This window comes from Helicobacter apodemus, assembly GCF_000765745.2.
In the GTDB taxonomy this organism is placed as follows: Bacteria; Campylobacterota; Campylobacteria; order Campylobacterales; family Helicobacteraceae; genus Helicobacter_D; species Helicobacter_D apodemus.
Genome location: NZ_JRPC02000009.1, coordinates 1 through 57,671, shown reverse-complemented (window position 1 = coordinate 57,671; position 57,671 = coordinate 1). Strand labels below are relative to the sequence as shown.

General features: G+C 34.1%; 52 protein-coding genes and 2 tRNA genes (1 of these 54 running past the window's edge). 38 read left to right on the top strand and 16 right to left on the bottom strand.

Annotated elements, in window-relative coordinates:
• From LS72_RS04445 to LS72_RS11545, 4 genes are all read right to left on the bottom strand, one after another.
• Window positions 1–734 carry the 5' portion of a type II restriction endonuclease gene (locus LS72_RS04445; protein WP_034553596.1) on the bottom strand. Its footprint begins 97 nt before the window's first position, so 734 of the gene's 831 nt are visible here — the first part of the coding sequence; the start codon lies at window positions 732–734; its stop codon lies beyond the left edge, outside the window.
• Between the two features lie 5 nt (window positions 735–739).
• The gene (gene guaA / locus LS72_RS11360) at window positions 740–4,258 is read right to left on the bottom strand and encodes a glutamine-hydrolyzing GMP synthase (protein WP_238700703.1); all 3,519 of its coding nucleotides are present in this window, start codon (window positions 4,256–4,258) and stop codon (window positions 740–742) included.
• Between the two features lie 68 nt (window positions 4,259–4,326).
• Window positions 4,327–5,790 (bottom strand): L-aspartate oxidase, encoded by a 1,464-nt coding sequence (locus tag LS72_RS04425; RefSeq protein ID WP_034553594.1) that lies wholly within the window; start codon window positions 5,788–5,790, stop codon window positions 4,327–4,329.
• Window positions 5,790–5,915: a hypothetical protein gene (locus tag LS72_RS11545; RefSeq protein WP_269149274.1), complete on the bottom strand. Its 126-nt coding sequence runs from the start codon at window positions 5,913–5,915 to the stop codon at window positions 5,790–5,792. The genes LS72_RS04425 and LS72_RS11545 overlap by 1 nt, the downstream gene beginning before the upstream one ends.
• On the opposite strand from LS72_RS11545, the gene LS72_RS04420 reads away from it, so the two are divergent.
• A complete protein-coding gene (locus tag LS72_RS04420; RefSeq protein ID WP_238700701.1) occupies window positions 5,907–6,326 on the top strand; it encodes a hypothetical protein in 420 nt (139 codons plus the stop codon). The two genes, LS72_RS11545 and LS72_RS04420, sit on opposite strands and share 9 nt — an antisense overlap.
• Window positions 6,314–8,143: an excinuclease ABC subunit UvrC gene (gene uvrC, locus LS72_RS04415; RefSeq protein ID WP_034553591.1), complete on the top strand. Its 1,830-nt coding sequence runs from the start codon at window positions 6,314–6,316 to the stop codon at window positions 8,141–8,143. The genes LS72_RS04420 and uvrC overlap by 13 nt, the downstream gene beginning before the upstream one ends.
• A gap of 432 nt (window positions 8,144–8,575) precedes the next feature.
• Here the strand turns inward: uvrC and LS72_RS11355 are convergent, their stop codons facing one another.
• From LS72_RS11355 to hemJ, 4 genes are all read right to left on the bottom strand, one after another.
• A complete protein-coding gene (locus LS72_RS11355; RefSeq protein ID WP_238700700.1) occupies window positions 8,576–10,540 on the bottom strand; it encodes an O-fucosyltransferase family protein in 1,965 nt (654 codons plus the stop codon).
• A 153-nt stretch (window positions 10,541–10,693) separates the two neighbouring features.
• Window positions 10,694–11,431, bottom strand: coding sequence for a bifunctional demethylmenaquinone methyltransferase/2-methoxy-6-polyprenyl-1,4-benzoquinol methylase UbiE (gene ubiE / locus LS72_RS04405; protein ID WP_034553361.1), 738 nt, complete (start codon window positions 11,429–11,431; stop codon window positions 10,694–10,696).
• Complete coding sequence (gene argH / locus LS72_RS04400) at window positions 11,431–12,846, bottom strand: argininosuccinate lyase (protein WP_034553362.1); 1,416 nt, start codon at window positions 12,844–12,846, stop codon at window positions 11,431–11,433. The genes ubiE and argH overlap by 1 nt, the downstream gene beginning before the upstream one ends.
• Window positions 12,847–13,278, bottom strand: a complete 432-nt coding sequence (gene hemJ / locus LS72_RS04395; RefSeq protein WP_034553363.1) for a protoporphyrinogen oxidase HemJ — start codon at window positions 13,276–13,278, stop codon at window positions 12,847–12,849. It lies immediately after the preceding gene.
• A 119-nt stretch (window positions 13,279–13,397) separates the two neighbouring features.
• Between hemJ and gatA the strand changes: the two genes are divergently transcribed.
• From gatA to LS72_RS04375, 4 genes are all read left to right on the top strand, one after another.
• Entirely contained in the window at window positions 13,398–14,738 is a 1,341-nt protein-coding gene (gene gatA, locus LS72_RS04390; protein WP_238700708.1) for an Asp-tRNA(Asn)/Glu-tRNA(Gln) amidotransferase subunit GatA, read from the top strand.
• A 9-nt stretch (window positions 14,739–14,747) separates the two neighbouring features.
• Complete coding sequence (guaB, locus tag LS72_RS04385) at window positions 14,748–16,199, top strand: IMP dehydrogenase (RefSeq protein ID WP_034553367.1); 1,452 nt, start codon at window positions 14,748–14,750, stop codon at window positions 16,197–16,199.
• A gap of 50 nt (window positions 16,200–16,249) precedes the next feature.
• Window positions 16,250–16,327 (top strand) — tRNA-Pro (locus LS72_RS04380).
• 5 nt (window positions 16,328–16,332) lie between these two features.
• Window positions 16,333–16,409, top strand: a tRNA-His gene (locus LS72_RS04375).
• Between the two features lie 689 nt (window positions 16,410–17,098).
• Here the strand turns inward: LS72_RS04375 and LS72_RS04370 are convergent.
• Window positions 17,099–18,313, bottom strand: coding sequence for an NAD(P)/FAD-dependent oxidoreductase (locus LS72_RS04370; protein ID WP_034553368.1), 1,215 nt, complete (start codon window positions 18,311–18,313; stop codon window positions 17,099–17,101).
• Window positions 18,314–18,511: 198 nt separating this feature from the next.
• On the opposite strand from LS72_RS04370, the gene LS72_RS04365 reads away from it, so the two are divergent.
• Window positions 18,512–20,239: a Na/Pi cotransporter family protein gene (locus LS72_RS04365; RefSeq protein WP_194145558.1), complete on the top strand. Its 1,728-nt coding sequence runs from the start codon at window positions 18,512–18,514 to the stop codon at window positions 20,237–20,239.
• An 11-nt stretch (window positions 20,240–20,250) separates the two neighbouring features.
• Here the strand turns inward: LS72_RS04365 and LS72_RS04360 are convergent, their stop codons facing one another.
• Complete coding sequence (locus tag LS72_RS04360; RefSeq protein WP_034553375.1) at window positions 20,251–20,844, bottom strand: DedA family protein; 594 nt, start codon at window positions 20,842–20,844, stop codon at window positions 20,251–20,253.
• Window positions 20,845–20,934: 90 nt separating this feature from the next.
• On the opposite strand from LS72_RS04360, the gene LS72_RS04355 reads away from it, so the two are divergent.
• The 25 genes from LS72_RS04355 (at window position 20,935) to LS72_RS04235 (ending at window position 40,842) form a co-directional block, all read left to right on the top strand.
• On the top strand, window positions 20,935–21,708 hold the full coding sequence (locus LS72_RS04355) for an OmpA/MotB family protein (protein WP_034553377.1): 774 nt from the start codon (window positions 20,935–20,937) through the stop codon (window positions 21,706–21,708).
• A 22-nt stretch (window positions 21,709–21,730) separates the two neighbouring features.
• Window positions 21,731–22,363, top strand: coding sequence for a carbonic anhydrase (locus LS72_RS04350; RefSeq protein ID WP_194145557.1), 633 nt, complete (start codon window positions 21,731–21,733; stop codon window positions 22,361–22,363).
• On the top strand, window positions 22,360–23,175 hold the full coding sequence (gene kdsA, locus LS72_RS04345; protein ID WP_034553383.1) for a 3-deoxy-8-phosphooctulonate synthase: 816 nt from the start codon (window positions 22,360–22,362) through the stop codon (window positions 23,173–23,175). Before LS72_RS04350 ends, kdsA begins: the two co-directional genes overlap by 4 nt.
• Window positions 23,166–23,636 carry a 6,7-dimethyl-8-ribityllumazine synthase gene (gene ribH, locus LS72_RS04340; protein WP_034553385.1) on the top strand — a complete coding sequence of 157 codons (471 nt, stop codon included), beginning with the start codon at window positions 23,166–23,168 and terminating at the stop codon, window positions 23,634–23,636. Before kdsA ends, ribH begins: the two co-directional genes overlap by 10 nt.
• Window positions 23,637–24,080: a transcription antitermination factor NusB gene (gene nusB / locus LS72_RS04335; protein ID WP_034553388.1), complete on the top strand. Its 444-nt coding sequence runs from the start codon at window positions 23,637–23,639 to the stop codon at window positions 24,078–24,080.
• 80 nt (window positions 24,081–24,160) lie between these two features.
• Window positions 24,161–24,478: a thioredoxin gene (trxA, locus tag LS72_RS04330; protein WP_034553390.1), complete on the top strand. Its 318-nt coding sequence runs from the start codon at window positions 24,161–24,163 to the stop codon at window positions 24,476–24,478.
• A gap of 30 nt (window positions 24,479–24,508) precedes the next feature.
• Complete coding sequence (locus LS72_RS04325; protein WP_034553392.1) at window positions 24,509–24,979, top strand: hypothetical protein; 471 nt, start codon at window positions 24,509–24,511, stop codon at window positions 24,977–24,979.
• 10 nt (window positions 24,980–24,989) lie between these two features.
• The gene (gene trxB, locus LS72_RS04320; RefSeq protein ID WP_034553394.1) at window positions 24,990–25,928 is read left to right on the top strand and encodes a thioredoxin-disulfide reductase; all 939 of its coding nucleotides are present in this window, start codon (window positions 24,990–24,992) and stop codon (window positions 25,926–25,928) included.
• A gap of 9 nt (window positions 25,929–25,937) precedes the next feature.
• A complete protein-coding gene (dapB, locus tag LS72_RS04315; protein ID WP_034553396.1) occupies window positions 25,938–26,705 on the top strand; it encodes a 4-hydroxy-tetrahydrodipicolinate reductase in 768 nt (255 codons plus the stop codon).
• 8 nt (window positions 26,706–26,713) lie between these two features.
• Window positions 26,714–28,081, top strand: coding sequence for an amidophosphoribosyltransferase (purF, locus tag LS72_RS04310; RefSeq protein WP_034553398.1), 1,368 nt, complete (start codon window positions 26,714–26,716; stop codon window positions 28,079–28,081).
• A 9-nt stretch (window positions 28,082–28,090) separates the two neighbouring features.
• Window positions 28,091–29,053, top strand: coding sequence for a tRNA modification radical SAM protein MnmL/YtqA (gene mnmL, locus LS72_RS04305; protein ID WP_138155091.1), 963 nt, complete (start codon window positions 28,091–28,093; stop codon window positions 29,051–29,053).
• A 62-nt stretch (window positions 29,054–29,115) separates the two neighbouring features.
• On the top strand, window positions 29,116–29,676 hold the full coding sequence (locus LS72_RS04300) for an isochorismatase family protein (RefSeq protein ID WP_034553905.1): 561 nt from the start codon (window positions 29,116–29,118) through the stop codon (window positions 29,674–29,676).
• A gap of 68 nt (window positions 29,677–29,744) precedes the next feature.
• A complete protein-coding gene (locus tag LS72_RS04295) occupies window positions 29,745–30,053 on the top strand; it encodes an ATP-dependent Clp protease adaptor ClpS (protein WP_084590147.1) in 309 nt (102 codons plus the stop codon).
• 9 nt (window positions 30,054–30,062) lie between these two features.
• Window positions 30,063–32,273, top strand: coding sequence for an AAA family ATPase (locus LS72_RS04290; RefSeq protein ID WP_034553903.1), 2,211 nt, complete (start codon window positions 30,063–30,065; stop codon window positions 32,271–32,273).
• Complete coding sequence (locus tag LS72_RS04285) at window positions 32,264–33,040, top strand: ATP-binding protein (RefSeq protein WP_034553902.1); 777 nt, start codon at window positions 32,264–32,266, stop codon at window positions 33,038–33,040. Before LS72_RS04290 ends, LS72_RS04285 begins: the two co-directional genes overlap by 10 nt.
• Window positions 33,037–33,864, top strand: a complete 828-nt coding sequence (galU, locus tag LS72_RS04280) for a UTP--glucose-1-phosphate uridylyltransferase GalU (RefSeq protein WP_034553901.1) — start codon at window positions 33,037–33,039, stop codon at window positions 33,862–33,864. The genes LS72_RS04285 and galU overlap by 4 nt, the downstream gene beginning before the upstream one ends.
• A 62-nt stretch (window positions 33,865–33,926) precedes the next feature.
• The gene (locus LS72_RS04275; RefSeq protein WP_238700699.1) at window positions 33,927–34,310 is read left to right on the top strand and encodes a hypothetical protein; all 384 of its coding nucleotides are present in this window, start codon (window positions 33,927–33,929) and stop codon (window positions 34,308–34,310) included.
• A 10-nt stretch (window positions 34,311–34,320) separates the two neighbouring features.
• Window positions 34,321–35,589 (top strand): UDP-N-acetylglucosamine 1-carboxyvinyltransferase, encoded by a 1,269-nt coding sequence (gene murA / locus LS72_RS04270; protein ID WP_034553898.1) that lies wholly within the window; start codon window positions 34,321–34,323, stop codon window positions 35,587–35,589.
• Window positions 35,586–36,515 carry a 16S rRNA (cytosine(1402)-N(4))-methyltransferase RsmH gene (gene rsmH / locus LS72_RS04265; RefSeq protein WP_034553897.1) on the top strand — a complete coding sequence of 310 codons (930 nt, stop codon included), beginning with the start codon at window positions 35,586–35,588 and terminating at the stop codon, window positions 36,513–36,515. The genes murA and rsmH overlap by 4 nt, the downstream gene beginning before the upstream one ends.
• 9 nt (window positions 36,516–36,524) lie before the next feature.
• A complete protein-coding gene (locus tag LS72_RS04260; RefSeq protein WP_052087286.1) occupies window positions 36,525–37,016 on the top strand; it encodes a hypothetical protein in 492 nt (163 codons plus the stop codon).
• Window positions 37,017–37,075: 59 nt separating this feature from the next.
• Window positions 37,076–38,893 (top strand): threonine--tRNA ligase, encoded by a 1,818-nt coding sequence (gene thrS, locus LS72_RS04255; protein ID WP_034553895.1) that lies wholly within the window; start codon window positions 37,076–37,078, stop codon window positions 38,891–38,893.
• On the top strand, window positions 38,890–39,405 hold the full coding sequence (infC, locus tag LS72_RS04250) for a translation initiation factor IF-3 (protein WP_034553893.1): 516 nt from the start codon (window positions 38,890–38,892) through the stop codon (window positions 39,403–39,405). Before thrS ends, infC begins: the two co-directional genes overlap by 4 nt.
• A gap of 23 nt (window positions 39,406–39,428) precedes the next feature.
• Complete coding sequence (rpmI, locus tag LS72_RS04245; RefSeq protein ID WP_034553890.1) at window positions 39,429–39,623, top strand: 50S ribosomal protein L35; 195 nt, start codon at window positions 39,429–39,431, stop codon at window positions 39,621–39,623.
• 80 nt (window positions 39,624–39,703) lie between these two features.
• Window positions 39,704–40,057 (top strand): 50S ribosomal protein L20, encoded by a 354-nt coding sequence (gene rplT, locus LS72_RS04240; protein WP_034553889.1) that lies wholly within the window; start codon window positions 39,704–39,706, stop codon window positions 40,055–40,057.
• Between the two features lie 56 nt (window positions 40,058–40,113).
• Entirely contained in the window at window positions 40,114–40,842 is a 729-nt protein-coding gene (locus LS72_RS04235) for a hypothetical protein (protein WP_034553887.1), read from the top strand.
• Between the two features lie 14 nt (window positions 40,843–40,856).
• On the opposite strand, the gene LS72_RS04230 is transcribed toward LS72_RS04235, so the two are convergent.
• From LS72_RS04230 to LS72_RS04210, 5 genes are all read right to left on the bottom strand, one after another.
• Window positions 40,857–42,251 carry an efflux transporter outer membrane subunit gene (locus LS72_RS04230; protein WP_034553886.1) on the bottom strand — a complete coding sequence of 465 codons (1,395 nt, stop codon included), beginning with the start codon at window positions 42,249–42,251 and terminating at the stop codon, window positions 40,857–40,859.
• Complete coding sequence (locus tag LS72_RS04225; protein ID WP_138155088.1) at window positions 42,235–45,369, bottom strand: efflux RND transporter permease subunit; 3,135 nt, start codon at window positions 45,367–45,369, stop codon at window positions 42,235–42,237. Before LS72_RS04225 ends, LS72_RS04230 begins: the two co-directional genes overlap by 17 nt.
• A gap of 8 nt (window positions 45,370–45,377) precedes the next feature.
• On the bottom strand, window positions 45,378–46,490 hold the full coding sequence (locus LS72_RS04220; protein WP_138155085.1) for an efflux RND transporter periplasmic adaptor subunit: 1,113 nt from the start codon (window positions 46,488–46,490) through the stop codon (window positions 45,378–45,380).
• A 146-nt stretch (window positions 46,491–46,636) separates the two neighbouring features.
• Complete coding sequence (gene nspC, locus LS72_RS04215) at window positions 46,637–47,857, bottom strand: carboxynorspermidine decarboxylase (protein WP_034554221.1); 1,221 nt, start codon at window positions 47,855–47,857, stop codon at window positions 46,637–46,639.
• Window positions 47,847–48,626, bottom strand: a complete 780-nt coding sequence (locus LS72_RS04210) for a 3'-5' exonuclease (RefSeq protein ID WP_034554219.1) — start codon at window positions 48,624–48,626, stop codon at window positions 47,847–47,849. The genes nspC and LS72_RS04210 overlap by 11 nt, the downstream gene beginning before the upstream one ends.
• A 97-nt stretch (window positions 48,627–48,723) precedes the next feature.
• Between LS72_RS04210 and LS72_RS04205 the strand changes: the two genes are divergently transcribed.
• From LS72_RS04205 to zupT, 6 genes are all read left to right on the top strand, one after another.
• Entirely contained in the window at window positions 48,724–49,371 is a 648-nt protein-coding gene (locus tag LS72_RS04205) for an HAD family hydrolase (RefSeq protein ID WP_034554216.1), read from the top strand.
• Between the two features lie 127 nt (window positions 49,372–49,498).
• Entirely contained in the window at window positions 49,499–50,059 is a 561-nt protein-coding gene (locus tag LS72_RS04200; RefSeq protein WP_034554215.1) for a pyruvate flavodoxin oxidoreductase subunit gamma, read from the top strand.
• A gap of 9 nt (window positions 50,060–50,068) precedes the next feature.
• The gene (locus LS72_RS04195; protein ID WP_034554214.1) at window positions 50,069–50,470 is read left to right on the top strand and encodes a 4Fe-4S dicluster-binding protein; all 402 of its coding nucleotides are present in this window, start codon (window positions 50,069–50,071) and stop codon (window positions 50,468–50,470) included.
• A complete protein-coding gene (locus LS72_RS04190) occupies window positions 50,470–51,687 on the top strand; it encodes a 2-oxoacid:ferredoxin oxidoreductase subunit alpha (protein ID WP_034554213.1) in 1,218 nt (405 codons plus the stop codon). Before LS72_RS04195 ends, LS72_RS04190 begins: the two co-directional genes overlap by 1 nt.
• Window positions 51,688–51,697: 10 nt before the next feature.
• Window positions 51,698–52,642 (top strand): thiamine pyrophosphate-dependent enzyme, encoded by a 945-nt coding sequence (locus LS72_RS04185; protein ID WP_034554211.1) that lies wholly within the window; start codon window positions 51,698–51,700, stop codon window positions 52,640–52,642.
• Window positions 52,643–53,469: 827 nt separating this feature from the next.
• Complete coding sequence (gene zupT / locus LS72_RS04180) at window positions 53,470–54,336, top strand: zinc transporter ZupT (protein WP_034554210.1); 867 nt, start codon at window positions 53,470–53,472, stop codon at window positions 54,334–54,336.
• 1 nt (window position 54,337) lies between these two features.
• Here the strand turns inward: zupT and LS72_RS11745 are convergent, their stop codons facing one another.
• Window positions 54,338–57,475: a capsular polysaccharide export protein, LipB/KpsS family gene (locus LS72_RS11745; RefSeq protein WP_052087306.1), complete on the bottom strand. Its 3,138-nt coding sequence runs from the start codon at window positions 57,473–57,475 to the stop codon at window positions 54,338–54,340.
• Between the last annotated feature and the right edge of the window lie 196 nt (window positions 57,476–57,671).

Sequence of the window (57,671 nt, the reverse complement as noted above, 5' to 3'; positions counted from 1 at the left end):
CAACCTTTGCCATCAGTTATCCAAATAAATTCATAATTTGAAAATATTTCAAATTTTGGAGCTAAATCTTGATAGGCTCTCGCTACTTCATTAAGCTTACTTCCACCACCTGCATAAAAGTTAGATTCTATAAAATAATTTGTATCTTTGCCAAAAATAACAAAATCAAACTTTTTAATATCATCTCCAAAAGCTTGGTGTAAATCCTTAAAATTTCTAATATCAACTTGTTCTTCGAAACTTAATTGAGCATTAGCAAAAAGACTGCCAAGATAAGTTTCCATAGCCTTTCCGCTACGATTTTTTCTCGCATTACTATCAAGCCCAACTTCTATACCAAAAACGAAATCATTTAAATCTTTAATATTTCTATTGCAAAAAATTTGCTCCAAACCTGTTTGACAAATGAACTCATAAATTTTTTCACAATTTTCAAAATAAGAATTTAAAGGGTAAAAATTACCATCAACATCAAGCACCAAATCATTTCTATCTCTCACAGCAATGAGAATATTTAAAACACTAAAAGCTTTGGGATATTCTTCAAAAAGGCTTTTAATATAAATTTTTAGCTCTTGTGTATCTTTTCCAAGTAAAAAATTCAAATGATTTAAAGCTATGCTTATCTCATTTTTATTTTTGAGACATTTTTGCCAATCTACAAAAAAATCCAAAGTTCTATTGCTTGTTTGAAGAGTCTGTAAAAATTTATCAAAGGGTAAAGTATTTATCATTCCACTCACTCCCACTCAATCGTGCCCGGGGGTTTAGAAGTTATATCATACACCACGCGGTTAATGCCCTCTACTTCATTGACGATTCTATTACTTACAGATTCTAAAAAATCGTGGGGCAAATGCGCAAAAGTCGCTGTCATTCCATCAATCGCTTCCACCGCACGCACACAAATTGTATTATCATAAGTGCGATTATCGCCCATTACACCCACGCTCCGCACATTGAGCAGCACACAAAACGCCTGCCATACTTTATCATAATACCCTTGTTTTTGCAGTTCCTCTATAAAGATAGAATCCGCCTCACGCAGCAAATCCAAATCCGCCTTATTCACCTCTCCCATAATGCGTATGGCTAGTCCTGGTCCCGGGAATGGGTGGCGCATTAGCATAGATTCAGGCATTCCTAGCTCTCGCCCTAACGCCCTCACTTCATCTTTAAATAGCTCTCGTAATGGCTCAATCAGCTCAAACTTCATCCACTCCGGCAGTCCGCCGACATTATGGTGGCTTTTTATCGTCTTAGATGGACCTTTGACGCTCACAGATTCTATCACATCAGGATAAAGTGTGCCTTGTGCGAGGAATTTTATCTCGCCTTTGGTATTGTGCTTTTTTGCCTCTTTTTCAAAAACTTCAATAAAGGTCTCACCGATGATTTTACGCTTTTTCTCTGGCTCAATCACACCTTTAAGGCGGCTTAAAAACAACGCACTAGCGTCCGCAGTGATTAGTGGCACTTTGAGGTTTTCTCTAAACATTTTCTCTACTGCCTCTCTCTCGCCTTTGCGCAAAAGCCCAGTATCCACAAACACCGGAATAAGGTCACCCCCTATTGCGCGGTGGAGCAACGTCGCGACAACGCTAGAATCTACCCCCCCACTCACTGCACACAAAACCTTAGAAAGCGTTGCATTTGAGCGATAAAGAGCAGATTCTGAGTTGTCGGCTTGGTCATTTATGTCTAATAAACTCCCTTCGCCTCCGCCTTGAAAGCCACCCTTTCTCATCTCAACTGCTTCCGCCTCAATGTTATCTTGCTCTTGATAATCTCTTGATACTGCCGAACCTGAATCTGCACCAGATTCTAAATGATTTTGCCCTTTAGTGTCGCTAGATTCTGTATGTTGAGAATCCACAATTCTAGTGTTTGCGGTGTGGCTGTGTAAATTTTTTGGATTTTTTGTAAGGTTAGCGGACTTGGTGTCCATGCCTTGCGAAAAATCCAAAACCTTATCGCATTGCATACCCAAAGACGAATTGCGCTTAAAGCACGAGGTAAGGTGGTCATTCACCATTCCCACCGCCTGCATAAACGCATAGACAATCGTAGTACCAACAAACTTAAATCCGCGCTTTTTCAAATCCTTAGCAATTGTATCTGAAAGGGGCGTGGAAGCGGGTAAATCCGCGATACTCTCAAAGGTATTGACGATAGGCTTACCTCCCACAAAGCCCCAAATATACCTATCAAAGCTTCTAAACTCCCTTTGCACCGCCATAAATGCCTTAGCATTAGAAATCGCAGATTCTATTTTGGCACGATTCCTAATAATCCCCTTGTGCTGCATTAGAGATTCTATTTTACCCTCATCATAAGCGGCGATTTTATGGTAATCAAAGTCATCAAATGCCGCCCTAAAAGCCTCACGCTTTTTAAGGATTGTAATCCAACTAAGCCCCGCTTGAAAACCCTCTAAAATCAAAAATTCAAAGAGTTTCTTATCCTCGTGGAGTGGTTCGCCCCACTCATAATCGTGATAGTTTTCATAGAGTTTGCGTGCCGCCTCGTCCTTATCGGTCGCCCAAGGGCAACGCACCTTTTCACGCACGCCCTCATTTGAATCTTGCGCCTCAAGCCCTAAAGACTTTTGCAAACTCTCACTCGTAATATTTAGTGGGATAAGCTCGGGTGAAAATGCACCTGCACTCCCTGCGGGGATAGGTTTCTCTCCTGTTTTTGCAAATCCTAAAGCTTGATAGAATCCCAAAGCCCACTCTAAACTTGCTACCTTTATCACTTTATATTTGCCTAAATATCGCGTAAATGCTTCTTGCAGCAGAGCTTTACCCACCCCACTTTTAAAGGCACTCGGCGCAACAAAAAGCATTGCAATTTCATTTTTTTCTACTGCAATAAAGCCTAACCATTCCCCATTTTTTTGCACTATCAGTAGAATTTTGGATTCTAAAACAGCCTCTCGTATCTCCTCCCTCATATCCGCGATTTCATCTTCGCTTAAATCTTTGTGGGTGACTCTTGCGCCCTGCTCCCAGATTTCAACAAGCCTTTCTATGGCTTGTGCTTTACCAATGTGCTTAAAGGCTTCTACAAAGGTGATAAAATGCAAAGAATCCCTTAGGGATTCCAAGGCACACTCTAAGTCCTCCCTTGCTACCTCCATAGGCGTTAGCATAATCTCCCGATAATTTCCAACGCAAAAGGGTTCTCCTGCTTTGTAAAAACCTAGTTTACTATAATAAGAGATGGCTTGCTTACGACTATTAAGTTTGATTTTTTCAAATGGGTATAAATGCCGATTCAAAGTCTCTTTAAGTAATGCTTTGCCAATCCCTTTGCCAAAATATTGCGGAGCGATAAAAAGCAAAGTAATTTCATTTTTTTGCACCGCAATAAAGCCTAGCCACTCCTCTGTTGTCGTGCATATCAGTATTTCCTCTGCCTTTGCAATATAATCTTTTTCTATCTCTTTACGTCTATGGGTGATAAATTCCTCACTCACTTCTTGCGTGGCTCTTACAGAATCTTCCCAAATTTTAAGAAGCTTTTTTATCACTTGTGCTTTGCCTATTTCTTTAAAAGCTTCTTTTATGGTTTTAAAAGCAGGATTCACACATTGCCTAACCCCACTTCCATACACGATTTGGCGCAATTTTACAATTTCATTTTGTGCAAAGTTTCGCATATTCCAACTTGTATCCGCACCACAAATCCCCACTGCAAAATTACGCAACATCTGCCCCCCACACTCGCTATGTACAACTTCGGGGTGAAACTGCAAGGCATAAATCTTGCACTTGTAATCCGCAATAGCACAATAGTGCGTGTTACCCGATTTTGCAAGCTCTACAAAGCCTTGCGGGATAGATTCCACCTTATCTGCGTGGCTCATCCATACGATAGAATCTTGCTTCACTCCTTTAAAAAGCCTATTTGCTTTATCTTTTATCTCTAACACCGCCTTGCCAAACTCTTGTGCTTCTGCCCTCATCACGCGCCCACCAAAATGTTGAGCAATAAGCTGCATACCATAGCAGATTCCCAAAATTGGAATTCCAAGCGTGAAAATCTTAGAATCAGGCTTGTAGGCGTCTTTTTCATACACGCTTGCAGGTCCTCCGCTTAGGATAATACCTTTAGGATTCTTAGCTTTGATAGAATCTAGCTTTTCAAAATAAGGGACAATCTCGGTATAAACGCCATATTCACGCAAACGCCTTGCGATAAGCTGTGTGTATTGAGAGCCAAAATCTAGCACTAAAATTTGTAAATTATTCATAAAAATCCCTAATGAAAATTTATGGAGAATCTTATTTAAGATTAACTTATAACTTAAGAAAATATTGCTTATTGCATATAATGTGCGCCAACAGAATGGGAACGTTTGAGCGCTGATTCAACAATATTTTTAGCAGTTAATAAACGCAGTTTCAAAAGTCTCCCAACACCGCTTTGTAACATAACTTCAATGCCTCCTAAGGCTTCATTAAGGTCGCTTTTTTTGCGAATAATACCAACTTTATTCCACATAAGATTGCGTAAAATAGTTTTGAGGTTTTCATCTTGTTCTTTATGGAGGGTTTGGGTATGGAGTGGAAACTCCCTCTTATTAAGGCTGCTTTCTTTTCCTAAAATATCTAATGTAGCACGACGCGCAAATACAAGAGCTTCTAAAAGGGAATTTGAGGCAAGACGATTAGCTCCATGCACTCCTGTGCAGGCACACTCTCCTATAGCATAGAGATTATCCATATGTAATACCTTGCCCCTTTCATCGGATTTAATACCCCCCATACAATAATGAAAGGCAGGGGAGATAGGGATTTTATCTTTAGGTAAATCAAAGCCAAATGCGTTAAGATTACGGGCGATATTAGGGAATCTTGTCTGAAAATAATCTTTAGAGAAGGCACTTAAATCTAAATAAACTTCGGATTCTTGAGAATTAGCAGGGTATTTTTGCAAAAGTTGTAATTTATAATCATAAATAGAACGTGCAACTTTATCCCTTGAAGCAAGCTCTCCTTTATCATCATAATCAAATAAAAATCGCTTTCCCCAAAAATCTATGATATAAGCCCCTTCGCCCCTTAGGGCTTCACTAAGGAGCATTTTCCTAGCATAAGGCGTTTTGACAAATACAGTGGGATGAAATTGTAGCATTTCCATATCTTGAAGCTCTAAGCCATTTTCTAAAATCATCCCGTGTAATTCACTAGAGATTGTATAGGCATTGGTATGGTATTCAAATAAAGCACCTATGCCCCCACTTGCTAAAATAATATTTTTTGCATACAGATTATAATTTCCTCTTTTGGTTAATACACTTACGCCATAGCAGTGATTGTTATCTATAAGCAGCTCTGTAACGGTGGCGTTTTTCCATAGAGTATGGGAGATTTGTGAGATAAGATGACTATGTATAACTCTACCTGTGCAATCTCCTCCAGCGTGTATAATCCTAGAAGTGCTATGAGCAGCTTCCTTGGTAAAGAGTAAATTCCCCTCCTTATCTCTATCAAATGGGATTTCTTTAGCAATTAAATCTTCTAATACCTCTAAGCTCTCTTGGCTAAGGAGTTTGACAATTTTTTCATCACACATACCAGCCCCTGCTTTTAGGGTATCATTAATATGTAAAGGAATATCTTTTTTATCCTTTGCAACAGCAATTCCACCTTGTGCATAAAAGGTATTGCACTCCCAAGGTTGGTCTTTGCAAAGAATAAGGACTTTAAGATTTTTAGGTAAGTTTAAGGAAGCATAAAGTCCTGCAACTCCAGCACCAATGATAATAACATCATAAGGCATTAGTAGTCCCCTTTAGCACTAGTGTTAGTATCTCTAAAAGGGTCGTCTTTAAAGCCACATCCATTAAAGAATGTAATCTGTGCTATAATCAGCATATGAAAAAGGTATCGCAAATTTTGTCTCATCTCTTTAATACTCCTTCTTATCAAAAACTTCACCAAACTCAACAAATCAAAAGGTTTCTATGGACTTTGCCTAAAAGTTTGCGTGATGGTGTTTGTTTTTGTTATATCAAAAACCAAGTTTTATTTTTTGCTTTAAAACATCCTTGTTATAAACAGGAGTTTGATTATAAACTAACAATAATAAAGCAGTTATTAAAGCAATACCAACAAAGCAAAGAGGAATTATTGGGGGTTATGGATATTAAAGCTTTTGTGAGTAATAATGCCTACCAAAAATCCCAAACACAACAAGCAGAGAATTTGGAAGTTTATGGGGAAATAGCTAAGGGGGATTTTAAAAATCTAGCCAAAGATAAAGAAATTAGAGAAATTTTTGAATCGATTAGAAAAGCTATTTTATGCAACCATTAACACCTTTAAATGAATATCTTTTAAAAGAATTAAAAAAAATCCCCTCACAAAGTGGCGTATATCATTATTTTGATAGTGAGGGGAGATTGCTTTATGTCGGAAAAGCTAGGAATTTAAAAAATCGCATTAAAAGCTATTTCCGATTTACCCCCAAACTTAGTGTTGCGCCCAATTTAAGCCCAAGAATTACACAAATGGTCTCACAAGTGGCTACATTGCGTTATATTCTTGTAGAAAATGAACACGATGCACTTATTTTGGAAAACTCTCTTATTAAGCAATTAAAGCCTAAGTATAATATCCTCTTACGTGATGATAAAACTTATCCTTATTTATGTGTGGATAAAAGCCAAGATTATCCGCGTATAGTTTTGACGCGTAAAGTAATGAAAAAAACACAAAACATTCGTTATTTTGGTCCTTATTCTAGTGGAGGAAGGGATTTGTTGGATTGTCTTTATGAGTTTTTTCCGCTTGTGCAAAAGGAGAGTTGCATCCGCGGTAAAAAGGCTTGTTTGTTTTATCAAATCAAACGTTGTTTAGCACCTTGTGAGGGGAGGGTGAGTCAAGAAGAATACGCAAAAATTTTAGAAAAAGCCTTAGAATGTATAGAAAATCCCAAAAAGATTCTTACAAAACTAGAAGAAAAAATGGAGTTTTTATCGCAACATTTGCGTTTTGAAGAAGCGATGATTTTACGCGATAGAATCCTAAAAATTCAGCAGATTAACCCCCTCTCTAGTGTGGATTTTGCTAGATTGGAGGATTTGGATATTTTTGCGCTTGTGTTAGAAGAGAAAAGAGGGGTTTTAGTGAAGTTTTTTATGCGTAATGGGAGGATTGTCTCTAGTGCTTTACAAAACATTAAAAGTGACTATGGATTTGAAATAGTGGAGATTTATAAACAAGCACTCATTGATTATTACCATAAGGATTTACCCTTAATCCCCAAACATATATTAATTCCCTATGATTTAGGCGAGGTCAAGCAGGAATTAGAGAATTTCTTGTTTTTGCAATTGCAAAGAAAAATTTCTATCCATTTCCCCAAAAATGGAGAGAAAAAAAGGCTTTGTAACCTTGCTTTGCAAAATGCTAAAGAAGCTCTAAGATTAACTACTAACCAAGAAGAAAACATCTTAAGGGATTTGAAAGCATTATTAGGACTGCAAAACATTCCTTATCGGATTGAAGTGTTTGATACCTCCCACCATAGGGGTGCTCAGAGTGTTGGGGCTATGATTGTTTATGAAGAGGGTTTTATTAAAAAATCTTATCGGCATTATACATTAAGTGGAAGTGATGAATACTCCCAAATGCGTGAAATGCTTGCAAGACGCATTGAATCTTTTTCCCTAGATTTCCCTCCAGATTTATGGCTTTTAGATGGAGGGTCGGGGCAGATAAATTTAGCTAAAGAATTGTTGCAAAGTGTGGGGGTAAATATTGAAGTGATAGGCATTGCTAAAGAAAAAATTGATTTTAAAGCCCATCGTGCTAAGGGTGGAGCTAGGGATGTATTAAGGGATGAGTGTTTAAGGGAATATCGGCTTAAAGTTAGCGATAAACGTTTGCAATTTTTACAAAAATTACGGGATGAAGCCCATCGTTTCGCTATTACCTTTCACCAAAAACAAAAACAAAAGACAATGCATAAAAGCAAGATTTTAGAGTTAAAAGGTATTGGTAAAAGCACACAAAAGAAACTTTTAGCTTATTTTGGAGACTTTCAATCTATTTATCAAGCAAGTTTGGAGGAATTGCAAAAAGTGGTGGATTCTAAAAAAGCTTTAGAGATTTATAATCTCTTGCAATAATAACAAGCTTAGTTAAACTTTATTAAACACTACCAAATCCTACAATTCCAAATCTCACACCCCCCATCTACAATTTCAAATCTCAGACTTTACAATTTGTAATCTACAACTCCACAATTTACAATCCCAGACCTTAACCCTTAAATCTCATAAATAAGAATACAAAGCCTAACTTTATCATAATCAATGATTAATGCAATAGATAATAAAAGCTTTGTTTATTGATTGTTTATTTTAAGATTTGAAGATTAGGTTAATAGAGTTACTAAAGATTTTTTGAAGTTTAAATTAGAAGTCATTTTAAAGCAAAAGCATAATTTTATAAAGCCCTTGATTGTATCAATCCTGCAAAATGTTTTTATACTTCTTGGTGTGATTTTTTATCCTTGCTCTTTATTTACCCCCTTTTACTCCTCCCTCTCCACTCCCTTACTATTCTTTTAGATTCAACAAAATAAAACCATAGAATGCCCCCCCCCCACTATAATTAACATTATTAGCTTTTAAGTAAGGAATAGGAAATTTAAAGAAATTTTGTTTCTTAGCTTCAATAAAAGCTTCCCCTAATTGATAAGAAAGTGTATTTTTTATTTTTAAAGCATCTTTATAATCTCTATAAGATTCTAAGGTAGGAAGTTTTAAACTAGGATTCTTTTTTATCTTTTCTTGGTATTCTTTTTGTTCTTGTTTATGTTTATCTTTGATATAAGATAATACATAAGGCATTCTTATATATCCCCATAGGCTTTTAGAGTTTAAAATCAAAGCTTGTCCTAGTTTATAAGAAAGATGAGATTTAATGCGGGAGGAGGCAGTGCCATAGGTTAAATCAAATTGTAGCGTTTGCACTTGTGTTTTTGGGGTTTTGTTGGTATTTTCTAAAATAGTAGCATTTGTGCTTTGCTTTATGAAATCAGCCATTAATAAGGTATTTGGCATAGGCATACACATTTTTACATAAGGATGATTAAGGTAGTCTATAAAAGCATCACAACTGTATTGCTTTAATTGTATAAGGGCTTCTTTTATATCGTGTGATAATAGGCATTCTATAAGGAGTGCTATATAAAGGCTGTTTTGAGGATCTAAAGTATGTGCTTCTTCTAAGATTGTTATTAGCTCTTTAGGGCTTTTATTAAGGGATTTAGAGAATATAAATTCACAAAATAGTGAATACGCTCTGCATAGAGGATCTAAATCTATTTTGTCTTTATTTTTATCAAAAATATTTACAATCTCTTCAGCACTAAAGAGATTCGCCCAACCTTCTGGTTCTTTAGCATTTCCTATAAGACTTGCTAGTCTTGCAAATCCTGATGTAGAATAGATAGTTTTACAATGCGACATGAGTTGAATTTCAAATAAATCAATTTCTGATTTTGATAATTTTTGAGGTAATAAATCTTTGGTTAAATAAATCTTGTATCCATAAACATCTAAAAAATGTTTGGATAGTTTCTCTAAAATTAAAGGATTATCACTAAAAAGAAGGATGTTTTTATCCCTGTTTGTTAAGATAAGTTCATAGGCTATTTCTATTGGCATAGCTTTACTTGCATACATGCCACAAATAAAAATACTCCTAGAATTGCCATATATAATATCACCTAATCGGATATGAATAGCAATAGTAGCTTTATCTTTGAAATTGTCTTCAAAGATGGTATCGGCTTGATGGAGTAAATTCTTAATAAGCGGGGTAAAGCCAATTTCTTGCCATAATGCTTTATATTCTTTTCTAAAATTTTTTGGAATATTTTTGATATCTACACTTAAATTACCATGTGTGATGTAATAACCAAAGTCGTGATAAAATGGTTTTTGTTTATAGTCTTCTATATTATCCTTTCTAGGTAGAGCATAGAGACCTTCGTAGCAACTATAGACTATATTGGGTTTATGGGTGTAGGAATGTGTGTTAATAAAATCTTTTTCAAAAATTTTAGATTCATTATCAATAATTATGGCTTGATATTTATTAGAATCTGAAAAAGCATAGGAATTATTTATCTCTCTCCAAGCAAACCCAAATTTAAATCCCGTGTGTTTAGCTAAATACATTGCGTTTAAAAATGCAATCATTCTATCGCCCCAACCAGCACCTAATGCCATTAGGAATAATCCGGGATATTTTCTTACTAAAACTTCTATTTTGGGCTTTTTGGGCGTTTGTAAAATTACCTTTATATACCTTGCTTTAAGATTATAAAGACTTCCCTTAGCTTGCAATAATTCCCAAGAATCTCCATCACAGGAAATACTAAGGAGAAAATTAGTTTTATTAATTTTTAAACAATCTATTTCACAAATGGATTGTAAATCCATAATAAAAGTGTTTTTGTCAATTTCCTTGAATTCTTTGGCAATATTTTTTAAATCAATATCTTTAAATAGCATAGTAGCCCTCCTTGCGTAGTTTTGCAAATCCCTTTGGGGTAGTACTCATATATGCAAGATATGCTTTAACATAAGGGGGGAGTGGGCAAATCTAGTTATTTGTAAGTTTAGTAATATTTTATGTTTCATTGTGACTCCTTTGTGTAAGCTTGCTTAGTTTGTTTGCTTTATGGAATGCTTTTTAAGCACAAAGAGCGTGCAAACATTTGCCGAAAATGCTTTAGTATAAAGAGGGATAAAACCCACTTCTTTTAATTCTAAAAGTAACTTTTCTTTAGTTAGAAACTCTTCAATAGAATCTGGCAAATACCGATAAGCCCGATAGTTTTTAGAGATGATACCACCAATTAGGGGTAGAATGTTTTTGGTATAAAAGCCCATTAAATTCTCTAAAAAGTTTGGATTATGGCATTTAGTAAATTCTAAGATAACTAGAATTCCACCCTCTTTTAGCACCCTCATAAACTCCTCTAAGGCTTTTTTACGCTCTAGCACATTGCGGATTCCATAGGCTATAGATACAATATCAAAACTTTCATTTTCTAGTGGTAGAGCTGTCGCTTCACATTGAGTAAAGCTAATGGAGGGAAGCTTTTTTTGTGCGATTTTTAGCATTTCCGCACTAGGATCTAAGCCCCTAATTTCTTGAAGTGTAATAGCGTTTTTTTGTGCGTTCTTTTGCCAATGTAGTATCATATCCCCCGTTCCACAAGCAATATCTGCAATATGCAAGGAATCTAAACTTTGCTTAGGGAGATTAGAAAAGGCTAAATTACACGCCTTTTTCCTCCAAGCAATATCAATCCCACAACTCATAACACGATTAGCTAAATCATAACTTTGTGCGATTTCATCAAACATTGCGATGATTTCTTGTTGTTTATCTGCCATTAGTATTCCATTGAAGCTTTAGCGGTCTGAAGCCAAGCTTGTAGGCTCTGGATTTGTATTAAAGTAGCTTGTTGTGAAGTTCCTCCATAGGAGTTTCTAGCTTCCATTGAGGCAAATAAATCCAACGCTTTATGAGCTTGTTTTGGGATTTTTGGGTTAATCCTACAAAGCTCTTCTATGCTAAGTTCGCTTAAATCCTTGCCAAGACTCTCTGCGTAGGCTACAGCTTCACCGGTGATATGATGAGCTTCTCTAAAGGGAATATCGCAATTTGTTACTAAAAAATCCGCTAAATCTGTTGCACTTAAATGCCCCTTTTTGCACGCTTGCAACATATTATTGGTATGGATTTCCATAGTCTTTAACAAGTCATTGAGGATTCTTAAGGAAATTTCTAGGGTATCAAAGGTATCAAAAACACCTTCTTTGTCCTCTTGAGTATCTTTGTTATAAGCAAGGGGTAAGCCTTTCATAACTGCTAATAGAGCAAAAAGGTTACCAAAAACCCTCCCACTCTTTCCTCTTAAAAGTTCAGGAATATCAGGATTCTTCTTTTGAGGCATTATTGAGCTTCCAGTAGAATAAGCATCACTTAAGGTAATAAATTTAAATTCATAACTACTCCATAATACAAGCTCTTCTGCAAGCCTTGAGACATGTATAGCAATAAGGGAACAATCATACAAAAAATCTAGTGCGAAATCCCTATCACTTACGCTGTCAATGGCATTAAGTGTAGGAGCGATGAATCCTAAAGCCTTAGCGGTATAAAATCTGTCGGTATTATAAGGTGTCCCGGCTAATGCTGCTGCACCTAAGGGGCAGTAGTTGTTGCGTTTAAAAGAAGATTCTAAACGTTCAAAATCACGCACAAACATACAAATATAAGCACACATTAAAAAACCAAAATTTATCGGCTGTGCGTGTTGTAGATGCGTAAATCCGGGCAAAATAGTTTTTGTATGATCTTGTGCGATATTTAAAAGTGTATGGATAAGATTAAGACATAAAGATCGGAGGGTTTTATTGCAATCTAATACAAAAAGTCTAAAATCAAGGGCTACTTGGTCGTTTCTACTTCTTGCGGTATGGAGCTTTTTACCTGCTTCTCCTATGATTTGGGTAAGTCTTTTTTCTATTGCCATATGAATATCTTCATCACTAAGTGTGAATATGAATCTATCTTCTTGTATCTCTTGTTCTATTTGTTCTAAACCTACACAAATACTTTGCATCTCATCATTAGTTAAAATTCCGCATTTATGGAGCATTTTAGCGTGGATTTTTGAGCCTAATATATCTTGCTTATAAAGTCTTTTATCAAAAGGAAGCGAAGCGTTAAACTCCTCTAATAGCTGTGAAGTTTCTTTATGAAACCTTCCGCCCCATAGTTTATTACTTTTTGTATTTTGCATTTAAAAAGGTTTAAGGACAACTAAAATAGTGATGATAATAAGGGCAATACTAGGGAATTCATTAAGGATTCTAAAGAATCTTCCTGTATGCATATCCCTATCCTCCCTTAGGGCTATCATATAGCGGTATAAATTAAAATGGTAAGCCACTAATAGCACAACAATAAGGATTTTAGCGTGTAACCAACCACTTCCTTTTAAGAGTGTAGGCTCTAAAGCTATCATTGCAAGACCGGAGAGTAGGGTGCAAATCATTGCAGGATAACCAATAAAGTTAAAAAGTTTTTTTTGCTGAATCTTGACTACATCACAAAAGCCTTTATTGCCTTTATGTTCTGTATGATAAACAAAAAGACGTGGGAGGTAGAAAAGCATTACCATCCAAGAGACAAAAGAAAAAATATGAAAAATTTTGATATACAAATATAGCATAAAAATCTCCTTAATTAAAAGCTAAAATTGTATCAAAAAATAAAGGGATTAACCACTTTATTAACTAATTTTATTATAATTCTAAAATTAGATTGAAGATTTGGGAGAAATTGATGAATATTCCTACTTTAGAAGAGGCATTGAAATTTGATAAAGAGGCAATCCAAGCATTAAAGAAAACTTTAAGAGAAAAAATACAGGTAAGCAATCTAAATGCTTATATTGGCGAGATTGAAGATTATCAAGAGGATTTTTTGCCTATTGCTATTAAAGATAATATTAATGTAAAAGGATGGAATATCACTTGTGCTAGTAATATCTTGCAAGGTTATATTGCTCCTTATAATGCTAGTGTAGTAGAAAATCTTTTGAAGCATAAATTTGCCCCTTTTGGGCGCACAAATATGGATGAATTTGCTATGGGTAGCACTAGTGCTAGTAGTTTTTATGGCAAAACCCTTAATCCTAACAATCCTAACAAAACACCCGGTGGAAGCAGTGGAGGGAGTGCCGCTGCAGTAGCTGGAGGGATTGCTCTTGCAGCTTTAGGTAGTGATACAGGAGGGAGCATTAGACAACCTGCTAGTTTTTGCGGTTGTGTTGGATTAAAGCCTACCTATGGGAGGGTTAGCCGATATGGGCTGATTGCTTATAGTTCTAGCCTAGATCAAATAGGACCTATTACCCAAAATGTAAAAGATAGTGCGATTTTATTTGATTGTATCAATGGATATGATAAATTAGATTCAACTTCTGTTAATAAAGAGTCTAGTAAAACTTACCAAAACCTTAACCCTAACAGGAAAATGTCTATTGCCATCATACCCTCTTTGCTAAAAGATGCTGATGTAAATGTGCAAGATGCTTACCAAAAGAGTATTGATATTTTAAGCAAAAACGGGCATAAAATTGTAGAAAAAGCAATGATTGATACAAGTTATATGCTCTCTGCTTATTATGTGATTTGCACTGCTGAAGCAAGCTCTAATCTTGCAAGATTTGATGGAGTGCGGTATGGTAATAGGGCTAAAGAGGTGCAAAATTTAAAAGACTTGTATATAAAAACGCGCTCTAATGGTTTTGGGGATGAGGTGAAACGGAGAATCTTATTAGGCTCTTTTGTATTAAGTAGTGGATATTACGATGCTTATTATATTAAAGCACAAAAGGCAAGGACACTTATTACAAGGGAATACCAAGCTATTTTACAAGATTGTGATGCGATACTCTCTCCTGTTGCTCCTAGTGTGGCATTTGGATTTGAAGATTGCAAGACCCCTTTACAAATGTATTTAGAGGATATTTATACCATTGGTGTTAATTTAGCCGGCTTACCTGCTATCTCGCTTCCTGTATCTAAAGATGAGGGATTACCTATTGGGATGCAGTTTATAAGTTCTGCCTTTAAAGAACAGGAATTATTAGATTTGGCATTAAATTTAGAAAATTCATTAAAATAGGAGCAAAAAATGAGAATCCGAGCTAAGGCTTTAACTTTTGAAGATGTTTTATTAGTTCCTGCATATTCTGAAGTCTTACCTAAAGAAGTTTCTTTGCAATCACAATTAAGCCGAAATATTACTTTAAATGCTCCTTTAATTTCTGCAGCTATGGATACGGTTACAGAATATAGGACAGCTATTGCAATGGCAAGGCTTGGAGGCATTGGGATTATCCATAAAAATATGGATATAAGCTCACAAGTTGCTCAAATTAAAAAGGTTAAAAAAAGTGAAAGTGGAGTGATTATAGACCCAATTTTTATTAGCCCTGAAGCGACTTTAATGGAAGCAAGGGCTATTACGGATAATTATAAAATTTCCGGTGTTCCAGTGGTAGATGATAATGGTGGTTTAATTGGGATATTGACTAATCGTGATATGCGTTTTGAATCAGATTTAAAACGTCTTGTTAAAGAAGTAATGACTAAAGCCCCTCTTATTACTGCACAAGTAGGGACTAGTTTAGAAGAAGCAAGAAATATTATGAATAAGCATAAAATTGAAAAATTACCTATTGTGAATGAAAAAGGAATTTTAAAAGGATTAATTACGATTAAAGATATACAAAAACGTATTGAATATCCTTATGCAAATAAAGATGATTTTGGACGCTTAAGGGTTGGGGCTGCTATTGGCGTATATCAATATGATAGGGCTAAAGCATTAGTAGAAGCAGGTGTTGATATTTTGGTTTTAGATTCAGCACACGGGCATAGCAAGGGAATTTTAGAGACTATTAAAGAGATTAAAAAATATCTTAATATTGATATTGTTGCAGGTAATGTCGCTACAAGTGAGGGTGCAGAGGCATTAATTGGAGCAGGTGTAGATGGGGTAAAAGTAGGGATTGGTCCAGGAAGTATTTGCACAACGCGTATTGTAGCAGGTGTAGGTGTCCCACAAATTACTGCTATTGCCGATGTTGCAAAGGCTTGCCATAAGGTAGGGATACCCTTAATTGCCGATGGGGGGATTAAGTATTCTGGCGATATTGCTAAAGCTCTTGCAGCAGGTGCTAGTAGTGTAATGATAGGGAGTATGTTAGCAGGAACAGAGGAATCACCGGGTGAGACTATCATTTATGAAGGCAGACAATATAAGAGCTATCGAGGAATGGGAAGCTTGGGTGCTATGAATAAGGGGAGTGCAGATAGATACTTTCAAGAAGGAATGGCACAAGAGAAATTTGTCCCTGAAGGGATTGAGGGAAGAGTCCCTTATAGGGGTAAAATCGCAGATGTAATCCACCAAATGGTTGGTGGTTTACGTTCATCAATGGGATATTTAGGAGCTAAAGATATTACTACACTTTGGGAGAGAGCAGAATTTGTAGAGATTACACAAAGTGGATTAAGAGAATCGCATGTTCATGATGTCTTAATTACAAAGGAAGCCCCAAATTATCACATTAACCATTAAAATGGAATCTTGACAAAAAGTTGTGAAAACATTATAATTTTGCTTCGTGTCGGGGCGTGGCGCAGTCTGGTTAGCGCACTTGGTTTGGGACCAAGGGGTCGAAGGTTCGAATCCTTTCGCCCCGACCATTTTGGTGGGCGTAGCTCAGTTGGTTAGAGCATCAGATTGTGGTCCTGAGGGTCGTGGGTTCGATTCCCATCGCCCACCCCATCATTTCTTCTTATCTTATCAAATCCGCTTATAAAACAAAAGTTGTGGTTTATTCTTTTGGATGTGCTGGCATTCAAATAACCTTTTTGTTATCTGCTAATTTGTGATGTATTGCGTATATCAAACTTTGGCAAAATAGCAAATAAAATAAACCAAATAAGGGTTTAGTGCAACAGAATACTTGGAATATAAAATGTAGAATATCTCTTAAATACGAATTTATAAGCTTTTCATTACCTTTTTAAATTTTACTAAAACCTATTTTGCAATTTTATAATCTTGTTTTTTATCCCCATGATGAATGTTGATTTTGTTGGTAGTTTTATTATTTATAAATGCCTTTTAGCAATAGAATATTTTAGAATCATTACTTTTGGTTATAATTAAAGTAAATCTTAAGTTTATTGGAATATTTTTAGTATGCTGTATAGACTTTGTTTGGATGTCAATGCAATCTTTGCAATAAGGACTTTAAAAGCGTTAAAGGTGCTTTTTAATCTATTTTGATTGCAAATGCAGAATTAATAAAGATTCTTGGTTTTTGTGCTTTTTATGTCCCATTGTTGATAGTTTGCTCCATCATATATCTGTTAAAATCATTCTAGGTTCTTTTTAAAAAGGCTATTCATTCAACGCCTTCCTTAAGAATCTTAGTAGCATACACTTATTATAGCCTTATCCTAGTTTTCTTAATTGCTTGTTCGGAATCGGAATTGTCCTTTTTTAAAAACCATTTTAAAGCCTCCGATGCTATAAAGCCATCGATTTTCAATCGTATTTTTCATAAAAGCTGCTATCTCCCCACCAATATTTTTATGATAAATAATGCCTACTCCATCGGTATGCCCTATCGAACAAACTGTCCCTCGATGATGGAATTTAAAGGGTTTATTGAAAGGGAGATTTTCTAGTTTTGCGATTAAAAGCTTGGCTAAATAATCTCCCATTTGTGCAGAAAGCTGTGCTGTTGGTGCGTGAATAGCATCTTTACTTGTAGCTAAGGCACAATCTCCTACTACATAAATATTAGGAAAAGCTTCACATTGTAAATTAGCATTGACAGGGATTCTACCTTTTTTATTAGGAATTTCTGAATTTTCAACAATATCATTGCCTTTAACACCAGCACTCCAAATGATAATATTCCCTTGGATTTCTAAAGATTGCCCATTTTGTTTAAGCAATACTTTATTTTCTTGAATCTCTTCAATAGTTCCATTAGAAATTAAATTAACTCCTATTTGTTTTAGTTTGTTTTCTGCACATAGAGTGAGTGTCTCATTAAAAACAGGTAAGATATGTGGGGATCTCCCTATGCAAGTTACTTTGGGTATTTTTCTATCAATACCGCAAATAAGGCATAGTTCATCAAGTTGTGTAGCAAGTTCTGCGGCAAATTCTATCCCCGTAAATCCTGTCCCACATACTATGGTATGCAAGTCTAAGGGGTTTTTGGTATGGACAAATTCTTTAAAATTATTTTCAATATTTTGAGTAAGCTTTAAAGAGGCGTTAAGAGAGGATAATTTGTGGGTATAAGAATCAACACCTTTTATTCCAAAATTATCGGGTTTAAACCCCAAACCAACAACTAAATAATCATAGTGATATTCTCCACCATTACCTATGACCTTGTTTTCTTTAGGGCAGAGCTTGATAATCTTGTCTTTAATGAAGCAGATTTTATTGGGATTGAGGATTTTACGATAGTAGATTCTTGCTTTTCTTGGGCTTAAAGTCCCAACCGCTACCTTATGTAATAAAGTGGTTTGATAATGGTAGTCGTGCTTACTAATTAAAGTAATTTTTGCCTTGCTTTTGAGTTGTCTTTGTATCCCAAGTGCCACTTTTAATCCACCATATCCTCCACCGATAATTAGGATATTTTGTTTATAAACCTCCATAGATTATTTCTCCTAAATGTATGAATTTATAAGGTGAATTTTTATTTTACTTATTTTTTGTAAAGTTGTGCTGAAATAATATTTAATAATGGGATTTACTCCTTTGATTTTGTTATAATGGTAGCCTAATTTAATCTTTTAGGAGTGTTGGTGCAAAGCTTTAGACGTTCTATTTTAGTAGTTTTAGTGTTTGTTTTAATGTATTGTTTGGTGGTTTTTCCTGAATTAGCAAAGATATTAGCAGGAGTGGCTATTTTACTTATTGGAATGATGAATCTTAGTGCAGGTTTTAAGGTTTTTAGTGGAGGGTTATTAGAAAAGATTTTGACAAAATCCACAGATACACGTTTTAAAAGTATTGCTTTTGGGGTTATAACCACAGTTTTAATGCAATCTTCTACGCTTGTATCCATAATTTCTATCTCTTTTCTTTCTGCTGGATTAATTACTCTAGCACAAGGAATTGGGATTGTATTTGGTGCAAATTTAGGGAATAGTGCCGGTTCTTGGTTGATTGTTGGATTAACAAATATTAATATTTCTACTTTAGCAATACCCTTAATTGTTAGTGGGACATTACTAGGTTTTCAAAAAGATAATATTTTAAAAGGTGTAGGTTCGATTTTTATGGGGATTGGCTTTTTCTTTTTGGGTGTTGATTATATTAAAAATGGATTTGAATCTTATAAAGAAATTATGGATTTATCACAATTTAATTTTGTAGGCTTTAAAGGAGTTTTGATTTTTGTTGCTTTAGGGGCATTAACTACGGGGATTGTTCAATCAAGCCACGCAACTTTAGCCATTATTATCTCTGCCCTTGTTAGCGGACAGATTGGTTATGAAAATGCTCTTGCGGCAACTTTGGGGACAAGTGTTGGAGGTGTAGTTACTGCAGTAATTGCTAGTTTAAGCACTAATATTGAGGGCAAAAAACTTGCTTTAGCTAATTGTATTTTTAATTTTACTATTGCACTACTTGTTATTATATTTTTTCCTTATTTTGTGCATCTAGTGGATATTACTGCTAGTATTATTGGAATCTCTCAAGAGAATTTACCTTTAAAAACCGCTTTATTTCATACCTTGTTTAATCTTGTAGCCGTTATATTTATTTCTTTGTTTATTGCCCAAATTGTTTTATTTTTAGATAAAGTTGTTAAAGCTCCAAAAGATAGAGATATGGATGTGCCTTTATATTTAAATAAAAATATTATTGAATATCCTAATACTGCTATTGAAGCTTTGCAAAAAGAAAGTATGCATTTATATAATAATGCTTATGCAATGATCGCCCATACCATAGGTTTTAATCGCAGTGATATTCGAGGAAAAGTAAGTTTTGATGAGATTATTGCGAGTAAAAAATGGTTTAGCGGGGATGTCGATTTAGATTATCTTTATAAACGCAAGATAAAGGTGCTTTTTGATGCAATTATGGAATTTTCTACAAAAGCTCAAAGTTATATAGAAGATGATGATAAAAATAATAGAATTTTTTCTTTTAAACTTGCTTCAAGAGATATTGTAGAAGCTACTAAAAATCTTAAAATTATCCAAACAAATATGAAAGCTTATGCAAGTTCGTCTAATGAATATTTAGCTAATGAGTATAATATAATGCGAAAAGATTTGGGAGAGCTTTTAAGAAGTATTGAAGAATTGAAGCTAATGAAAGATGAAAACGTGCGTTTGATACTTATGCAACTAAAAGCCGCTAAAGAACTCTTAAAAGAAAAGGATTACAATGCTTTGCGTAAGGTTGAGAATTTGATTGCAAATAATAAAATTAGTGTTACTAATGGAACTTCTATTTTAAATGATAGTGCTTTTATCATTCAAATCGCTACTCAGCTTATTGAAGCTGTAGAGATAATTTTTACTAAAGAGGAATGGCTAGAGGATAAACAGGGCAATGAGAAATAACTTAAAAGAGATTAAGATTTCTTTTGTTTGTAGATATAAATTAGGATTCCAAATCCTACAAGGACAAGAATAGAAAGTATGATAAAATGGAGATATTGTTTAAGGAGTTCTTCATTTTGTCCTAAGAAGTAACCAAGTGTTGTTAGGATAATTACCCAAATCCCTGCCCCTAATAAAGTATAAAAGCAAAATAAAGGCAGATTCATCTTTCCAATCCCAGCAGGTAAAGAGATATATTGACGCACCACAGGGATAAGTCTGCCACTAAAAGTTGAAATGTTGCCGTGTTTGGTAAAAAATGCTTCTATTTTTTTCATCGTAGATTCTTGAAAAAAGAAATATTTTCCATATTTAATAAGAATTTCTCTCCCAAAATATAATGCGAGAAAATAATTAATTAAAGCCCCGCTAAGAGAACCTAAGATACCAAAAAAAATAGCTAAGAAAAAATTTATCTCTCCTTTATGGGCTAAATATCCCGCAGGTATCATAACAATTTCACTAGGAAAAGGAATAAAGCTACTTTCTAAAAGCATCATAACAAATATCCCAAAATAGCCTAAATCCCCAACACTTTCAAGAATAAAATCAATTATAGTTTGCAAAAAAAGCCTTGTTTAAGATTTATAAATAATACAATTATAACCAAATACAAGTTATAATGATAAAGAAAAAGATTTTTAGAGGAAGCGAATATGGCAAAGGATTCTTGTCCTGCTTGTGATTGTCCAAATGGTGTTCCATTATGGCTTGGGACCTATGGGGATATGGTTACTTTAATTCTTACATTTTTTATCCTTTTGCTTTCTATGGCAACCTTTGATACCCTTAAAGTTTCAGAGGCAATAGGTTCTTTAGAAGGGTCTTTATCTGTTTTAGAAAAAGGTTCTTTAACACAAATTAATCCTCCAGCATCTATTCAAGCAACGCCTATAGAAACAGAGGTAGAGATGGATAATGTTGTAAATATTTTTGCAAGTTTAGTCGCGGATTATAATGAAGTAAATAAAATCGCTAGTGGTCCTGCTGTCGAGCTTGAGGAATCTGAAAGAGGGGTTATTATTCGTATTCCTGAATCTTTGCTTTTTGAGAGTGGCAGTGCAATATTGAGTAATACAGGTGGTATTGCCTTTTTAAAACGATTATCTTTAGAGCTTGCAAAAATGCCCGATGGAGTGCTTATAAAAGCAATAGGTCATACAGATAATACGCCTATTCAACCTAATTTAGAGTTTAAGGATAATTTAGATCTTTCTATTGCAAGGGGTGTCAATGTTGCAAATTTAATCATACAACAAGGAGTGCTTCCAAAACGTATAATAGGTGGTGGGGAAGGGGAATTTTCACCCATTGCTAGTAATGAAATACCAACACTTAAGGCTAAAAATAGACGAGTGGATTTATATCTTTATAGTATAGGTGAGGATTTATCCGCTGCTATGGAATCAGTTAGTAAAATAACTCCATAAAAGGTTTATAGTGGAAAGTTCAATTGACAATTTATTTAAGGGTGCTATAGCTTTCAAAGAGAAAGATTTTTTAGCCTATAAAAAATTATTTGAAGACCTTAAAGAAGGACAAAATCCTCATACACTTTTTATTGGTTGTTCAGATTCAAGGGTTGTGCCAAATTTAATCACCAAGACATTACCAGGTGAACTCTTTGTTATCCGCAATATCGCAAATATTGTCCCACCTTATCGCCAAGCTGATGAGTATTTAGCAACCACTTCTGCTGTTGAGTATGCCCTAGAGGCATTAAAGGTTGAGAATATTATTATCTGCGGACATTCACATTGTGGTGGATGTGCAGCTTTGTATGAAGAGGAGCATTTCGAAGCAAGAATGCCTAATGTTAGGAATTGGTTAAAATTAATCCAAGGAGTAAAAGAGAGAGTTTTAGCACTTCAACCAAAGGATAAAATTATCCGCTCTTTTTTAACAGAGCAAATTAATATTGAAAATCAAATCAAAAATCTTTTCACTTACCCTAATGTAAAAGAAAAATACCTTGCACGCACACTTCATATTTATGGTTGGCATTATATTATTGAAAGCGGTGAGGTTTATAGTTATGATTTTAAAAAACACGAATTCAATTTATTAAAAAAGGATACGAGATGATTATAATCGCTGGACCTTGTGTAATAGAAAATGATGAAATTTTAGAGGAAATTGCCGAGAGCTTAAAACCAATAGCTAAAAACCCTCAAATAGATTTTTATTTTAAGGCAAGCTTTGATAAAGCTAATCGGACAAGTCTGGAATCTTTTAGGGGACCTGGGATAGAGAGGGGTTTAGAATCTTTAGCTAATATCAAAAAGAAATTTGGTTATAAACTCTTAACAGATATTCACGAAACTTATCAAGTTAAACTTGCAGCCCAAGTTGTAGATATTCTGCAAATACCTGCTTTTTTATGTCGTCAAACAGATTTGATTGTAGAGGCTGCTAAGAGCAGAGCAATTGTTAATATTAAAAAAGGACAATTTATGAATCCCAAGGATATGCAATATTCTGTTTTAAAAGCCATTAAAACGCGTGGAGGGACAGAGGCAAGTTATGAGCAATCCCAAAAATATAAGATTACACTTACAGAAAGAGGGAGTAGCTTTGGTTATGGGAATTTAGTCGTGGATATGCGTTCATTAGTGATTATGAGAAAATTTGCACCTGTGATTTTTGATGCAACACACGCCGTGCAAATGCCAGGTGGTGCAGATGGAAAGAGTGATGGAGATTCAAAGTTTGCACCTATTTTAGCAAGGGCAGCGAGTGCTGTAGGGATTGATGGTTTATTTGCAGAGGTGCATACTAATCCCAAAAATGCTTTAAGTGATGGACCTAATATGCTAATGCCCGAGGTTTTAAATGAGCTTATTAAAGAATTATTGCAAATTACTAATTTTATACAAAAGGAGCAAAAATGCAATTAATTGAAGGGGAATTGTCATTAATTGGTGATGAGAAAATTGCCATTATTTCTAGTCGTTTTAACCACTTAATCACTGATAGATTGGTAGAGGGTGCTAAAGATTGTTTTTTGCGTCATGGTGGAGTGGAGGAGAATTTAACACATATCTTAGTTCCAGGTGCTTTTGAGATTCCCTTCGCATTAGAGAAGATACTAGCACAAGGTAATTATGATGGTGTTTGTTGTTTAGGTGCTATTATCCGTGGTTCCACTCCGCACTTTGATTATGTAAGCGCTGAATCCACTAAGGGTATCGCTAATGTTACTATTCGTTATGGTGCTGCCGTTACTTTTGGCGTTTTAACAACTGATTCCATTGAGCAAGCTATTGAGAGGGCGGGAACAAAATCTGGCAATAAGGGATTTGAATCCATGAGTGGTTTGATTGAACTCATTAATTTATACCGAAAGATTGGAGCTTAAGTGGCTACAAGGAGCCAAGCACGTGGAGTTGTTATGCAATTACTTTATGCTTATGGTAGCGGGAATGAAAATATTGAGAACTTTATAGAAGAGGTTTTACAGGAGCAAAAGATAAAAAATACCCAAAAGCAGTTTGCTATGAATCTTTTCTTTGGCGTTATTCATCATTTAAAAGCAATTGATTTACGTATTACCCATCAATTAAAAGAATGGAATTTTTCACGTATTGGAGAGATGGAAAAAGCAATTTTAAGGCTTGGTGTTTATGAGATCGTTTATACATCAACTGATAGGGCAATTGTGATTAATGAAGCCTTGGAAATCACCAAAGGTTTTTGTAATGATAATTCTACAAAATTTGTTAATGGAGTCTTAGATGGTGTTTGCAAAAATTTACAAATACCTTTAGAAGAGATTGAAAGAATGATCTGCTCTAAAGGTTGATAGAGCTAAATTTTTGTATTTTTAAGTTATTTATTGTAAAATGTCGCCGTTAAAAATTATTATTTAAGGAGAAAAATTAAATGGCTGGTTATATTGAATTAACAGGACAAAATTTTGACGAAACTATTAAAGATGGTGTTGCGTTAATAGATTTTTGGGCACCTTGGTGCGGACCTTGTAGGATGATTGCCCCTATTATTGATAAGCTTGCAGAAGCATATGAAGGAAAAGCAAAGATTTGCAAAGTCAATACTGATGAGCAACAAGAATTAGCAGAAAAATTCGGAATCCGCTCTATCCCAACAATTTATTTTTATAAAGATGGTCAAAAAGTAGATGAGATTGTTGGTGCTTCAACAGAACAAGAGTTTAAAAATAAACTTGATAGCTTGATTTAAATTGAATATAGATAATTAAAAAGGGTAAAAGTGAAAAAATGTTGCCCTGGTTTTTCTATAGCGTTTATCATTGTTTTTGCAGTAGGTGCATTTTTATATTATCAATATTCTTTTACTTCTGTTTCAAAAATATATTTTAATCAGGATTCTTTTTATGAAGAAGAGGATGGAGAAGTTAATTTATTTGAGCCTATGAGTGAAAAATACCAATTATGTTTTTATAGCTCTTATATGCCTAAATGGGAAGAATTTTTAAAGAGCAAAATAAAGCAAAATGAAAGTATTTTAGCTATAGATATGTATCAATTAGGGCAAAACAATTCTAAAGAAATTATTGATTTAAAAGTTTCTAGTGGAGTTATGTTGAAACTCATTCACGAATTTGATATTAGAATGCTTCCACAATGTTTTTTAATTAAACAAAATCAAGAGAATTTAATGTTATATCAAAGAGTTAAAAATAAAGGTATTTATAAATTATTAAATTTTAAATCCATGTAAGGAGAAAATTATGTTAGAAGTAGCTATTATTGGTGGAGGACCTGCTGGACTTAGTGCTGGATTATATGCAACAAGAGGCGGGTTGAAAGATGTTATAATGTTTGAAAAAGGAATGCCTGGTGGGCAAATTACTACAAGTAGTGAATTAGAGAATTATCCCGGAGTGGCTGAAGTAAAAAGCGGTTTTGATTTTATGGCACCTTGGCAAGAGCAATGCTTTAGGTTTGGTTTAAAACATGAGATGGCAGAAGTTATACGCATAAAAAAGAAATTAGATTTTTTTGTCATAGTTTTAAGTGATGGCAAAGAAATAGAAGCTAAATCTGTTATTGTAGCCACAGGAGGCAGCCCTAAACGTTCTAATGTAAAGGGTGAGGATACTTATTGGGGTAAAGGAGTTAGTTCTTGTGCGACTTGTGATGGATTTTTTTATAAAAACAAAGAAGTTGCTGTTTTAGGGGGAGGAGATACCGCTATTGAGGAGTCCATCTATCTAGCAAAAATTTGTTCTAAAGTGACAATTATTCATAGGAGAAATGAGTTTAGAGCAGCACCTATAACAGTGCAAAGGGCTAAAAGCCTATCTAATATCGAATTTTTAACCCCTTATGGAATTGAAGAAATTTGTGGAGATAATTCTGGAGTTACAGGATTGAAATTAAAAAATTTAGAAAACAATGCGACCAAAGAGATTAATATTGCGGGTATTTTTATGCTCATTGGATATAATGTGAATAATGCAGTGTTAATGCAAGAGGATGGGACATCACTTTGTGCTATGAATGAATATGGACAAGCAATAGTTAATTTAAAGATGGAAACCAACATTCCTGGATTATTTGTAGCGGGTGATTTAAGGCAAGATGCTCCCAAACAAGTAGTTTGTGCAGCTTCAGACGGTGCAACAGCAGCTTTAGGGGCTATAGAGTTTGTTGAGCATCATAAATAAGGAAATTATGTGTTAGGTATAGGAGTTTTTGGGGCGAGTGGTCGTGTTGGGAGATTAATCGTTGAATTTATAAAAGAAAGCCCTAATATTAAGTTAGGGAGTCTTTATACGCGTAAAGTTTTAGACTTTTGTGTTGAATCAGAAACTCTTATTACTAGTGATTTAAAAGCTTTTTTACAGAATTGTGAGGTTGTGATTGATTTTACTACCCCACAAGGCACAGAACGACTTTTAGGAGTAGCTTTATCGCACCCAAAACCTATTGTGATTGGAACAACAGGCTTAGAATTTCATTGTGAAAATCTTATTAAAGAGGCTTCTAAAAAGATGCCAATCTTTTATGCTAGTAACATGTCCTTGGGAGTAGCGGTTTTAAATCGTGCTATTGCAATGGTGGCAAATGCTTTAAAAGATTTTGATATTGAAATTGTAGAAACGCACCATAAGCACAAAAAGGATTCACCAAGTGGGACTGCACTAAGTCTTGCTAAGACTTGTGCAGTAGCTAGAGGATTAGAACTTGATAAAGTTAGAATAAGTGGAAGAGATGGGAATATTGGAGAGAGGAGCGAAAGGGAAATTGGAGTTATGTCTCTTCGTGGAGGTGATGTTGTAGGGAAGCATAATGTTGGCTTTTATGGTGATGGAGAGTATTTAGAACTAATTCATACCGCAACTTCAAGATTGACTTTTGCAAAGGGTGCTATTAAAGCAGCAGTTTGGTTAAAAAATCAGCCAAATGGATTTTATAGTATTGAAAATTTTTTAAACTCTTGAGGTTTTTTGTGGAAAATAAAGACTGGAAAGAAGAATGTGCTGTAGTAGGCGTTTATAATGTAACAAATGCTGCTAGTATGACTTATTATTCGCTTTTTTCTATGCAGCATCGCGGACAGGAAGCAACAGGGATTTCTTCTTCTAATGGAGAAAAAATTGTTACAATTAAAAAAAAGGGATTGGTAACGGAAGTTTTTGATAATGAATCTTTAAGCAAACTCAAAGGATTTAGTGCAATAGGGCATAATCGTTATTCAACTGCTGGTGAGGATTCTATGGCAGATGCACAACCTATTTTTGCCCGTTATGATTTAGGGCAGGTAGCCATTGTGCATAATGGAAATTTAACCAATGCTAAAGAAATTAAACAAGAACTCATTAGGGATGGTGCCATTTTTCAGAGTTATATGGATACAGAAAACCTTATCCATTTAATAGCAAGGGCAAAGCAAGAGAATCTTGTAGATAGAATAAAAGAAGCAATTTTACGCCTTAAAGGTGCTTTTTGTTTTATTATACTTAGTCGCAAAAAAATGTTTGTTATTCGTGACTGCAACGGATTTCGCCCCTTAAGCCTTGGAGAGATTAAAAATGCAGATGGTAGTGTGGGGTATATTGTAGCAAGCGAAACTTGTGCTTTTGATTTAGTAGGTGCTAAATACTTGCGTGATGTTGCACCAGGTGAGATGTTAGTCTTTTCACAAAAGGGAATGCAAAGCTATAATATTATGCCATCCAATCCTTATCCTTGTGTGTTTGAATATGTCTATTTTGCAAGACCAGATAGCCATATTTATGGGAATGTCGTTTATAACATTAGGAAAGCTATGGGGGAGGAACTAGCTCTTGAAAACCCCATAGAAGCAGATTTAGTAATTCCTGTGCCAGATAGTGGTGTAGCTGCTGCTATTGGATATTCCCAAAAAAGTGGTATCCCTTTTGAATTAGGAATTATTAGGAATCATTACATTGGCAGAACCTTTATTGAACCTACACAACAAATTAGAGAGTTAAAGGTTAGATTAAAATTAAATCCTATTAAAGAGCTTATTGAAAATAAACGCATTATAGTTATTGATGATTCTATAGTTAGAGGGACGACAAGTAAGCAGATTGTAAAAATTTTAAGAGATTGTGGGGCAAAAGAAATACATATGAAGATTTCTTCACCTCCCACAATTTCTCCCTGTTATTATGGTGTTGATACCCCAGATATTTCTGAACTTATTAGTGCAAGAATGAGTAATAAGGAAGTGTGTGAATTTATTGGTGCGGATTCCCTATCTTTTCTTTCATTGGAGGGGTTAAAACGTAGTGTTGGCTTAAAGGATTATAAATTCTGTCAAGCCTGTTTTGATGGTAAATATATTCTATAAAGGTCTTGTATGAAACAAATGCTGACTTTTGGACGCTATTGCAAACGTCGTTTTGGGCAAAAGGTGAGAAAAATACCTATAGCACTTGCGGGTTTTACTTGTCCTAATATTGATGGAACGGTTGCAAAGGGTGGATGTATTTTTTGTAAGAATGAAAGTTTTTCTCCCACATTAGAACACGAACCTAAAGTGGCTTTAAAAATGAATCCTAATATGCAAGAAAATCCTTTATTACAAACGCAACTACAACAACTTCATAATCAATATAAATGGCAAAGTGATTTTCACAAAAATAAATTTGGTATTGAACGTTATATGATATATTTTCAATCCTTTACCAACACTTATGCTCCTTTTTCTACTCTACAAAAGCTTTATACACAAGCTCTTAATCTCCCCAATGTCGTAGGAATGTCTATTGGAACTAGAACCGATAGTGTAAATTTAGAGCTTTTAGACTTCTTAGCCACTTTGCAAGAAACAAAAGGGCAGGAAATTTGGGTAGAATATGGGATACAATCTGTTTATGATGAGACCCTAACCTTTATTAATCGAGGGCATAGCACAGATGGAATGGAGTATTGGATTAATGAAACTAAAAAAAGAGGCTTGAAAGTATGCTCTCATATTATTTATGGTTTACCTAAAGAGAGTAAAGAGATGATGCTACATAGTTTAAAAACGGTCTTAAAATGGGGGAGTGATGGAATAAAGGTTCATCCTTTGTATGTGATTGAAAAAACAGCCTTAGCGCAAATGTATCATAAAGGAGAGTATCAGCCTATTACCCTTAGGGAGTATATTGATATTATCGTAGAATCTTTAAAGATAATCTCTCAAAATGTTGTGATTCACAGAGTAAGTGCGGGTGTAAGGAATGATACCCTATTAGCCCCTAAATGGTGTTTTGATAAAAATATTCAAATGCGTAGTATTCGGGAAGCCTTAAAAAAAGCTGGTATTGCGTATTAGTTCTATTTAAAGGCGTTATAAGCCGATTTGCTCTATCATCGTAAGATTTAAAAGGAGATGATATGCAAGTTTGTTATGATGTAAAAACAGAGCCTTCTTTAAAGAGAGAAAAGACTGCTTTTGTCTGTGTTGATATTCAAGAAAAGATTTTTGAAGTAATGCAAGAAAAAGAGAGGTTATTAAAAAACGCCAATAGGCTTTTAAAGGCTTCAGAAATATTAGGATTTAAGACACTTGTTTTAGAGCAATATCCAAAAGGATTAGGAAAGAGTATTGTGCAATGTAGTATAGAGCCTTTAGAGAAACTCTCCTTTAGTGCTTTTGGGGAAAAGAAATTTTGCCACTCTTTACAAGATGAGCAAATACAAACTTTGGTTATTTTTGGGATTGAAAGCCATGTATGTGTGCGTGAGAGTGCTTTTGATGCTAAACAAAGGGGTTTTGAAACTTATGTTATAGAAGATTCTTGTAGCTCTAGAGATTTATTACATCATCATTTAGCTATGCAAGAATTAAGGAATGCAGGGGTTAGGATTATAAGCAGTGAGACTTTACTCTTTACTTCCTTATTGCATTGTAAAGAGAAGCATTTCAAAGCCATTAGTGCGTTGGTTAAAGATTAGTTTTTAAAATAGAAGTTTATAAAAATGTTATAATTTCTACCTTAAAATTAGAATTGAAAGGAAAGATATTGCCAAAACAACAAATGCAACTTGAAAATAATACGGAAGTATTAGAGAAAATTCAAGAGCCTACGCGTTATAAAGTAATTTTGCTAAATGATGATTATACAACACAAGAATTTGTAATGGAGATATTACAGAGTATTTTTCATAAAAATTTGGAGGAATCTTTAAACTTAATGTTACAAATTCATCATAATGGCAAGGGTGTTTGTGGTGTCTATCCTTATGATATTGCTGAAACAAAAGCTATGCAGGTTAGAAAGAAAGCCAAAGAGAATGAATTTCCTTTGCGAGCAATTTTAGAAAAGGTTTAGAGTAAAACAATGATAGAAATTAGTAGAGAATTAAATTTTATTTTAAAAAGCGCACAAAACAATGCGAAAGATTTAGGGCATGAATATTTAACTTTAGAGCATTTATTTCACGCTCTTTTAAGCAATCCAAAGATTATTAAAACACTTCAAGAATGCGGAGGAAATGTAGAGATAATAAAGGAGCAAATTGAAGCTTATTTATTAAATCATATTCAAAAACACCAAAATCATAGTGAAATGCCTATAGAAACTCTAGCGGTTACTCGTGTTATAGAAATTATGATTAATCATGTAAGAGGATCGCAAAGAAAAGAAGCACAAGTAGGAGACTTACTAGCAGCTATTTTAGAGGAGGATAAGGCTTTTTGTTCTAAGGTATTGCATAATCAAGGCATTTCACGTTTAAATATTTTAGAATATATTACAGAACATCAAGGTTTATTTGCTCAAGATAAAAAAGATTCAATACAAGAGGGGAGCTTTTTGGAAAAGTATTGTATTAATCTTACTCAAGAAGCTAAAGATGGAAAAATAGATCCCATTATTGGAAGGAGTAAAGAAATCAAACGCACTTCCGAGGTTTTATTGCGTAAAAAGAAAAATAATCCTTTATTAGTAGGCGAACCAGGAGTTGGTAAAACTGCAGTAGCAGAAGGGTTAGCTATTGAGCTAAACCAAAAAAATAATCCTTTATTTGGTATGGAACTTTTTTCGTTAAATATGGGTGCATTAGTGGCAGGGACAAAATATAGAGGGGATTTTGAAAAACGCATTAAAGCCTTAAGTGATGAGGTTTTAGCAAGAGGCAATGTGATTTTATTTATTGATGAGATTCATATGCTTGTTGGGGCAGGCTCTACGAATAATGGAAGTATGGACGCAAGCAATTTATTAAAGCCAATGCTTGGAAGTGGTAAGCTAAGGTGTATTGGCGCTAGTACTTATGCGGAATATCGTAATTTTTTAGATAGAGATAAAGCATTATCACGTCGCTTTGCTAAAATTGATGTGGATGAGCCTACAGAGGAAGAAACAATTTTGATTTTAGAAGGGGTGAAGAAGTATTATGAGAAGTTTCACAATGTCGTTTATACTAAGGAAGCATTGAAACTTGCTGTCGAACTCTCTGTAAGGTATTTGCACGATAAATTTTTGCCCGATAAGGCTATTGATATTATTGATGAAGCGGGAGCTAGTTATAAGTTGCAGGGTAAGAGCGGTAGAGTGAGTTTAGAAACTATTAAACAAATGGTTGCAAAAATAGCAAAGATTCCTGAAATTGAAGCTACAAAAAACGATAAAGGCATATTAAAGCATTTAGATAAACATCTAAAATCTAGGATTTATGGACAAGATTTAGCTATTGAAGAGGTCGTAACTGCACTAAAACGCAATAAAGCAGGATTAAATCTCCCTAATAAACCCATTGGCTCTTTTCTTTTTAGTGGTCCAAGCGGAGTTGGTAAAACAGAACTTGCAAAGGAATTAGCAAAAGCTCTAGGAATAAACTTTGAACGTCTTGATATGAGTGAATATATGGAAAAACATTCAACCTCGCAACTAATAGGAGCACCAGCAGGATATGTTGGGTATGAAAGAGGAGGTATTTTAACAGAGATGATTAAAAAAAATCCTCATACGCTTTTATTGCTAGATGAGATAGAAAAGGCACATCCTGATGTTTTGAATATTTTTTTACAGGTTATGGATTATGCTAAATTAACAGATAATGATGGTATAAGCAGTGATTTTTCATCGGTTATCTTGATTATGACTTCTAATGTAGGCTCTAAAGAATCTCCAACTTTGGGATTTGCTCAAGATTCTACGATGAAGTTTAATCGTGCTATTAAAGAGAGTTTTTCCCCCGAGTTTCGGAATAGATTTGATGCAATTATCGCCTTTAACCCTCTTAGTCATAAAGAAATTTTAAAGATTGTAGATAAAAGTATTATGGATTTAAATACTCAAATTGCAGAGAAAAATGTTAAAGTTATTTTGCAAAAAAATGCTAAAGAATATCTAGTGCAAAAAGGATTCAATGAAGAATTGGGTGCTAGACCCCTAAATTTAGTCTTACAAAAAGAAATTAAAAACACTCTAAGTGATTTAATGTTGTTTGGTGATTTAAGTAAGGGAGGGGAGATTGTTTTTGAATACTCCAAAAAAGAAGACAAGCTAATTAGTAAAATTAAAAAAGCAACTAAAATATGGAACTAAATTGGGAATTTGATAGATATTTAGCGAGTATTTATCGTAGTAGTGGTTATTTGCATTGTATTGAAGAGATAGAATTCATTGATTTTAAAGAATTTGTTGGTTTAGAAAAAGAGATTGCCTTGCTATGCCAAAATACTCAATCTTTTCTCTCTAACAGGGAATGTGTTAATGTGCTTTTATGGGGAGCTAGAGGTTGTGGAAAGTCTTCGCTCATTAAAGCCCTTTTGGGGAAATATGCTAAAGAAGGTTTAAGGGTTTTACAGATTTTAAAACAAGATTTACAAAAGATTCCTGAAATTTTTGATTATTTGAGAAACAAGCCTTATAAGTTTATTATTTTTTGTGATGATTTGAGTTTTGATAGGGATGAGAAAGAATATAAAGCTCTAAAAACATTTTTAGAAGGCAGTATTGAAGCATTCCCTAAAAATATTTTAATTTATGCGACTTCTAATAGGCGGCATTTATTGCAACAATTCCATGATGAAAATGAGATTTTTGGCTTTGAGGGTGATGAGGATAAGATTGCACTTAGTGATAGATTCCCTTTATGTATAGGTTTTTATAGTTATGGGCATAAAGAATATTTGGAGGTCTTAGCGCAGTGTTTTAAAAAATCTAATATTTATGATGAATTTGCACATATCCAGCAAAAGGCTATCAATTATGCTACCCAAAAAGGTTCTAAAAGCCCAAGAATTGCTAAGCAGTTTTTCAAGCTTTACCAAAGTGGCTTAATAGATATTTTATATAAGGAGAGAGAATGATTAAAAAATGTTTATTTCCAGCTGCTGGTTATGGGACACGTTTTTTACCAGCCACTAAGGCTATACCCAAAGAGATGTTGCCAATACTTAATAAACCCCTTATACAATATGGTGTAGAAGAAGCTATTGAAGCAGGTATTACGAATATGGCAATTGTTACAGGGAGAGGCAAAAGGGCTTTGGAGGATCATTTTGATATTAGTTATGAATTAGAGCACCAAATTAAAGGGACAAGTAAAGAGAATTATCTTAAAGAAATACGAATGCTTTTAGAGAAATGCACTTTTTCTTATACGCGGCAAATGGAGATGAGGGGCTTAGGGCACGCTATTTTAACTGCAGAAAATCTCATTGGCAATGAATCTTTTGCTGTGATTTTAAGTGATGATTTATGCGACAATAATCAAGATATTGGGGTGCTTTTACAAATGTGTAAGATTTATGAAAAATATCGTTGCTCTATCGTTGCTGTGGAAGAAGTTGCTTTAGAGGATATTAGCAAATATGGCGTTATTGAAGGCAGAGAAGTGGGCGATGATGTATTTATGGTAGATAATATGATAGAAAAACCCTCTCAAGAAGAAGCTCCTAGTAATTTAGCTATTATTGGGAGATATATTTTAACACCTGATATTTTTGATATTTTAAGAGAGACAAAACCTGGTAAAAATGGAGAGATTCAAATCACAGATGCACTTTTAGAACAATGCAAAAAAGGTATGGTATTAGCCTATAAGTTTAGGGGAGAACGTTATGATTGCGGGAGTATTGATGGTTTTGTTAGGGCAACAAATGTTTTTTATCAAAAAATTCAAGGAAACTAGTGTATAGTCTAGACTTCTATATTTTTATTTGGTGCCTTTTATTTATAGCTTTACTGCCTTTTATGATTCTTTGTATTATTTTTGTAATTTATGAAAAAATAAAGAATTCATTAGAGTATCAGAAAAATAGGGAAGCAAAATTTAGAAATATTGATTATTTAATTTCTGTATTAAAAGGCACGCCAAGCACAGAAGTTACGCAAGAAATTTTAGATGCCTTTACTACGCATTTTATGCCTTTTGGGGATATTTCAAAAGAGAGTAAAGAATATCAAGGCAGAATGGATTTTATTTCTGCATTTGCACTTTGTAGCTCCATAGATATTGATAATGTAGTGCGCCATAGGGAAGAGTTTGTAAAAAGCAATCCAAATTTTAAAAAAGAAATTGAAACCGCCATTGGTTCAGCACTCAAAACTCGAGAGAGTGAAAAAAAGAAAAAATAGGATTAAGAAGATGGATTTTTTATGCGTTGAAGGTGGTAAGAGACTGCAAGGCTCTATTAATATTTCAGGAGCTAAGAATGCTGCTTTGCCACTTATTGCATTAAGCCTATTAAGTAAAGAACAAGTAACTTTGCATAATTTACCTAATGTTGTGGATATAAAAACTTTTTTTTTACTTTTAAAAATGCTTGGGTGTGAAGTGGAATTTCTTGATACTCACACAACAACATTAAGAATCCCAAAGATTCACAATACCAAAGCCACTTATGATATTGTGCGTAAAATGCGTGCTTCTATTTTGGTGCTTGGACCACTTTTAGGGAGGTTTAGGTATTGTGAGGTGAGTTTGCCAGGTGGCTGTGCTATTGGTGCTAGACCAGTAGATTTACATATTAAAGCATTAGAAAAGATGGGTGCTAAGATACATATACAAGGCGGATATATTGTTGCAGAAGCTAAGGAAGGATTAAAAGGAGCAGTGATTAATTTTGATAAAATCACCGTTACAGGTAGTGAAAATATCCTAATGGCAGCAGCTATGGCTAAGGGAAAAACAAAAATCATTAATCTTGCAAAAGAACCAGAAGTAATTCAGCTTTGCGAAGTTTTAAAAGCAAGCGGTATAGAAATTAAAGGTATTGGTAGTGATGAGGTAGAAATTTATGGGAGTGGAGGAGAGGCTTTAGAGTTACCTTCAAATATTTATGTTATTCCTGATAGGATTGAAGCAGGAACTTATTTATGTGCAGGTGCTATTACAAATTCCCAAATTACCTTACACCAAGTTAATCCTTCACATTTGGGAGCTATTATTTCAAAGTTAGAAGAAATAGGCTTTAAACTCACCTTTAATCAAGATTCTATTACGATTTATCCAACAAGTAAATTTTACCCCTTTGAAGTTTCTACTGCTGAATATCCTGGCTTTCCTACTGATATGCAAGCACAATTTATGGCGTTAGCTACTCAATGTGAGGGAGCTAGTATTATTCAAGAGAGATTATTTGAAAATCGTTTTATGCATGTTAGTGAATTACAAAGAATGGGAGCAAGTATTTCTTTACATGGGAATATGGCTACTATTAATGGAGGTCATGAGCTTTTGGGGGCTGATGTAATGGCAACAGATTTGCGTGCTTCTAGTGCTTTAGTGTTAGCTGCATTGGTAGCTAAAGGAAAGACAAATATTCATAGAATCTATCATTTAGATAGAGGTTATGAAAAATTAGAAGAGAAATTTAGTAAATTAGGCACAAAGATTATAAGAGATAAAGAATGAGCATCCCTCATAATCCTGTTTTATTACAAGAAGTTTTAGAATCTTTTTGCACCCCTTTGGTGGTTGAAAATGGTGGTGTATTCATTGATTGCACTCTAGGATTTGGGGGGCATAGTCAAGCCCTTTTGCAGAAATATCCTAAATTAAAAATTATTGGCATTGACCAAGATGAAGTAGCTATTGCTTATGCCTTTGAACGATTGAGTAAATTTAAAAATAGGTTTGAAGTAAAGTTTGGAAGATTTAGTGAGGTTTTACCAGATATTTGGAATGATGATATTGTAGGAATTTTGGCAGATATTGGCGTTTCTTCTATGCAATTTGATGATAAACAGAGGGGATTTTGTTTTGATTCGCCTTTATTGGATATGCGTATGAATCTTCATAATACCCTAAATGCTAAAGAGATTGTTAATACCTACTCATTAACGCAATTAGAAAGAATTTTTAGAGATTTTGGGGAGATTGGAGAGTGGAAGAAACTGGCACGTTTAATTGTAGATTTTAGGAAAAAAGAAAAGATTGTTTGTGCGAGTGCTTTAAGTGAGTTAATTTCAAGGCATTTTAAACATACAAAAATACATCCGGCAACTCTTGCTTTTCAGGCTTTAAGGATTGAAGTTAATGATGAATTAGGGGAATTAGAGAGAATGCTTAAAATTTGTCAAGAAAAAAATTTTCAAAAAGGTGCTAGAGTAGGGATTATTTCTTTTCATTCTTTAGAGGATAGGATTATAAAAACTGCTTTTAGGGATTGGGAAAGGAATTGTATATGCCCCAAAGAAGTGATGAAATGTGTATGTGGAAATCATCATAAAAGAGGTAAAAACTTTTATAAAAAGCCCCTAAGTGCGACAAAAGAAGAGATAAAGAATAATCCACGCTCTAGGAGTGCTAAATTAAGAGTGTTTGAGTTTGGTAATTAAGGCAAAAGAGTGGAAAATTATGAAAATTTGCGTCTTGAAGAAAAAGATAAAATAAAAAAGATGAATGTCTTTCAAAGGATTTTTACAAAAGATTCACAAATCTCTAGTGAAGATTTAGAATTTTTGGAAGAATATGAGAATCACTCTAAGAATATTAAAGATGCACAAGAAAAATCAGAAATTGATACTTTATATTTGCAGCAGCAGAATGCAAATATTTCATTGAAAATAGAAGAAAAAGAAGAAATTTTAGAAGAATTGGTAAAAAATTCAGAAGGTGAAATTCCTTTTAAAATGGTTAGTTTTGTTTTTTTGTTAATGTTTTTTGTTCTTGCTTTATTTGTGCCAAAAATCTATATTCGTAATAATATTTATTTTACTAGCCGTAATATTATTCAACTACAAGCACAATTAGATTCTTTAAATGAAGAGAATAGACATATTAAAAAACAATTAGAAGATATTAAGTTTAAAAATTTAACCCACGAACTTGATTTTTAAAAAATTTAAAATTGTGCTATAATGTAGCCTAATATTTTTGAAGTTTAAGGCGATCTTTAATGTCTGAAGTAATTGGTATTAAAATAGATAATCAAATTTATGATACTCAAAGTGCTAAAGAATTAGGCTTAGATGGTCAATCTATATATTTTGATAATTCTAAAGATTCTTTATTTATTATGCGTCATACCTGTGCGCATCTGATGGCTGAAGCCATTAAAGCATTATATCCAGAAGCACAATTTTTTGTGGGACCTGTTGTAGATGAGGGGTTTTATTATGATTTTAGAGTAAATCAAAAGATTGGTGAAGAAGACTTAATGCAAATTGAATCCAAAATGAAGGAAATTGCAAAAAAGGGTGAGACAATAGTTAAGTATTATTTACCAAGAGAAGAGGCTATAGAGAGGTTTAAGTCTGATGATTTAAAGCAAGCTGTTATTAAGAACATTCCATTAGGAGATGGGAGATTAAGCATTTATTCACAAGGAGAGTTTGAAGATTTATGCCGTGGTCCTCATTTGCCTACTTTGAAGTTACTCACTGCTTTTAAACTTACTAAAATTGCCGGGGCTTATCTTGGGGGAGATGAACAAGCAGAAATGCTAACACGAATTTATGGCATTGCTTTTGCGGATAGGGAAAGTTTGAATCAATATTTAAAGCAACTTGAAGAAGCTAAGAGACGTGACCATAGAAAAGTGGGAATGGAGATGGAGCTTTTTAGCTTTGATGAGGAAATAGGCGCAGGATTGGCTATATGGCTTCCAAAGGGTGCTAGACTTAGAAGAAATATTGAAAATCTTTTAACACAGGCTTTAATTGAACGCGGATATGAGCCTGTAAGAGGTCCAGAGATTCTAAAAAGTGCTGTATGGAAACGTAGTGGGCATTATACAAATTATGGTGAAAATATGTATTTTACGACTATTGATGAGGTAGAATATGGTATTAAACCTATGAATTGTATTGGGCATATTAAAGTTTATCAAAGCACTTTGCGTAGCTATCGGGATTTACCTTTGAGGTTTTATGAATATGGTATTGTACATCGCCACGAGAAAAGTGGAGTTTTGCACGGGCTTTTGAGAGTGAGAGAATTTACACAAGATGATGCTCATATTTTTTGTCGCCCTAGTCAAATTGCAGAAGAAGTGCAAAATATTATTGACTTTACAAAGAAAATATTAAATGCCTTTGGATTTAGTTATGAGATGGAGATTTCTACACGTCCAGAAAAATCTATTGGCGATGATAAGATTTGGGAGGAAGCAACACAAGCTTTAAAGTACGCCCTTAATGAATGTGGGATTGATTATGCAATTGATGAGGGTGGTGGAGCATTTTATGGTCCAAAAATTGATATTAAAATCACCGATGCCATTGGCAGGAAGTGGCAATGTGGGACTATACAAATTGATATGAATCTTCCAGAGAGATTTCAGTTAGAATATATAAGTGAATATAATATCCCACAGCAACCTGTTATGATACATCGTGCTATTTTAGGAAGTTTTGAACGTTTTATTGCGATTTTAACAGAACATTTTGGTGGGGAATTTCCATTTTTCATTGCACCTACACAAATTATTGTGATTCCTATTAATAGTCTTTGTAATGCTTATGCTAAAGAATTGTGTAAGGATTTATTAAAAAATGGTGTTTATGCAGAGATTGATGAAAAAAATGAAACCCTTAATAAACGCATTAGGAATGCTGAAAAACAGAGGGTTCCAATGATTGTTGTATTAGGAGAAAAAGAACTTGAAGAGAGAAAGATTTCTTTAAGGGACAGAAGGGATAAACAACAATCCCTTTGGGAATATGATAATTTTATCAAAATTATGAAGGAGAAAATGCGTGAGGTTAGTTTTTGAGTAAAAATGATAATATAGTCCTTAATGAGGACATTAATTTTCCAGAGATTAGGTGTATAGGCGATGATGGTGGGCAGTATGGTGTTATTAGTCCTAAGGAAGCTTTAGAGATTGCAGAGAGTAAGGGTTTAGATTTAGTCTTGATTGCTCCTGATGCTAAGCCTCCTGTTTGCAAGATAATGGATTATGGTAAATTTCGTTATCAACAAGAAAAGAAGCAAAAAGAAGCAAAAAAGAAGCAAAAACAAATAGAAATCAAGGAAATTAAGCTTTCTGTCAAGATTGCTTCTAATGATATAAACTATAAAGTTAAGCACGCTAAAGAATTTTTAAGCGAGAATAAGCATGTCCGTTTTCGAGTATTTTTGCGTGGGAGGGAAGTAGGTGAGCCACAAGCTGGTTTTGAAATTTTAAATAAGGTTGCTTCAATGCTTGAAGATGTTGCTAATGTTGATAAAGATTTTAAAGTAGAAGGTCGTTATGTGAATATGTTAGTAACGCCTAAAAAATAATTTATCTTATGAAAGGAGTGAAAATGCCAAAAATGAAAACAAATCGCGGTGCAGCTAAAAGATTTAAATTAAAAAAGAATCTTATTAAACGTGGTTCAGCTTTTAAAAGTCATATTTTGACAAAAAAGCGTCCAAGAAAAATTGCAAATCTTAATGCACCTAAATATATTCATGATGCAAATCTTGAATCGGTTAAAAAAATGCTTTGTATGGCATAAATTTGAGTATGAGTTATTCCCCTTTAAAGTAAGGGTAAGTTTGGTAGAAATACCACACCATAAATGGTAAAGGAATTAAAATGGCAAGAGTAAAAACAGGCGTAGTTAGAAGAAGACGTCATAAGAAAATTTTAAAATTAGCACGAGGTTTTTATAGTGCAAGGCATAAGCACTTTAGAAAAGCAAAAGAACAACTTGAAAGAAGTTTATGTTATGCTTTTCGTGATAGAAAACAGAAAAAAAGAGATTTTAGGAAGCTTTGGATTGTAAGAATTAATGCGGGTTGCAGAATGAATGCTATTAGTTATTCACGTTTTATGTTTGGTTTAAAAAAAGCTGGTATTGCATTAGATAGAAAAGTTTTAGCAGATATTGCGATGAATGAGCCACAGAATTTTGCAAAGATTGTTGAAAGTGCAAAAAAAGCTCTTTAAAATGGATTTTATAATCCTAATGATTTCTATCTTAATAGAAAATAAAAGCTTTATTGATGGTTAAGAAGATTCTTATTTTTTTGGGTTGTATGGAAGCTCTCATAGGAACTGAAATGCTTGTATATCAAAATATTTCAGTAACGACAAAGATAGAACCTACCTTGTTAATTGCTAATCCACAAATTAATGAGAGTGAAAAACTTAGGAATGAAAAGAATCTCTCTACTGCACAAAAAAACCAAATTATCCAAACCTTTAATCTTGTAAATCAAGAGATACAAAAATATGGAATTTGTAAGGGTGGTGGATTTGAAATTGCACCTTATTATATTTATGATAATGGTGGTATTAAAAAGCAAATAGGCTATCAAACACATTGGAGTGTTACTTGTGAGTTCAACAAAGATTCTTTAGAAACTTTCAATACTCATTTAAATTTTATTCAAAGTCAAATAGAGAAGAATCCTTATTTGGTTTTTACTCTTCCAAGTATTCACAGAAGTGTGGATGAAAATCAAGATAAAGAACTTGATGAGGAGCTTAATATTGCATTACTACAAAAAGCACAGGGTATTGCTAAAAAATATGCGAAAACCTTACGAAAAAAATGTGAAATTAAAGAAATTACATTAGGAAAAGTTGAAGAGCCTGTAGCACCACTTTTTGCTCTTGCAAAGAGCAGTAGCAAGATAAACTCTAATGCTAGTTTAGATAGTATTATCTCCCCTACAGCAAAATTACAAAACAAGACTATTCAAGGTAAAATTATTTATCGCTGTTATTGATTTAAAAATTATAATTAGTCTTTATCATAATATTCTTTATTCCAACCACCACCTAAGGTTTTATAAAGATTGACAGCTGCACTTAGGTTTTCTAATTTTACACTTTGTTGATTAAGTTCTGCTGCAAATAGATTACTTTGTGTTGTGAGAACTTCTAGATAGTTGGTGTAGCCCTCTTCATAACGAATCTGTGCTAAAACTAAAGCTCTTTTTAAGGCTTCTACTTGCTCATTAAGGCTTTGAATACGCTCATTACTAATAGAGTAATTAAAAAGCGAATCTCTAACTTCCCCAAAAGCCTTATTAATAGTTTGTCCATAGGTTAAGAGCATTTCTTGATATTGAGCTTTTGCAAGATTAATATTGGCATTTGTTCTACCTAAATCCAAGAGATTACTTACAAAGTTACCCCCATAATTCGAAGTTGAAGAGGAGTTTTGTATTAAGTTATTGAGTTCTGGGCTAACATATCCCGCTAGACCTGTCAAAGAAATAGTAGGAAAATAAGCACTTCTTGCAATGCCAATAGCGAAATTAGCTGCCTTTAAATTTTGTGTTGCCGCTTCAATATCTGGACGTTGCTCTAAAATAGAGGAGGGCAATCCAATAGGTACAATAGGTGCATTAGGGAGTGTTTGTGGTTGTGTTGGAATCTCCACATTAAAGATACCCTCTGGATCTCTTCCCAATAAGATTAAAAGTGCTGTCTGTGCAGCATTTTGTTCTTTTAATAAACTTTGTAATTGAGCTTTTACCGACGCTACTTCTGATTTTGCTTGTTGCATAATAATTTCTGAAGTTTGTCCTACTTCAAATTCTTTTTTACGGTATTGATAATTTTCTTCTCGTGCCTTTAAGGTATTTTGTGAAATTTGTATTTGGTTATTAAGCGTAAGGATACCAAAATAGCTTTCTACGACATTAGCAATAAGGCTTAATTTGATAGCATCTTGATTGGCTTTTATTGAAAGCAAAGTAGCATAAGCCTTTCTATCGGCATCCCTAGCTCTTCCCCATAAATCAAGTTCAAAGCTAACAACGCCACTTAGGGAAAAATTATTATAATTTTCTAGCTGGCCTTTATTGGAATCCTTTTTATTTCTTGTTGCCTCACCTTGTAATTTTATATTAGGGTATCTATCGCTTCTAGCATAGCTCCAACTACTTCTAGCCTGAGATACTCTTGACATTGCTAAGGCTAAATCATAGTTATTTTCTAACGCCTCTTGAACAAATAAATCAAGGGTTGAATCCCCAAAATCCTTCCACCAAGTTTCAGAGATTTTCTCTTCTGTTGGCTCTAAACCAAGATATTGAGGAAGATTAATTACAGGTTGGTGATAATTTGGGGAGAGGGAGCAGCTTGCTAGTAAAAAAGCAAAGCAGATAATGCTAATTATATGATTCATTTTTATTCCTTAAGCGGGCTATAAATTCACTAAGTTTTGCAAAATAAGTATAAAAGAGGGGAATAAAGAGTGTAGCAATAAAAGTTGCGGCTAACATTCCCCCAATAACCCCCGTCCCAATGGCGTGCCGACTAGCACTTCCTGCACCTGTGCTAATAGCAAGGGGTAAAACTCCTATGGTAAAGGCTAATGAAGTCATTACAATAGGTCTAAATCTAAGTTTTGCCGCTTCAATAGCCGCATCAGAAATACTCTTTCGTTCTTTTTCCCGTGCTTGCATAGCAAATTCAACGATGAGTATCGCATTTTTCGCAGAGAGTGCAATGAGTGTTACAAGACCAATTTGAAAATAAATATCATTTTCTAATCCCCGAATCCAAGTTGCAAAAATAGCCCCAAAGACTGCAAAAGGAACGGCTGTTAAAACCGCTAATGGCATTAACCAACGCTCATATTGTGCGGCTAAAATTAAAAAAACAAAGATTAACCCAAAAATAAACGCAACTGCTCCTGTCCCACTGCTTGTTTTTTCTTGATAAGAGCTTCCAGACCAAGCAATGGTATAGCCATCAGGTAAAACTTCATTAGCTACTTCTTCAATAGCCTTTAGGGCATCGCCTGAAGAATAGCCTTGATTAGTGTTACCTGTAACTTGTGCGGCTGGAAAAAGGTTAAATCTCTGTAAAATATCTGCCCCAATTACTCTTTCAAAAGTTACTAATGCACTAATAGGGATTAATTCACCACTTTGAGAGCGAACAAACACATTGCGTAAATTCTCCGGAGATTCTCTAAAGGGGCTTTCAGATTGTATATTAACCTTGTAGGTTCTTCCATAGAGATTAAAGTCATTGACATAATAAGACCCAAAGGTAGATTGTAAGGTTGAGAAAACATCGACTATATTAACACCTAAGGATTTAGCCTTATCCCTATCAAGTGAAACATTATATTGCGGGATATTAGCATTTAATGTAGTCCTAAGTCCGGTTAGCTCTTTTCTTTCACTAGCTTTTTGTAAGACTAATTGAGTGTATTTTTGAAGATCCTCTATACTGCCTCCTGTCCTATCTTGGATATACATTTCAAAACCTTCTGTTAAGCTAAGACCCATAATAGGAGGGGGATTTAGGGCAAAGATAATAGCATTTGGGTTTTGCATAAGCTGTTTAGTTAGAGAACCTGCTAATGCTTGTGAGTTTTGGGAGGATTCTTTTCGCTCACCCCAATCTTTTAATTTAGCAAAAGCAGCACCCCCAAAAGTTCTAACCGCACTAGATAATATATCATACCCTGCTAAAACCATAATAGAATCTACTTCTTGATTGTTTCTTACGGTGCTTTCTACAAAGGAAGCCATTTGTGTTGTTTTACTAAGAGCAGTAGCGGGAGGGAGTTGCATAGAAATAAGCAAAATTCCTTTATCTTCAGCAGGGACTAAAGAGGTAGGAACGCGAGTAAATAACCCATAAGTAATGGCTAATAATCCTATGAATAAAACAAGGTATAATGTTCCTCTTCTAATGGAATTAGCTACACTGTTTGTAAATTTATGGGTAAGCCAATCAAAAAAATTATTAAATTTTTTAACAATATAAAAAGGTTTTACTTCTTGATTTTTTAGGATAGAAACACAGAGTGCTGGAGTAAGCGTTAATGCTACAAATCCCGAAATAATCACAGATATAACAATAGTAATGGCAAATTGTTTATAAATCTCTCCAGAAAATCCACCGATAAAAGCTACGGGGATAAAAACTGCGGATAAAACTAAAACAATAGCTATAACAGGGCTTGCTATTTCCTCCATAGCTTTTGTGGTGGCTTCCTTGACAGAGAGTTTTTCTTGATGAATTATCCGCTCGACATTTTCTATAACAATAATGGCATCATCAACAACAATTCCAATGGCTAAGATGAGACCAAAGAGTGTTAAGAGATTAATAGAAAAGCCAAGTAAATAGATTCCCCCAAAGGCTCCAATAATGGATACTGGGACAGCTAATACAGGAATAATAGTTGCTCGGAAGTTTTGTAAGAAAAAATAGATAACAATAATCACTAAGATAATGGCTTCAATAAAGGTTTTAATAACTTCTTTTACAGAAATATGCACAAAGGCTGTTGTATCATAAGGAATAGCGTATTCTATGCCTTCTGGGAACTTTAAAGAAAGCTCTTTCATCTTTGCTTCGACATTACTAGCAACCTCTAAAGCGTTTGCTCCAGGCTGCAAGAAAGTAGCAAATGCAACAGCGGGTTTGCCATTATAAAAGGCATTCACACTATAATCTTCTGCCCCTAATTCAACCCTTGCTATATCTTTAAGCAACAAAGAAGAACCATCCGCATTAGTGCGGATTAAAATATTTTCAAATTCCTGTGGTTTGGAAAAACGTCCTTTGGTTGTAACCGTGTAGGTAAAGTCTAAGTCCTCTCTAATAGGCTCTTGCCCAAATGCACCTGCTGCAAATTGTGAGTTTTGCTCTTGAATAAGTGCGATAATCTCAGATGAGATAAGATTGTATTTGTTGAGTTTTGCAGGATCTAGCCAAATCCTCATTGAGTATTCTTGACGCGAAAAAAGTGTCACATCGCCCACTCCGGAAATCCTTTTTAGCTCATCAATGATATTAATGGCTGCATAATTTGCAAGATAAGTTGGGTTTTGACTTGTAAGGCTAGAGTAGAGAGAATAAACAGCTAAAATGGTAGAAGAACGTTTTTGGACACTTACTCCATATCTTTGCACTTCTTGAGGAAGTTTACTTAAAACCGCCTGGACGCGATTATTAACATTAATAGTTGCTTGGTTAGGGTCTGTTTCATTAGTAAAAAAGACATTAATGGAAAGAGAACCTGATGAAGTGGAGGAGGATTGCATATAAATCATTCCCTCCACCCCATTAATGCTATTTTCTAATACGCTTGCAACATTGTTTGAAATAACTGCCGCACTAGCTCCGGGATAAGTTGCTGTTATAACCACTTGTGGGGGGGTAACTTGAGGGTATTCTTCTACAGGCAAAGAAAAGATTGATAAAGAGCCTGCAATAACAAGGACAATAGACATTACCATTGCAAGAACAGGGCGATTGATAAAAAACTTAGAAAACATAGAAACCCTTATTGATTTGTGGATTGATTCATTAGAGTTACAGGAGTGTTTGGACGAATTTTAATAAGTTGATTAGTGATAATAGTATCACCCTCTTCCAAACCTGATTGAATTAAAAAGGTATTTCCTACACTATTTCCTAAAACAACTGGTGCTGGAGTGGCTTTTCCATCAATAATTTTATAAACATAGCTACCCTTAGAATCTTGCATAAGGGCTACTTGGGGAATGGCAATAGAATCTTTAGCTACTAAACCTTCTAGGTGGATACGTGAAAATTCTCCGGGAATAAGTAGGTTATCGGTGTTTTCTACAATAGCTCGTGCTTTAATAGTTGCTGTGCTAGCATCAATGATGCTATCAATAAAGTCTAACTTGCCTTCTTTTTCATAAATTTTGCCATTAGGTAGAATGTATTGCACGATGAGATTATCTTGTTCTAAACTCCTTAAAAAATAATAATCGTTGTTAGGGATTGAGAATTCTGCGTGAATAGGATTTAATTGGGTGATGGTAACAAGAATGTTATTCCCTCCTGCACTGCCTACTAAATCCCCAATATCGTATTTTTTGATACCGATTTTTCCACTTGCGGTTGCTATTACATCTGTATACCCTAAATCAATAAGAGCATTTTCTAGGTTAGCCTTAGCATTTTCAACCCCTGCACTAGCACTTTCATAAAGAGATAGAGCCTGATCTCTTTCTTTTGGACTTAAGGCTTTTTCTCCAAAAAGTTTTTTAGAACGTTCCCAGTTTCTACTAGCTTCTTTGAAATTCGCTTGTGCGGATTGAAGTTGTGCTTTGGCAATATTAACATTTGCTTCGTATTTTGCAGGGTCGATTTTAAAGAGTTTATCGCCTTTTTCAACAAAAGAACCCTCTGTGAAGTTTTGCTCTAAGAGTATTCCTTCTACTCTTGCATAAATATCAACACTTTGAAGGCTTTTAAGTTGCGTGGGGTATTCAAATGAGATGGGAATATTTTGTTTTTGAACCTTGTAGATACTAACAGGAATAGCCATATTTTGCGGTGAATCTTGCTTTTTGTCTTCAAAACAACCAGAAAGAAAGAATAAGCCACAAGACAAAATAAGTAATAATTTAGAGTAATGTTTCATCTTTATTCCTTAAAGATTTGATAGCCTCATAGAGAGATTGACTTTTAGTTTATAGGCTTGTTAAGATTTTATTTTAGAATGTAATTTATGTTACATTTAGCTTTAGAGTAATTATAGTTAAAAATACTTGAATTCTTCTTAAAATCTTAGCTGTTTCTATGTTTATAATCTTCGTAATTAAAAGTTTTAAAGAGTTCAAATTCGCCATTTTTATGAATTATTCCAATACTAGGTAAGGGGACACCATTAAAAGTATTGTTTTTAACAATTGTATAATGTATCATATCTTCAAAAATAATTTTATCCCCTATTTTTAATGGCTTTTCAAAGCTATAATCCCCAATAATATCCCCTGCAAGACAAGTTGGACCGCCAAAGCGATAACAATAAGGTTTTTCTCCTTTTAATTTGAGATTTTTCCCTTTTTTTACTTGGGCATTGAAACTATTACGAACCATTGGACGATAAGGCATTTCAAGACAATCTGGCATATGTGCTGCTGCACTTATATCTAAAATAGCTATATCAATGCCATTATGGATAATATCTATAACACTTCCTATTAAGAATCCACTTTCCCAACCAATAGCTTCCCCAGGTTCTAAATAAATTTGTGTTTTAAACTTCTTTTTAAATTTTTTGAGGATTTTAAGGAGTAATTCTACATTATAGTCTTTGCGTGTAATGTGATGACCGCCACCAAAATTAATCCATCGCATTTGGGAGATAAAATCTTTAAAATGCTTAATAAAGTGCTGCAATGTCCGCTCTAGCGCATCACTATTTTGCTCACAATGGGTATGAAAATGTAAGCCACTAATGCCGCTTAGACCATATTTTTTAAACCCCTTTTGGAATTCTTTAGGAGTAATTCCTAATCTTGAGCCTTCTACGCAAGGATTATAAATTTTAGGCGTTACTTCACTATATTGGGGATTAACCCGAAGTCCTACTTCAATGATTGGTCGTTTTTTAGTCAATCTTTGGAGGTTTTCTTTGTCAATAAGGGGTTTATAGGTTTGCCATTGCAAAAAAGAATTAAAGATAATATGACGAGAAATTTTAACAAGTTCTTGCATTTCTCTCTCTTTGTATGCTGGAGAAAAAGTTGTAATTTCTTTACCAAAAGTTTCAAACCCAAGCTTTGCTTCATAAATTCCACTTGCAGTAACTCCACTTAAATATTCTTTAGCTATTCCAAAACTTTTCCAAAGAGCATAGCCTTTAAGTGCTAGGAGAATCTTAGCTCCACTTTGTTGTTGGATAAAGTTTAGAAGTTTTAGGTTTTTTTCAAATTTTTCTTCTTCTAGCACATAACAAGGGCTTGGGATATTTTCAAAGTTTTTTGGATAATGGTTAGTTTTCATTTAAATTGCCTTGTAAAATACTTTTTGAATTTGTAAATTTTAGCAAATCATAGCTTGTGTAGATATTTTTATCTAGCTGTTTAAGGCATTTTTTAAAAATTTCTAAAGTAATTTTAGAATCTTCTAAGGCTCGGTGTAAAGTATGATGATGGATTCCTAAAAAATCATTAAGGAAACCTAGGGAATATTTTGGGGATTGGAGGGTTTTTTGTGCAAGTTTAATGGTGCAAAGACGCGGATTATAAAGATAGCCAAAATGGTTACAATAACAAGCATTGCTAAGAAAATTAAAATCAAAATCGACATTATGGGCTACAAAGATGGAATCTTTTAAAAATAATTTAAAAGATTCTAAAACTTGATGAATCTTTGGGGAGTCTTGAAGCATAGAATTTGTAATACCTGTGATTTCAGTAATTTTTTGTGGGATATTTTGGCAAAAGATAAAGGAATGGAATGTTTCTTTAATCTCCCCATTTTGATAATGAATGGCTCCTATTTCTATGGGTTGGTGGATATAAGGATTATGTCCATTAGTTTCAATATCAACAATGCAAAAACTCTCTTGCAAATAAGGAGTAAGGGTGGTTCTTAGATAAACTTTATTATGAGCAAAAAGCAGAGGAATACCCGATGTTTTAATGATTTCTAGTTCTATTTGAGGTTCTACTAATAATCCTCCTAATTCGCAAAGCAAGGATGAAAATTCATTTTGGCTTAAAGGACGCTTTTGTAGTTTTCTTAGAAGTTTGTCATAATATTTTGGCATTTCAATCCTAATTTTTAAAAAAATTTAGAATATTAGCTTTTTGAAACTTAAAGTAAAAAAGTGTAAATTTATACAAAATTTGATGAGAGTTTAAAGAATGCAAAAAGATAAAATTATTTTATTTGATTTAGATGGGACATTAATAGATTCTACAAAGGCGATTTATGAGAGTTTTTGCGTAGCCTTTGAAACCCATAAAAAAGAAATACCTGCTAAAGAAATAATAATTGCACAAATAGGTTATCCTCTAGAAGATATTTTTGAAACTTTAGGGATTGATAAAAAAGAAAGTATGCCTTATATTTTAGCTTATAAAGAACACTACAGAAAGATTTGTAAAGCTAAAACTCATCTTTTAAACAATGCTAAAGAAGCTATTTTAGAATCTTATGAGTTTGCTTATTTAGGAATAGTTACAACAAAAACTGCTCAATATTCAAAAGTGCTTTTAGAATATTTTGGGGTCTTAGAATATTTTGAATGTATTATAGGGAGGGAAAATGTTACTAAGCCAAAGCCTGATAGTGAGGGAATATTAAAGGCTTTAGAGCTTATGCCAAAATGCGATAAAGAAAAAGCCGTGATGATAGGGGATACTCCTCTTGATATAATAGCCGCACAAAGGGCTACCATTAACGCTATCGCTGTATTAAGCGGTTATGCTTCTTTGGAGTTATTACAAAGATATACCCACCAAATTTCCACAGATGCCCTAGAAGCCATTAGAATTCTTAAGACTTTATAAGATTTCAATTTTAGTGAGTTATTTTTACACAATAAAGTATTTTTTGATAAATTATTTAATAATTAAGATTTTCTAATTACAATTTTTGGCAATATAGAGAAATAAAATTTCATTATTAGGAGGTATTATGCTGGAAATTAGATGGCATAGCCGTGCAGGACAAGGTGCGGTAACAGGTGCTAAGGGTTTAGCAGATGTAATTGCAGGCACAGGCAAGGAAGTGCAAGCTTTTGCATTTTATGGTTCGGCAAAAAGGGGTGCAGCAATGACAGCTTATAATCGTATTGATAATAACCGTATCTTAAATCACGAAAAATTTATGAAGCCTGATTATATTCTAGTTATTGATCCGGGCTTAACCTATATCACAGATATTTGTGCTAATGAAAAATCTACTACCAAGTATATAATCACCACGCATTTAAGTAAAGAAGAATTTTTAGAGAGCAAGCCTGAACTTAAAGCTAAGGAAGTTTATATTTTAGATTGTATTAAGCTTTCTTTAGATGCTTTTGGTAAGTCAATTCCTAATGCACCTATGTTGGGTGCATTTCTAAAGGTTTCAAGAGCTTTAGAGCTTGATTTTTTCTTAGAATCTTTTAGGAAAGTTTTGGGTAAAAAATTGCCCCAAAAAGTTATTGATGCTAATATGGAAGTTATTAAAAAAGCTTATAATGAAGTAAAATAGGAGTTAATTGTGGAATATAAAGGTTGGAATGAATTTGAAGCAGGATCAGTATTATTCCCTTTTGAAAAAGAGGGGGTTGGTATGGCACAAAAACACGCAAATGATAGAGAATATCGCCCAGATAGCTCCTATAAAGCAAGTGTTGCTCACTGGCGTGTTGAGAAGCCTATATTTAATACAGAGCATTGCATTAACTGTTATTTTTGTTGGGTGTATTGTCCTGATTCTTCTATTTTAGTTAGGGATGAGAAAATGTCTGGAGTAGATTATGTGCATTGTAAGGGCTGTGGAGTATGCGTAGAAGTTTGTCCGACTAATCCAAAATCCCTTTTAATGTTTAATAATTATGAAACTGATGAGGTTGCACTCTCTAAATGGCCAGCAAAAGAATCTAAGAAAAAGGATAAATAATGGCAGAAGTTTATGAGCTGCAAGAAGTAGAAGTATGGGATGGTAATATGGCGGCAAGTCATGCAATGCGTCAAGCACAAATTGATGTTGTTTCTGCTTATCCTATTACTCCATCAACCCCAATTGTACAAAACTATGCAAGTTTTTTAGCCAATGGTTATATTGATGGGGAATTTATTATGGTGGAATCAGAGCATGCTGCTATGAGTGGCTGTGTGGGAGCAGCAGCTGCTGGAGGTAGGGTAGCAACTGCAACAAGTTCTCAAGGCTTTGCTTTAATGGTGGAAGTGCTTTATCAAGCCGCTGGTATGCGATTGCCTATTGTGTTAAATGTTGTTAATCGTGCATTAGCTAGTCCTTTAAATGTTAATGGCGATCATTCTGATATGTATTTAGGACGTGATGCAGGATGGGTGAATCTTTGCACCTATAATCCTCAAGAAGCTTATGATTTTAACCTTATGGCGTTTAAAATTGCCGAGGATTATGATGTGCGATTGCCGGTAATGGTGCATCAAGATGGTTTTATTTGTTCTCATACTGCACAAAGTGTGCGTCCGCTAAAAGATGATGTAGCTTATAAGTTCATTGGGGATTATAAACCTAAAAATGCTATGCTAGATTTAGAAAAGCCTGCAACTTATGGTTCGCAAACAGAAGAAGATTGGCATTTTGAGCATAAAGCACAACTCCACAACGCTATTATGCAATCTATGAGTGTTATAGAAAAAGTCTTTAAAGAATTTAAAGCTCTAACAGGTCGGGAATATAATGTTGTCGAACAATATGATTTAAAAGATGCAGAAGTGGTAATTGTAGCTTTAGGAACAACTGTTGAATCTGCAAGAATTGCAGTAAAAGAAGCAAGAAAAAAAGGTATTAAAGCAGGAGTACTTAGTATTCGTGTGTTGCGTCCTTTTCCTTATAAGAAATTTGGAGAAGCTTTGAAAAAAGCTAAAGCGGTTGCGTTTTTAGATAGAAGTTTGCCAGCAGGGACTATGGGAATGCTTTTTAATGAGGGAGTAGCAGCATTGTATCAAGTGGATAATAAGCCTATAGTAAGTAATTATATTTATGGGCTTGGTGGTCGGGATTTAACCCAAAACCATTTACAAGAAATTATTAAAGAGTTAGATGCTGACGCAAAAGCAGACAAAATTACCCATAAAAGGCAGCAATTTATAGGGCTTAGAGGTCCAAAATTGGGATACAATTAAGGAGATTAATATGAGTGAAATTAAGAATTTAAAGCAATATTCTAAATCAAGTGAACGTTTTGAGGGTGCAAATCTTTTATGTCCGGGCTGTGCGCACGGAATTATCGTTAGAGAAGTTTTAAATGCTACAGAGTATCCATTACTTGTAGCGGCTTCTACAGGTTGTTTGGAAGTTAGCACTGCAGTATATCCTTATACTTCTTGGGATGTGCCTTGGATACATATTGGATTTGAAAATAGCTCTACGGCTATTGCAGGAGCTGAAGCTATGTATAAAGCCTTAAAAAGAAAAGATCGTTTATATAGTGATAAAACACCAAAATTTGTAGCTTTTGGTGGAGATGGCTCTACTTATGATATTGGATTCCAGTTTATCAGTGGTTGCTTTGAGAGAGGACACGATTTTACTTATGTTTGTTTAGATAATGAAGTATATGCAAATACAGGAGGACAAAGAAGCGGTTCTACACCTCTTGGAGCTTCTACTACTACAACCCCTGCAGGACGCGTTAGCTATGGTAAAAAAGATAGAAAAAAAGATTTACTATTTATTATGGCAGCACATGGCTCTCCTTATGTTGCGCAGGTGGCTCCTAATAAATGGAAAGATATGAGTAAAAAAATAAAGCAAGCCATTGAAACAGAGGGTCCTACATTTATTAATGCTATGAGTGCTTGCACGACAGAGTGGAGATTCCCCGCTCATCAAACCATTGAAATGAGTGATTTAGCTGTTGATTCTTTGGTGTTTCCTCTATATGAAATAATTAATGGGACAGAGCTAAGAATCACCTATCGTCCTAAAAATAAAGTTCCTGTTCGTGATTATTTAGGCGTTCAAGCAAGGTTTAAACATTTATTTAAACCAGAAAATGAATATCTTATTGAAGAATGGCAAAAGAATGTTGATAAGTATTGGGAGTATCTACAAAGACGAGAAGAGGCAAAGGTATAATTTTCATTTTTATTAGTTTTAACCATATATTATTTATCGGGAGTATTGATAATTCACTAAAGTTTTAGATGCATCATTACGCAAAACGATAAAAGTTCTGCAAATGGGAGTGGGTTATTGGTATTTTCCTATAAATGAAAGTTTATTATACTTTTTAGGTGATAAATTCATTAGTTTATTGTTGAAGTTTATTTTATTAATAGTTTGGATTTTGTTGTTTTTGGGAATTTATAGGACTATAACTATAAAGACTTCCAAGGTTTATATGAATGTTATTTGATTTGGTGTTTCTAAAGAGATATAAACTTAAGGATTCATTCTATATATTAAAACTTTTAGCATTTTACTAAGATATAGCTATATAAGATGCAGGTTTAAATATGTTTTAGTAGGAGGTTGATTTATTTTTTTACTTTCTACTTTGGTAGAAGTAGTGTAATGGTTATTTTAGAAGCACTGATGGTATGATTTATATTTCCCTTAGTAATTTATTAGGTTAATGAGGTGTTATATAAGTAAGATTAAAGCCTTTTGAGGACAGAAATCTATTGAAAAATTCGCATTGAAAAGTAAAATTTATCTTGTGTTCTTATATTTATGAATGACTTCATTGGATAAGTGAGATATTTGGGATTTATTTTTATAAAATATTTTAAATTTGTTTATGTTGCAGTAATATAGAAAATATTTAAATTAGGTTATTAAATTTGTTAAAAAATTAGAGATATTTATAAAAATTTTATAGACTTAATCAAGTAATGATGTGTTAAGAAATAATATTTTTATGATAAAATATATCAAATAATAAAAATTATTAAAGGATAATTATGGAATTTACTTTTTCTCAAATTATATTTGCCTTATTTTTAACACTTTTAGCAGGATTTTCTACTTCTATTGGGGCTGTTATAGCGTTTTTTTCTAAAAAAGATGATTTAAGGATGTTGTCTTTTGGGCTTGGATTTTCAGCAGGCGTGATGATATATATTTCTTTTATGGAAATACTACCCGAATCTTTACATCAGTTTTCAGAATTTTATCAGTCTAAATGGGCAGAACTATTTGGTTTGATTTGTTTTTTTGTGGGCATTATCCTAAGTGGTTTGATTGATAGATTTATTCCGCAAGATGTTAATCCACACGAACCTAAGGATTATTCAGAAGTGAAAATATGTCCTGTAGTGCAAGCTTATGGAAAAAATCCTATTTATTTTGTAGAAAATACCATAAAGATTAATACAAAGGCACTCAAAAGAACGGGCATTTTTACAGCTATGGCGATTGCCATCCATAATTTTCCTGAAGGGTTTGCGACTTTTATTTCAAGCTTAGATAGCATTTCTCTTGGCATTATGGTAACTATTGCCATAGCTTTGCATAATATTCCAGAGGGAATGGCAGTATCTTTACCTATTTATCACGCTACTAGGGATAAGAAAAAAGCTTTTGTTTATTCCTCCTTATCAGGATCTGCAGAACCTTTAGGGGCTATTATAGGGGCTATTATAATTTTTCCTTTTATGGGTGAGCTAACTTTAGCTATTACTTTTGCTATTGTCGCTGGGATTATGGTGTTTATTTCTTTTGATGAACTTTTACCTACAGCTAGAACTTATGATAAAGCACACGATAGTCTTTATGGGTTAATTATTGGAATGGCAGTTATGGCACTTAGTTTAAATCTTTTACAATAAATTAAAGTTTAAGGTATGAACAAAGCCTTTGTGCCTTTCTTGAAAGAAAAGAGTATATTTTGTATTTCATTGCATAAAATTTATTTTTGTTAATTTTTGTTTTTTCTTCTTGTAGAGCTTTAATCAATACATTAGGAGAGCAAGTTTGCAAGGTTTTTGGATGAATGTATTGAGGGTAGAGAATATATGCCCCTGCGATTAATTCCTCTAGGTTTAATTTACGATTTCGTCTTGGGTTTGTTTGCTTATCTATGGTAAGCCCCCAACCTGCATAAAAAGGCATTCCATAAGTTACGACTTTTTTACCATAAAGCAAAGCTTCAAACCCGCTAAGTGAAGTAAGAGTATGCACTTCATCTACCACTTCTATAGCAGAAGATAAACTCACATTATCTATGATTTCATCGCAATATTTTAATGCAATTTGTGGCGCAATTTGTCCGATACGATTCCCACTTAACACATCAGGGTGTGGCTTGTAAAGGATATAGCTTTGCGGATTTTCTTTTCTTACTTGCTTAAGCAAGGAAAGATTTGTCTCTCCAGGCGAACCATAAGCAATAGAAGCATCATCTTCAACTTGTCCAGTTACTAAGATAATTATCCTATCTTGAGAAAGATTTAGTGTTTTATGAGAATCAATATTGTATTTACTAATTTTGCTTTTTAAAATCTCTTTTTTTAAAAGTTTTGCTTCCTCAATTAAAGCAGGAGGGAAAAATGTATTTTGTAGGATATGTTCTAATCTACTTGGTTGTGTAGGGTCAAAGTAGATTCCTATATTATCAAAGACAAGCGAAAATGGACGAGTAAGATCAGAGCCAAGCGAGAGAGAGCGGATAAACCCATCTTCAACACGAATGATTGTCAAGCCATTTTTCTTAGCATAAGATTCTACTTCTTTGAAACTTTTACGCCCCCAAATAAAAATATCACTTGTCAAATCTAATCCTTTTTTCAATGCCACCTCTAGCGGACTAGCCGAAATTGGATTGATAAAAATCAAATTTTGGGGGGAATAATTACGAACAAAAGGCTTAATAAAATTATGTTTCCAATAAGAAAATCCAAAAAAATAAGCCTTATGGCTTGTTTTAACATACAAATGCTTATAACGAATCACCGTATGGATGGTATCTAAAATATCACTTTTGTGCTGATAAATAGGATTATAGTATTGTGTATAAAGTATATAACTTGCAGCAAAAACCTCTTCTAAACTTAATTTGCGATTCCTCCTTGGGCTAGTTTGCTTATCTATGGTAAGCCCCCAACCTGCATAAAAAGGCATTCCATAACATACACACTCACAACCTACAAACAAGGCTTCAAAGCCCATTTGAGAAGTTTTAGTATAGACTTTGCTAAAATATTTTAGCAAAGAGAGAGGATTAAAATCCTCTGTTATCACCTCACAAAATGGTGGAATCTTATGAGTTTCAATATCAGATTGCCGCTTACCACTTAGCACATCTGGGTGAATTTTGAGATAAATTTTAGCATTTGGGTTTTCTAAGGCAGCATCTTCTATCATCTCCTTTGTGCTAAACTTCTCACCATAACCATATAATAAACTAGAATCCTTGTTGGTTTGTGCGATAATTAAAACTCTCTTTTTACAAGGTTTAAAGTAATCTTGTGGAACCTCTTTAAAACAATTATATTTAGAAATATTATGCTTAACAACCAACTCCATTGCCTCTTTAGCGGTATTAATAAGCATAGAATCACTTTTAAAATCATAGGTGTTTAGCAGATTTTCTAATGCACTTGGAGAGGTTGCATCATAATAGATACCCACCTCATCTTGCACTAAAGAAAAGCTAGATGAACCCTTAATCCCCAAATCAAAAGAGCGAATAAATCCATCTTCTAGTAAAATAAATTTGCAATGGTATTTTTGTGCTAAAACTATGGCATTCCAACCCGTTTTTTTGCGTCCCCACCCATAAAACACAGAATCTTTTGTAAGATTAGATTGTCTTGGAAAAATAGGCAAACAATCTCCTAAAAGCTCTTTAGGATAAGCTCTATTGGGCTTTATAAAGTCATAAAAAGCCCATAGATAAATAAAAGTTGGAATCTTTAAATGCCCTATGTGTTGAAACAATGCACTATCACTAAAAAATTCTTTAGGTCTTGTGAGGAGTTTTCTTATCTTACCACCTATAGGCTTTTTTCTAGGTTTTACCCCTTTACCAAGTTGAAAAAACCCACTATAATCCTCTTTCTCATAGCCATAGCAATTCATCAAAGAGAGTATAAAAAGGCGTAAGTCTTTGGTAGGATTGTGTGAATGCCATACACAATTTGCATTTTGGATATCAAAGCAACGCATACTCTCTAACAAAAGGGCTTCATTAGGTTTGCGTCTGAAATAAAAAATATTCATAAGAGGGCGAGAATGCCACCGATGGAGCAATACCAAACCTTTAAAAAAGTAAGGTAGTGAATAAAAGCTAAGATACGCTCTAAAGCCTTTTGCATCACCTAAAAATTGATGCCGCACATCAGTATAATAGTCTTTTGGCTTTTGGGAATGGGGATTAAGGGCTGCAAGTCTATGCAAAAACTCAAAATCCTCTCCCCCATGCCCCAAAAAACCCTCCCTAAATCCCCCTAAACTTTCAAAGTATTCCTTTTTTAAGATAATTGCTGAGCTATTAGCAGAGAGGCTTTCTACCAAATGATTTTCACCCTTTAAAAAACTTATTAGCAATGTAGTAAAATCTCTTGTATTCTCAAAAGCCTTTGTCCCCTCAAAGGTTAAATATAAAAATGGAAGTGAAATAAACCGCTCCTTGCCACTTTCTAGCTTAGATTCTATCTCTTGTAATAATAAAGATTCAAAATCGCTAGCATAATCCATATCCACATCATAAAAAAACAAATATTTTTGTGTTGCAAGATTTACCGCTGCATTCCTAGCATACGCAGGAGAAAAAATCCGTGCCTTAGAGGGTGAGTGGAGGATTTTGATATGCGTATAATTGCTTTTTAATAAACAATCTTTACTACAATCCGCAAAAATCACTTCAAAAGTTTCTTTTTCTTTGAACTTTTCTATTAACTCTAAAACTCTTTTATAAATAAACGAATCAGCATTTTTATAAAAAACGGGAATAATAAGACTTAACAAAGATTGTGCCTTTAAATGCTCTTAAAGATAAAGGGTAATTATATACTAAATTCATAAATCTAAACCTGCAAGTCTATAAAGTGGATTGCTTCATCATTTCACTAATCTAGGGGGTTAATAACAAACTGCCCTTTGCAGGGCATTCCCTTTTTCTCCCTAAACTCCCTCTTTAACTTACGCACTTCTTTGAAGAATG

Bases quoted from the DNA above. Each gene is read 5' to 3' on its own strand.
- guaA (WP_238700703.1), bottom strand. From the start codon at position 4,258: ATGAATAATTTACAAATTTTAGTGCTAGATTTTGGCTCTCAATACACA.
- LS72_RS04425 (WP_034553594.1), bottom strand. From the start codon at position 5,790: ATGCCTTATGATGTTATTATCATTGGTGCTGGAGTTGCAGGACTTTAT.
- LS72_RS11545 (WP_269149274.1), bottom strand. From the start codon at position 5,915: ATGAGACAAAATTTGCGATACCTTTTTCATATGCTGATTATAGCACAG.
- uvrC (WP_034553591.1), top strand. From the start codon at position 6,314: ATGCAACCATTAACACCTTTAAATGAATATCTTTTAAAAGAATTAAAA.
- LS72_RS11355 (WP_238700700.1), bottom strand. From the start codon at position 10,540: ATGCTATTTAAAGATATTGATTTAAAAAATATTGCCAAAGAATTCAAG.
- ubiE (WP_034553361.1), bottom strand. From the start codon at position 11,431: ATGGCAGATAAACAACAAGAAATCATCGCAATGTTTGATGAAATCGCA.
- argH (WP_034553362.1), bottom strand. From the start codon at position 12,846: ATGCAAAATACAAAAAGTAATAAACTATGGGGCGGAAGGTTTCATAAA.
- hemJ (WP_034553363.1), bottom strand. From the start codon at position 13,278: ATGCTATATTTGTATATCAAAATTTTTCATATTTTTTCTTTTGTCTCT.
- guaB (WP_034553367.1), top strand. From the start codon at position 14,748: ATGAGAATCCGAGCTAAGGCTTTAACTTTTGAAGATGTTTTATTAGTT.
- LS72_RS04370 (WP_034553368.1), bottom strand. From the start codon at position 18,313: ATGGAGGTTTATAAACAAAATATCCTAATTATCGGTGGAGGATATGGT.
- LS72_RS04365 (WP_194145558.1), top strand. From the start codon at position 18,512: ATGTATTGTTTGGTGGTTTTTCCTGAATTAGCAAAGATATTAGCAGGA.
- LS72_RS04355 (WP_034553377.1), top strand. From the start codon at position 20,935: ATGGCAAAGGATTCTTGTCCTGCTTGTGATTGTCCAAATGGTGTTCCA.
- kdsA (WP_034553383.1), top strand. From the start codon at position 22,360: ATGATTATAATCGCTGGACCTTGTGTAATAGAAAATGATGAAATTTTA.
- ribH (WP_034553385.1), top strand. From the start codon at position 23,166: ATGCAATTAATTGAAGGGGAATTGTCATTAATTGGTGATGAGAAAATT.
- trxA (WP_034553390.1), top strand. From the start codon at position 24,161: ATGGCTGGTTATATTGAATTAACAGGACAAAATTTTGACGAAACTATT.
- trxB (WP_034553394.1), top strand. From the start codon at position 24,990: ATGTTAGAAGTAGCTATTATTGGTGGAGGACCTGCTGGACTTAGTGCT.
- mnmL (WP_138155091.1), top strand. From the start codon at position 28,091: ATGAAACAAATGCTGACTTTTGGACGCTATTGCAAACGTCGTTTTGGG.
- LS72_RS04300 (WP_034553905.1), top strand. From the start codon at position 29,116: ATGCAAGTTTGTTATGATGTAAAAACAGAGCCTTCTTTAAAGAGAGAA.
- LS72_RS04290 (WP_034553903.1), top strand. From the start codon at position 30,063: ATGATAGAAATTAGTAGAGAATTAAATTTTATTTTAAAAAGCGCACAA.
- LS72_RS04285 (WP_034553902.1), top strand. From the start codon at position 32,264: ATGGAACTAAATTGGGAATTTGATAGATATTTAGCGAGTATTTATCGT.
- galU (WP_034553901.1), top strand. From the start codon at position 33,037: ATGATTAAAAAATGTTTATTTCCAGCTGCTGGTTATGGGACACGTTTT.
- LS72_RS04275 (WP_238700699.1), top strand. From the start codon at position 33,927: ATGATTCTTTGTATTATTTTTGTAATTTATGAAAAAATAAAGAATTCA.
- murA (WP_034553898.1), top strand. From the start codon at position 34,321: ATGGATTTTTTATGCGTTGAAGGTGGTAAGAGACTGCAAGGCTCTATT.
- rsmH (WP_034553897.1), top strand. From the start codon at position 35,586: ATGAGCATCCCTCATAATCCTGTTTTATTACAAGAAGTTTTAGAATCT.
- thrS (WP_034553895.1), top strand. From the start codon at position 37,076: ATGTCTGAAGTAATTGGTATTAAAATAGATAATCAAATTTATGATACT.
- rpmI (WP_034553890.1), top strand. From the start codon at position 39,429: ATGCCAAAAATGAAAACAAATCGCGGTGCAGCTAAAAGATTTAAATTA.
- rplT (WP_034553889.1), top strand. From the start codon at position 39,704: ATGGCAAGAGTAAAAACAGGCGTAGTTAGAAGAAGACGTCATAAGAAA.
- LS72_RS04235 (WP_034553887.1), top strand. From the start codon at position 40,114: ATGGTTAAGAAGATTCTTATTTTTTTGGGTTGTATGGAAGCTCTCATA.
- LS72_RS04230 (WP_034553886.1), bottom strand. From the start codon at position 42,251: ATGAATCATATAATTAGCATTATCTGCTTTGCTTTTTTACTAGCAAGC.
- LS72_RS04225 (WP_138155088.1), bottom strand. From the start codon at position 45,369: ATGTTTTCTAAGTTTTTTATCAATCGCCCTGTTCTTGCAATGGTAATG.
- LS72_RS04220 (WP_138155085.1), bottom strand. From the start codon at position 46,490: ATGAAACATTACTCTAAATTATTACTTATTTTGTCTTGTGGCTTATTC.
- nspC (WP_034554221.1), bottom strand. From the start codon at position 47,857: ATGAAAACTAACCATTATCCAAAAAACTTTGAAAATATCCCAAGCCCT.
- LS72_RS04210 (WP_034554219.1), bottom strand. From the start codon at position 48,626: ATGCCAAAATATTATGACAAACTTCTAAGAAAACTACAAAAGCGTCCT.
- LS72_RS04205 (WP_034554216.1), top strand. From the start codon at position 48,724: ATGCAAAAAGATAAAATTATTTTATTTGATTTAGATGGGACATTAATA.
- LS72_RS04200 (WP_034554215.1), top strand. From the start codon at position 49,499: ATGCTGGAAATTAGATGGCATAGCCGTGCAGGACAAGGTGCGGTAACA.
- LS72_RS04190 (WP_034554213.1), top strand. From the start codon at position 50,470: ATGGCAGAAGTTTATGAGCTGCAAGAAGTAGAAGTATGGGATGGTAAT.
- LS72_RS04185 (WP_034554211.1), top strand. From the start codon at position 51,698: ATGAGTGAAATTAAGAATTTAAAGCAATATTCTAAATCAAGTGAACGT.
- zupT (WP_034554210.1), top strand. From the start codon at position 53,470: ATGGAATTTACTTTTTCTCAAATTATATTTGCCTTATTTTTAACACTT.